The sequence below is a fragment of the Kocuria himachalensis genome (genome assembly GCF_054784195.1).
The window spans coordinates 219,551-277,221 of sequence record NZ_BAAGPL010000024.1; the positions used below are offsets into that span (position 1 = coordinate 219,551).

49 protein-coding genes and 3 pseudogenes (2 of these 52 running past the window's edge) are annotated in these 57,671 nt (G+C 71.3%); 39 read left to right on the forward strand and 13 right to left on the reverse strand.

Annotated elements, in window-relative coordinates; translation table 11 throughout:
* On the forward strand, positions 1-1,219 hold the 3' portion of the coding sequence (locus ACYVM4_RS17195) for a replication-associated recombination protein A (RefSeq protein ID WP_460669354.1). Its footprint begins 149 nt before the window's first position; 1,219 of the gene's 1,368 nt are visible here — the last part of the coding sequence; its start codon lies off the left edge, out of view; it ends in the stop codon at positions 1,217-1,219.
* Positions 1,220-1,228: 9 nt separating this feature from the next.
* Here the strand turns inward: ACYVM4_RS17195 and ACYVM4_RS17200 are convergent, their stop codons facing one another.
* Positions 1,229-2,197, reverse strand: a complete 969-nt coding sequence (locus ACYVM4_RS17200) for a sugar-binding transcriptional regulator (protein WP_460669355.1) — start codon at positions 2,195-2,197, stop codon at positions 1,229-1,231.
* A gap of 108 nt (positions 2,198-2,305) precedes the next feature.
* On the opposite strand from ACYVM4_RS17200, the gene ACYVM4_RS17205 reads away from it, so the two are divergent.
* The 29 genes and pseudogenes from ACYVM4_RS17205 (at position 2,306) to ACYVM4_RS17345 (ending at position 35,510) form a co-directional block, all read left to right on the forward strand.
* Positions 2,306-4,054 (forward strand): glycerol-3-phosphate dehydrogenase/oxidase, encoded by a 1,749-nt coding sequence (locus ACYVM4_RS17205; protein ID WP_368820106.1) that lies wholly within the window; start codon positions 2,306-2,308, stop codon positions 4,052-4,054.
* A gap of 137 nt (positions 4,055-4,191) precedes the next feature.
* Entirely contained in the window at positions 4,192-4,974 is a 783-nt protein-coding gene (locus tag ACYVM4_RS17210) for an MIP/aquaporin family protein (protein ID WP_368820107.1), read from the forward strand.
* 59 nt (positions 4,975-5,033) lie between these two features.
* The gene (gene glpK / locus ACYVM4_RS17215) at positions 5,034-6,557 is read left to right on the forward strand and encodes a glycerol kinase GlpK (RefSeq protein WP_460669321.1); all 1,524 of its coding nucleotides are present in this window, start codon (positions 5,034-5,036) and stop codon (positions 6,555-6,557) included.
* 360 nt (positions 6,558-6,917) lie between these two features.
* On the forward strand, positions 6,918-7,550 hold the full coding sequence (gene rpsD, locus ACYVM4_RS17220; protein ID WP_017832285.1) for a 30S ribosomal protein S4: 633 nt from the start codon (positions 6,918-6,920) through the stop codon (positions 7,548-7,550).
* Positions 7,551-7,746: 196 nt separating this feature from the next.
* Positions 7,747-8,175, forward strand: coding sequence for a DUF948 domain-containing protein (locus tag ACYVM4_RS17225; RefSeq protein WP_368820109.1), 429 nt, complete (start codon positions 7,747-7,749; stop codon positions 8,173-8,175).
* The gene (locus ACYVM4_RS17230; protein ID WP_460669322.1) at positions 8,172-8,555 is read left to right on the forward strand and encodes a hypothetical protein; all 384 of its coding nucleotides are present in this window, start codon (positions 8,172-8,174) and stop codon (positions 8,553-8,555) included. Before ACYVM4_RS17225 ends, ACYVM4_RS17230 begins: the two co-directional genes overlap by 4 nt.
* Positions 8,555-11,251: an alanine--tRNA ligase gene (gene alaS, locus ACYVM4_RS17235; protein WP_460669323.1), complete on the forward strand. Its 2,697-nt coding sequence runs from the start codon at positions 8,555-8,557 to the stop codon at positions 11,249-11,251. Before ACYVM4_RS17230 ends, alaS begins: the two co-directional genes overlap by 1 nt.
* Positions 11,252-11,277: 26 nt before the next feature.
* The gene (gene ruvX, locus ACYVM4_RS17240) at positions 11,278-11,934 is read left to right on the forward strand and encodes a Holliday junction resolvase RuvX (protein ID WP_368820112.1); all 657 of its coding nucleotides are present in this window, start codon (positions 11,278-11,280) and stop codon (positions 11,932-11,934) included.
* On the forward strand, positions 11,931-13,154 hold the full coding sequence (locus ACYVM4_RS17245) for an endolytic transglycosylase MltG (RefSeq protein ID WP_460669324.1): 1,224 nt from the start codon (positions 11,931-11,933) through the stop codon (positions 13,152-13,154). The genes ruvX and ACYVM4_RS17245 overlap by 4 nt, the downstream gene beginning before the upstream one ends.
* Complete coding sequence (locus tag ACYVM4_RS17250; protein WP_460669356.1) at positions 13,145-14,038, forward strand: shikimate dehydrogenase; 894 nt, start codon at positions 13,145-13,147, stop codon at positions 14,036-14,038. The genes ACYVM4_RS17245 and ACYVM4_RS17250 overlap by 10 nt, the downstream gene beginning before the upstream one ends.
* Positions 14,039-14,101: 63 nt before the next feature.
* Positions 14,102-15,394, forward strand: a complete 1,293-nt coding sequence (gene aroC / locus ACYVM4_RS17255; protein ID WP_460669325.1) for a chorismate synthase — start codon at positions 14,102-14,104, stop codon at positions 15,392-15,394.
* Positions 15,391-16,002 carry a shikimate kinase gene (locus tag ACYVM4_RS17260; protein ID WP_368820116.1) on the forward strand — a complete coding sequence of 204 codons (612 nt, stop codon included), beginning with the start codon at positions 15,391-15,393 and terminating at the stop codon, positions 16,000-16,002. Before aroC ends, ACYVM4_RS17260 begins: the two co-directional genes overlap by 4 nt.
* Positions 15,999-17,114: a 3-dehydroquinate synthase gene (aroB, locus tag ACYVM4_RS17265; protein WP_460669326.1), complete on the forward strand. Its 1,116-nt coding sequence runs from the start codon at positions 15,999-16,001 to the stop codon at positions 17,112-17,114. The genes ACYVM4_RS17260 and aroB overlap by 4 nt, the downstream gene beginning before the upstream one ends.
* 76 nt (positions 17,115-17,190) lie before the next feature.
* Entirely contained in the window at positions 17,191-17,754 is a 564-nt protein-coding gene (gene efp, locus ACYVM4_RS17270; protein ID WP_368820119.1) for an elongation factor P, read from the forward strand.
* Positions 17,751-18,161 (forward strand): transcription antitermination factor NusB, encoded by a 411-nt coding sequence (nusB, locus tag ACYVM4_RS17275; RefSeq protein ID WP_368820120.1) that lies wholly within the window; start codon positions 17,751-17,753, stop codon positions 18,159-18,161. The genes efp and nusB overlap by 4 nt, the downstream gene beginning before the upstream one ends.
* 300 nt (positions 18,162-18,461) lie before the next feature.
* A complete protein-coding gene (gene pyrR, locus ACYVM4_RS17280) occupies positions 18,462-19,085 on the forward strand; it encodes a bifunctional pyr operon transcriptional regulator/uracil phosphoribosyltransferase PyrR (protein ID WP_368820122.1) in 624 nt (207 codons plus the stop codon).
* On the forward strand, positions 19,082-20,089 hold the full coding sequence (locus ACYVM4_RS17285; protein WP_368820123.1) for an aspartate carbamoyltransferase catalytic subunit: 1,008 nt from the start codon (positions 19,082-19,084) through the stop codon (positions 20,087-20,089). Before pyrR ends, ACYVM4_RS17285 begins: the two co-directional genes overlap by 4 nt.
* A complete protein-coding gene (locus tag ACYVM4_RS17290) occupies positions 20,086-21,402 on the forward strand; it encodes a dihydroorotase (protein WP_460669327.1) in 1,317 nt (438 codons plus the stop codon). Before ACYVM4_RS17285 ends, ACYVM4_RS17290 begins: the two co-directional genes overlap by 4 nt.
* Before the next feature lie 39 nt (positions 21,403-21,441).
* Positions 21,442-21,945 carry a PH-like domain-containing protein gene (locus ACYVM4_RS17295; protein ID WP_368820125.1) on the forward strand — a complete coding sequence of 168 codons (504 nt, stop codon included), beginning with the start codon at positions 21,442-21,444 and terminating at the stop codon, positions 21,943-21,945.
* A 64-nt stretch (positions 21,946-22,009) separates the two neighbouring features.
* On the forward strand, positions 22,010-23,248 hold the full coding sequence (gene carA / locus ACYVM4_RS17300; protein WP_460669328.1) for a glutamine-hydrolyzing carbamoyl-phosphate synthase small subunit: 1,239 nt from the start codon (positions 22,010-22,012) through the stop codon (positions 23,246-23,248).
* Position 23,249: 1 nt separating this feature from the next.
* Positions 23,250-26,570, forward strand: coding sequence for a carbamoyl-phosphate synthase large subunit (gene carB / locus ACYVM4_RS17305; protein ID WP_460669329.1), 3,321 nt, complete (start codon positions 23,250-23,252; stop codon positions 26,568-26,570).
* Between the two features lie 52 nt (positions 26,571-26,622).
* On the forward strand, positions 26,623-27,456 hold the full coding sequence (gene pyrF / locus ACYVM4_RS17310) for an orotidine-5'-phosphate decarboxylase (protein ID WP_460669357.1): 834 nt from the start codon (positions 26,623-26,625) through the stop codon (positions 27,454-27,456).
* A gap of 176 nt (positions 27,457-27,632) precedes the next feature.
* Entirely contained in the window at positions 27,633-27,947 is a 315-nt protein-coding gene (gene mihF, locus ACYVM4_RS17315; RefSeq protein ID WP_298585835.1) for an integration host factor, actinobacterial type, read from the forward strand.
* Positions 27,948-28,019: 72 nt separating this feature from the next.
* Positions 28,020-28,619 carry a guanylate kinase gene (gene gmk, locus ACYVM4_RS17320; RefSeq protein WP_368820129.1) on the forward strand — a complete coding sequence of 200 codons (600 nt, stop codon included), beginning with the start codon at positions 28,020-28,022 and terminating at the stop codon, positions 28,617-28,619.
* Positions 28,620-28,648: 29 nt separating this feature from the next.
* Positions 28,649-28,903 (forward strand): annotated as a pseudogene (gene rpoZ, locus ACYVM4_RS17325) (DNA-directed RNA polymerase subunit omega); the annotation flags it as partial.
* Between the two features lie 337 nt (positions 28,904-29,240).
* Positions 29,241-30,467, forward strand: coding sequence for a bifunctional phosphopantothenoylcysteine decarboxylase/phosphopantothenate--cysteine ligase CoaBC (gene coaBC, locus ACYVM4_RS17330; RefSeq protein ID WP_368820130.1), 1,227 nt, complete (start codon positions 29,241-29,243; stop codon positions 30,465-30,467).
* A gap of 108 nt (positions 30,468-30,575) precedes the next feature.
* Positions 30,576-31,781 carry a methionine adenosyltransferase gene (metK, locus tag ACYVM4_RS17335; protein ID WP_368820131.1) on the forward strand — a complete coding sequence of 402 codons (1,206 nt, stop codon included), beginning with the start codon at positions 30,576-30,578 and terminating at the stop codon, positions 31,779-31,781.
* Positions 31,782-31,783: 2 nt separating this feature from the next.
* On the forward strand, positions 31,784-33,898 hold the full coding sequence (locus ACYVM4_RS17340; protein ID WP_460669330.1) for a primosomal protein N' family DNA-binding protein: 2,115 nt from the start codon (positions 31,784-31,786) through the stop codon (positions 33,896-33,898).
* A gap of 130 nt (positions 33,899-34,028) precedes the next feature.
* Positions 34,029-35,510 carry a glutamate--cysteine ligase gene (locus ACYVM4_RS17345; RefSeq protein ID WP_368820133.1) on the forward strand — a complete coding sequence of 494 codons (1,482 nt, stop codon included), beginning with the start codon at positions 34,029-34,031 and terminating at the stop codon, positions 35,508-35,510.
* A 110-nt stretch (positions 35,511-35,620) separates the two neighbouring features.
* Here the strand turns inward: ACYVM4_RS17345 and ACYVM4_RS17350 are convergent, their stop codons facing one another.
* Entirely contained in the window at positions 35,621-35,932 is a 312-nt protein-coding gene (locus tag ACYVM4_RS17350; protein ID WP_460669331.1) for a winged helix-turn-helix domain-containing protein, read from the reverse strand.
* Positions 35,929-36,183, reverse strand: a complete 255-nt coding sequence (locus tag ACYVM4_RS17355) for a hypothetical protein (protein ID WP_460669332.1) — start codon at positions 36,181-36,183, stop codon at positions 35,929-35,931. Before ACYVM4_RS17355 ends, ACYVM4_RS17350 begins: the two co-directional genes overlap by 4 nt.
* A gap of 333 nt (positions 36,184-36,516) precedes the next feature.
* Here ACYVM4_RS17355 and ACYVM4_RS17360 point away from each other — a divergent pair, with 333 nt between their 5' ends.
* The 4 genes and pseudogenes from ACYVM4_RS17360 (at position 36,517) to ACYVM4_RS17375 (ending at position 41,283) form a co-directional block, all read left to right on the forward strand.
* Entirely contained in the window at positions 36,517-36,999 is a 483-nt protein-coding gene (locus ACYVM4_RS17360; protein ID WP_368820136.1) for an ester cyclase, read from the forward strand.
* A 373-nt stretch (positions 37,000-37,372) separates the two neighbouring features.
* The gene (locus tag ACYVM4_RS17365; protein ID WP_460669333.1) at positions 37,373-38,563 is read left to right on the forward strand and encodes a low temperature requirement protein A; all 1,191 of its coding nucleotides are present in this window, start codon (positions 37,373-37,375) and stop codon (positions 38,561-38,563) included.
* 575 nt (positions 38,564-39,138) lie between these two features.
* Positions 39,139-40,482 (forward strand): GntP family permease, encoded by a 1,344-nt coding sequence (locus ACYVM4_RS17370; protein ID WP_368820138.1) that lies wholly within the window; start codon positions 39,139-39,141, stop codon positions 40,480-40,482.
* Positions 40,483-40,711: 229 nt separating this feature from the next.
* Positions 40,712-41,283, forward strand: a pseudogene (locus tag ACYVM4_RS17375) (recombinase family protein).
* Positions 41,284-42,065: 782 nt separating this feature from the next.
* On the opposite strand, the gene ACYVM4_RS17380 reads toward ACYVM4_RS17375, so the two are convergent.
* From ACYVM4_RS17380 to ACYVM4_RS17395, 4 genes are all read right to left on the reverse strand, one after another.
* Complete coding sequence (locus tag ACYVM4_RS17380) at positions 42,066-42,488, reverse strand: hypothetical protein (protein ID WP_460669334.1); 423 nt, start codon at positions 42,486-42,488, stop codon at positions 42,066-42,068.
* Between the two features lie 180 nt (positions 42,489-42,668).
* Positions 42,669-43,532 (reverse strand): glycosyltransferase family 2 protein, encoded by an 864-nt coding sequence (locus ACYVM4_RS17385; protein ID WP_460669335.1) that lies wholly within the window; start codon positions 43,530-43,532, stop codon positions 42,669-42,671.
* Between the two features lie 47 nt (positions 43,533-43,579).
* Positions 43,580-44,056: a VOC family protein gene (locus ACYVM4_RS17390; protein WP_460669336.1), complete on the reverse strand. Its 477-nt coding sequence runs from the start codon at positions 44,054-44,056 to the stop codon at positions 43,580-43,582.
* 413 nt (positions 44,057-44,469) lie between these two features.
* Positions 44,470-45,789 (reverse strand): amidohydrolase family protein, encoded by a 1,320-nt coding sequence (locus tag ACYVM4_RS17395; RefSeq protein ID WP_460669337.1) that lies wholly within the window; start codon positions 45,787-45,789, stop codon positions 44,470-44,472.
* A gap of 539 nt (positions 45,790-46,328) precedes the next feature.
* Here ACYVM4_RS17395 and ACYVM4_RS17400 point away from each other — a divergent pair.
* From ACYVM4_RS17400 to ACYVM4_RS17415, 4 genes are all read left to right on the forward strand, one after another.
* On the forward strand, positions 46,329-46,505 hold the full coding sequence (locus ACYVM4_RS17400) for an alpha/beta-hydrolase N-terminal domain-containing protein (RefSeq protein WP_460669338.1): 177 nt from the start codon (positions 46,329-46,331) through the stop codon (positions 46,503-46,505).
* The gene (locus tag ACYVM4_RS17405; RefSeq protein ID WP_460669339.1) at positions 46,502-48,037 is read left to right on the forward strand and encodes an alpha/beta-hydrolase family protein; all 1,536 of its coding nucleotides are present in this window, start codon (positions 46,502-46,504) and stop codon (positions 48,035-48,037) included. The genes ACYVM4_RS17400 and ACYVM4_RS17405 overlap by 4 nt, the downstream gene beginning before the upstream one ends.
* 371 nt (positions 48,038-48,408) lie before the next feature.
* The gene (locus tag ACYVM4_RS17410) at positions 48,409-48,873 is read left to right on the forward strand and encodes a MarR family winged helix-turn-helix transcriptional regulator (protein ID WP_460669340.1); all 465 of its coding nucleotides are present in this window, start codon (positions 48,409-48,411) and stop codon (positions 48,871-48,873) included.
* 71 nt (positions 48,874-48,944) lie between these two features.
* Positions 48,945-49,511 carry a hypothetical protein gene (locus tag ACYVM4_RS17415; RefSeq protein WP_460669358.1) on the forward strand — a complete coding sequence of 189 codons (567 nt, stop codon included), beginning with the start codon at positions 48,945-48,947 and terminating at the stop codon, positions 49,509-49,511.
* Positions 49,512-49,558: 47 nt separating this feature from the next.
* Here the strand turns inward: ACYVM4_RS17415 and ACYVM4_RS17420 are convergent, their stop codons facing one another.
* The 3 genes from ACYVM4_RS17420 to ACYVM4_RS17430 form a co-directional block, all read right to left on the reverse strand.
* Positions 49,559-50,020 (reverse strand): ester cyclase, encoded by a 462-nt coding sequence (locus ACYVM4_RS17420; protein ID WP_460669341.1) that lies wholly within the window; start codon positions 50,018-50,020, stop codon positions 49,559-49,561.
* 282 nt (positions 50,021-50,302) lie between these two features.
* Positions 50,303-51,259: a helix-turn-helix transcriptional regulator gene (locus ACYVM4_RS17425; RefSeq protein ID WP_368820147.1), complete on the reverse strand. Its 957-nt coding sequence runs from the start codon at positions 51,257-51,259 to the stop codon at positions 50,303-50,305.
* A 166-nt stretch (positions 51,260-51,425) separates the two neighbouring features.
* A complete protein-coding gene (locus ACYVM4_RS17430) occupies positions 51,426-52,379 on the reverse strand; it encodes a helix-turn-helix transcriptional regulator (protein WP_368820148.1) in 954 nt (317 codons plus the stop codon).
* 206 nt (positions 52,380-52,585) lie between these two features.
* On the opposite strand from ACYVM4_RS17430, the pseudogene ACYVM4_RS17435 reads away from it, so the two are divergent.
* Positions 52,586-53,908, forward strand: a pseudogene (locus ACYVM4_RS17435) (IS256 family transposase).
* Between the two features lie 318 nt (positions 53,909-54,226).
* On the opposite strand, the gene ACYVM4_RS17440 reads toward ACYVM4_RS17435, so the two are convergent.
* The 3 genes from ACYVM4_RS17440 to hisD form a co-directional block, all read right to left on the reverse strand.
* On the reverse strand, positions 54,227-54,973 hold the full coding sequence (locus ACYVM4_RS17440; protein WP_368823424.1) for an SDR family NAD(P)-dependent oxidoreductase: 747 nt from the start codon (positions 54,971-54,973) through the stop codon (positions 54,227-54,229).
* Positions 54,974-55,177: 204 nt separating this feature from the next.
* The gene (locus ACYVM4_RS17445) at positions 55,178-56,509 is read right to left on the reverse strand and encodes an MFS transporter (RefSeq protein WP_368823425.1); all 1,332 of its coding nucleotides are present in this window, start codon (positions 56,507-56,509) and stop codon (positions 55,178-55,180) included.
* Between the two features lie 119 nt (positions 56,510-56,628).
* Positions 56,629-57,671, reverse strand: partial view of a histidinol dehydrogenase gene (gene hisD, locus ACYVM4_RS17450; RefSeq protein ID WP_460669342.1) — the 3' portion only. The gene runs 304 nt beyond the window's last position; only the last 1,043 of its 1,347 coding nucleotides appear in the window; its start codon lies beyond the right edge, outside the window — the gene reads right to left on this strand; its stop codon occupies positions 56,629-56,631.

Genomic DNA, 57,671 nt, shown 5'->3' on the forward strand with positions numbered 1-57,671 from the left:
CCTGGCCCACGTGATCGCCCGGGGAGTGTCCCGGAAGTTCGTGGAGCTCTCCGCGATCACCGCCGGCGTCAAGGACGTGCGGAGGGTGATGGACGAGGCGCTCACGGACCGGGACCTGCACGGGCGCACCACGGTGCTGTTCCTCGACGAGATCCACCGCTTCACCAAGGCCCAGCAGGACGCGCTGCTGCCGGGGGTGGAGAACCAGTGGGTGGTGCTGGTGGCTGCCACCACGGAGAACCCGTCCTTCTCGGTGATCTCGCCGCTGCTCTCGCGCTCGCTGCTGCTCACGCTGCAGCCCCTGGAACGCGCCGACATCGGGGCGCTGCTGGACCGCGCCGTCGCCGACCCCCGGGGCCTCGACGGCGAGGTGGCGCTCTCCCCGGAGGCGCGCGAGCACCTCCTGGACCTGTGCGGCGGGGACGCCCGCAAGGCTCTGACCTCCCTCGAGGCCGCCGCCGGGGTCGCATTCTCGGAGCAGCCGGTGCCGCACGGCGAGGGCGACCAGGACGGCGCGGACGGCGCCGCGGACGGCGCCGCGGACGGCGCCGGGGACGACGACGGGGACCGCGCGCGGCCGGTGCCGGTGATCACCCGGGAGCACGCCGAAGAGGCCCTCGACCGGGCGGCGGTGCGCTACGACAAGAACGGCGACCAGCACTACGACGTGGTCAGCGCGTTCATCAAGTCGATCCGCGGCTCGGACGTGGACGCCGCGATGCACTACCTCGCCCGGATGATCGAGGCGGGGGAGGACCCGCGGTTCATCGCCCGCCGGCTCATCATCTCCGCCTCCGAGGACATCGGCACCGCCGACCCGACCGCCCTGCAGACCGCGGTGGCGGCCGCCGACGCCGTCCAGCTCATCGGCATGCCCGAGGGCCGGATCCCGCTGGCCCAGGCCGTGGCGCACCTGGCGACCGCCCCGAAGTCCAACGCCGCCTACACCGCGATCAACGAGGCGATCGCCGACGTCCGCGCGGGCCGGGCCGGTCCCGTCCCGCTCCACCTGCGCGACGCCCACTACCCCGGGGCGGGCCAGCTCGGCCACGGCCGGGGCTACGTCTACTCCCACGACGAGCCCAACGGCGTGGCCGCCCAGCAGTACCCGCCCGACGAGCTCGTCGGCACCGACTACTACCGGCCCACCGAGCACGGCCGCGAGCGCGAGATCGCCCACCGCCTCGAGATCCTGCGGGGCATCGTCCGGGGCCGGTGACCGCCGTGCTCAGCGGCCGAACAGGTGCCGCACCACCGACGCGGCCGTGCGCTCGTCGATCAGCAGGTCCGTGACCACCCCCGCCCGCAGGGCGCCCACCACGCCCGGCACCTTGTGGTCCCCCGCCACCACGCACAGCCGGCGGGGGATCCGCCGCAGCTCCATGGGCGTCGGCCCGCTCGCGCGCCGGTTGTAGTCGATGTCGGCGTAGGTCCCGTCCTCCCGCAGGAAGACCGTGCACACGTCGCCGACCACGCGGTGCGCGGACAGCTCCCGGAGCGCGTCCTCCGGCAGGTAGCCGCTGCTGTACACCTGGGAGATCATCGGCCCGCGGAAGGCCCCCACGCTGAACACCGCCAGGTCCGCCGCGTTGCGCACCGCCAGCACCCGGCGCACCGAGGACTCCTGCCACATCAGCCGCCGCGTCTCCTCCTGGTCGAAGAACGCCGGGGTGGGGAAGGGCAGCAGGGCGGCCCCGAAGGCGGCCGACATCTGCCCGAGCAGCGCCGAGGACTGCGCCGCACCCGTGGAGCGGGCACTGACCGCTCCGTTCATCTGCACCACGACGGCGTCCCGCGTGGCCTTCGGCTGCAGGTGGCTCCCGATCGCCGAGGTCGTGATCCCCCAGGCGACCGCCAGGGTCATCCCGTCCCCGAACCAGTCGCCCAGCAGTCCCGCCGCGGCCCGGGCCACGGACTCCAGCCGCTGCGGCTCCGTGGCCGTGCGCGGCGTGCCCGCCACGTGCACGGTGACCCCGAAGGCCTCCCGCAGCCGGCGGGACAGGTCGTGTCCCGCGTCCGGGGGAGCGGCGAGGCTGATGCGCACGATGCCCCGCTCCCGGGCGGCCTGCAGCATCCGCGAGACCGTGGGGCGGGACACACCGAAGCGGTCCGCCACCGCCTCCATCGTCATGCCCTGCACGTAGTACAGCTCCGCCGCGTGGTGGAGCTCGGCATCACCGTGCATGTTGCCCTCCATGTCCTGCACGTCCGTTCATTTGCTTTGAGCATAGGTGCAATCCGCGACAGAGTGTGATGCAGAGCACGTTACCGGCCCGAAACCCACCGCCCCGAGGAGTTCCCCACCATGGCCCACCCCGCACTCTCCAGCACCGAACGCGACCGGGCGCTCGCCGAGTTCTCCGGCGGCCCCGAGCTCGACGTCCTCGTGGTCGGCGGAGGCATCACCGGCGCCGGCATCGCCCTCGACGCCGTCACCCGCGGCCTGCGCACCGGCATCGTCGAGGCCCAGGACTGGGCCGGCGGCACCTCCCAGTGGTCCTCCAAGCTCGTCCACGGCGGACTGCGCTACCTCCAGCAGCTGGACTTCAAGCTGGTCTCCGAGGCCCTGCGGGAGCGCGAGCTGCTGCTGGACTTCCTCGCCCCCCACCTCGTCAAGCCCGTGCCCTTCCTCTACCCGCTGACCCACCGCTTCTGGGAGCGCCCCTACGTCACCGCCGGGATCGGCCTCTACGACGCCCTGGCCCACATCGGCGCCAAGGTCGCGACCCTGCCCTACCAGCGGCACTACGGCTTCAAGGGCGTCCAGCGGGTCTTCCCCGACGTGAAGCCCGGCTCCATGGTCGGCGCCGTCCAGTACTGGGACGGCCAGGTCGACGACGCCCGCCTCGTCGTGACCATCGTGCGGACCGCCGTGCGCTACGGCGCGCTCGCCGCCAACCGGACCAGGGCGGTGGCCTTCCCGACGGACGAGACCGGACGCGTCGTGGGGGCCACCGTCCGGGACCTCGAGACGGGGGCGGAGCACACGGTCCGGGCGAAGACGGTCATCGCCGCCACCGGGGTGTGGACCGAGCAGACGCAGGACCTGGCGCACGCCGAGGGCGGGCTGAAGGTGCTGGCCTCCAAGGGCATCCACATCATCGTGCCCCGCGATCGGATCCGCGGCGAGAAGGGGCTCATCCTGCAGACCGAGAAGTCCGTGCTGTTCATCATCCCGTGGGCGCGGTACTGGATCATCGGCACCACCGACACCCCCTACCACCAGGACCTGGTCAACCCGGTGGCCACGGCCGAGGACATCGACTACGTCATCGACCACGCCAACGTGGTCCTGGACCGCCCGCTCACCCGCGAGGACGTCATCGGCACGTACGCCGGGCTGCGGCCGCTGCTGCAGCCGGGGACGAAGAAGGGCGGCGGGGACGCGCAGTCCACGAAGATCTCCCGGGAGCACACCGTGACCGAGGTGGCCCCCGGGCTGATCACGATCGCCGGCGGCAAGCTCACCACCTACCGGGTGATGGCCGAGGACGCCGTGGACCTCGCCCTGGGCGAGGAGCGGGCCAAGGCCGTGCCCTCGGTCACGGATCGCACGCCGCTGCTGGGCGCCGAGGGCTACCTCGCGCTGAGCCGCCAGGCCGGCACCCTGGGCGCCCGGTACGACTGGAACGAGGAGCGGGTGCGGCACCTGCTCGGCCGCTACGGGTCGGCGATCACCGAGATCGCCGAGCTCGTGGAGGAGCGCCCCGACCTGGGCCGCCCGCTGGAGGGCGCCCCGGCCTACCTGAGGGCGGAGATCGTGCACGCCTGCACCCACGAGGGCGCGCTGCACCTCGAGGACCTCTACGACACCCGCACCCGGCTCACCTGGGAGCAGGCCCGCCACGGCCTCGACGCGGTCGAGGAGGTCGCGGACCTCGCGGCCGAGGCCCTCGGCTGGGACGAGCAGCGGCGCGGGGCCGAGGTCGAGGCCTACCGGCTCCGCTGCGCGGCGGAGGACGCGGCCGCCGGCACCTCCGACGACACCGCGGCGGCCGCCGCACGGGCCGCCGCCCCCGACGTCCTGGAGCTCGTGCGCCCCTCCGACGCCTGAGCGCCTCCGGGTCCCCGTCCCGCCGCACCTCGCCCCGCGTCCACCAACCCACCCCAACCCACCCTCCCCCACCGGCCGTCCCCGACGGGCGGCCGGTCCGTCCAGTCCGCACCACCTGAGGAGTCGCAGTGCTGTCGATGTCGAACGTTGTGGTCCAGGCCGTCGCGCCTACCGTGCCCATCTCCCTGTCCACCGTCTTCTGGTCCGAGGTCGCGGGCACCGCGATGCTGATCCTGCTCGGCGCGGGCGTGGTCGCCAACGCCGTGCTGCCGAGGACCAAGGGCCTGGCCGGCGGGTTCCTGATGATCAACTTCGGGTGGGGCCTGGCGGTGTTCGCCGGTGTCTACGTCGCCTGGCAGTCCGGCGCGCACCTGAACCCCGCCGTGACCGTGGGCCTGTGGGCCAGCGGCGCCGAGGAGTACGCCCCCGGCGTGGCGGTCGGCCTCGTCAGCACGCTCGTCTACCTCGCCGCAGAGCTGACCGGCGCCTTCCTGGGCGCCGTCCTCGCCTTCCTCGCCTACAAGAAGCACTTCGACGAGGACGCGGACGCGGAGACCAAGCTCGCCGTGTTCTCCACCGGCCCGGCCATCCGCTCGTACGGCTGGAACGTGGTCACCGAGGTGCTCGGCACCTTCGTCCTGGTCCTCGTCATCCTGCTCTTCGGCAACACGCCCTCGGAGATCGGGCCGCTGGCCGTGGCGCTGCTCGTCGTCGGCATCGGCGCGAGCCTCGGCGGGCCCACGGGCTACGCCATCAACCCCGCCCGTGACCTCGGTCCGCGCATCGCCCACGCCGTCCTGCCCATCCGCGGCAAGGGCTCCAGCGACTGGGCCTACGCCTGGGTCCCGATCGTGGGCCCGCTCATCGGCGCTGTGCTCGCCGGCGGCTTCTACCAGCTGTACGCCAACGTTCCCGCCTGACGTCCGCACCACCACCGACCGACCCGTCCACGACACCACCACGAAGTGAGGGACCACCCATGAGCACCGACACCAAGTACGTCATGGCCATCGACCAGGGCACCACGAGCTCCCGCGCGATCATCTTCGACCATCGGGGCACGATCGTCAGCACCGGCCAGCTCGAGCACGAGCAGATCTTCCCGCGCGCCGGCTGGGTGGAGCACGACCCCATGGAGATCTGGCGCAACGTCCGCAAGGTCGTCGCGGACGCCGAGGCCTCCGCCGAGATCAACGCCCGGGACCTGGCCGCCGTGGGCATCACCAACCAGCGCGAGACCACCGTGGTCTGGGACCGCACCACGGGGGAGCCCGTCTACAACGCCATCGTCTGGCAGGACACCCGCACCCAGAAGATCGTGGAGGAGCTCGGCGGGGAGGCCGGCCCGGACCGGTACAAGGACCGGGTGGGCCTTCCCCTGGCCAGCTACTTCTCGGGGCCGAAGGTGAAGTGGATCCTGGACAACGTGGACGGCGCCCGGGAGCGGGCCGAGCGCGGGGAGCTGCTCCTGGGCAACACCGACTCCTGGCTGGTGTGGAACATGACCGGCGGCGTGGACGGCGGGGTGCACGTCACCGACGTGACCAACGCCTCGCGCACCATGCTGATGAACCTGGCGACCCTCGACTGGAACGAGGAGATCTGCGCCGACATGGGCATCCCCACGTCGATGCTCCCCGAGATCCGCTCCTCCTCCGAGGTCTACGGCCAGGGCCGCACCCGCGGCTTCCTCAAGGACGTGCCGATCGCCGGCATCCTGGGCGACCAGCAGGCCGCGATGTTCGGGCAGGCGTGCTTCGAGAAGGGCATGGGCAAGAACACCTACGGCACGGGCAGCTTCGTGCTGATGAACGTGGGCACCGAGGTGGTGCACTCGGAGAACGGGCTGCTGAGCACCGTGTGCTACAAGATCGGCGACCAGGACGCCGTCTACGCACTGGAGGGATCCATCGCCGTCACCGGGTCCCTGGTCCAGTGGCTGCGCGACAACCTGGGCATCATCTCCTCCGCGCCGCAGGTCGAGTCCCTGGCCGCGTCGGTCGAGGACAACGGCGGGGCCTACTTCGTCCCGGCCTTCAGCGGCCTGTTCGCCCCGTACTGGCGCTCGGACGCCCGCGGCGCCCTGGTGGGCCTGACCCGCTACGTCAACAAGGGCCACATCGCCCGGGCCGCCCTGGAGGCCACGGCCTACCAGTCCCGCGAGGTGGTCGAGGCGATGAACGCCGACGCCGGGGTGGACATCACCGAGCTCAAGGTGGACGGCGGGATGACCGCCAACGAGCTGCTCATGCAGTTCCAGGCGGACCAGCTCGGGGTGCCCGTGATCCGCCCGGAGGTCACCGAGACCACGGCCCTCGGCGCCGCGTACGCCGCGGGCATCGCCGTCGGCTTCTGGTCCGGGACGGAGGAGGTCACCGCGAACTGGGCCGAGAACAAGCGCTGGGAGCCGCAGATGGAGGACGCCGAGCGCGGCCGGCTGTTCCGCAACTGGCAGAAGGCCGTCACCAAGACCTTCGACTGGGTGGACGAGGACGTCGACTGACCGCGTCCTCTCCGAGGGCTCGCCGCCGGAGCGCCGTCCGGGACTCCCGGGCGGCGCTCCGGCGCGCCGGGACCGGGACGGAGGCCGGCCAGCGCTGCGAGGACCCGGAGGCGCGCCACGCCCCCGCACACGCTATAGTGGGACGTCGGCCGGCAAGGCCCGTGCTCCCGCACGCCCGGCGCACCGCCTCAACCACGGTGCACGGCGCGCGGCCACGGTGCTTGCAGGACAGGAGGATTGCGGCTGATCCTCACCTCTCCGGCGGGACCGATCCCGTCCTCGGAGGCCGGACCGTACAGAACACGCTCCCCCCGCACCGGACTCCGGACGGGGGAGAGCACCGCATTGTGAAAGGTAAACGTGGCTAACAACACGCGTGCGCGCCGCCAGGTGCGCAAGTCCCGCGCCCTCGGGATCGCCCTGACCCCGAAGGCCGAGAAGTACTTCGAGCGCCGTCCCTACGGCCCCGGTGAGCACGGCCGTGCCCGCCGGAAGGCCGACTCGGACTACGCCGTCCGTCTGCGCGAGAAGCAGCGTCTCCGGGCGCAGTACAACATCCGCGAGAAGCAGATGCACATCGCCTACGTCGAGGCCAAGCGCCAGGAGGGCCAGACCGGTGAGAACCTGGTCGCCCTGCTGGAGTCCCGCCTGGACGCCCTGGTCCTGCGCTCCGGCTTCGCCCGGACCATGGCCCAGGCCCGCCAGATGGTCGTGCACCGCCACATCCTGGTGGACGGCGAGCGGGTGGACCGTCCCTCCTACCAGGTCAAGGAGGGTCAGCTGATCCACGTGCACGCCAAGTCGGAGAAGATGGTGCCCTTCCAGGTCGCCGCCGCCGGCGCGCACCAGGCCGTGCTGCCCGACACCCCGGGCTACCTCGACGTGCAGATCGAGAAGCTGCAGGCCAAGCTGGTGCGCAAGCCCAAGCGCGCCGAGGTCCCCGTGACCTGCGAGGAGCAGCTCGTGGTGGAGTACTACGCCCGCATGGCCTGATCCTGCGGGCTCCTGCCGCCGGGACACCCCCGGGGGGCAGGGCCTTCCCTGCGGAGAGCCCGCGGCGCCTGCGCCGCGGGCTCTCCCGTTCGGTACAGTTGATCCCCGGGCACCGCGCCGGTGCCCGTCCCCGCACGCCCGGGCGGTCCCGCCGTCCCGGCCCCCTCGACCCGACCAGCTAGGAGCGCGCCGCCCCATGACCGGTGGAGAAATCGCAGGACTGCTCGCCGCGGGGGTGTTCGCCGTGCTGGTGCTCCTGCTCGCGGTGCCGATCCTCAAGCTCGGCAAGGTCTTCGACGAGCTGCGGCTGACGATCCGCTCGCTCAACAACGAGACCGTCCCCCTCATCGACGAGGTCACCCGCACCGTGTCGACCACCAACTCGCAGCTCGAGAAGGTGGACGGCATCACGACCAACGTCTCCGATGCCTCCGCGAACGTCTCCGCGCTGTCCTCCCTGGTGGCCTCCACCGTGGGCCAGCCGCTGATCAAGGTCGCCGCGTTCTCGCACGGCGTGCGCCGCGCGTTCACGGGCGACACCGCCGCGGAGGGCTCCCACCGGGCCGACCGCTTCGGGACCGCCGACGAGCAGGTCCCCGGCACCCCGGGGGAGGACCGTCCATGAGCTTCTGGGGCAGGCTCGCCCTCGTGGCCGCCGGCGGCGTCCTCGGCGCCGCCGCCACCCGGTTCGCCCGCTCACCCGGCCAGGACCTGTCCGTGCCGGGCGCCCCCGGCGCCGCACGCACCCCCCGGCCCGGGGACTGGCGCTCCCGGCTCTACCGCTTCGCCGCCACCGTGCGCGCGGGCATGGACGAGCGCGAGGCCGAGCTGCGCGAGTCCTTCGGCGTCGCCGCGCCCCGGCGGCCGGGCCCGCGCCTGTCTGCCCGTGACGCCGCCCCGCCGGTGCTCGACGGCACCGCCGCCCCCCGCGCGGACGGGACCGCGGCGGACCCCACCGACCCCTCGACACCCCCCTCGACCCACCGCGAAGGAAAGCACCGGTAATGCTGTCTCAGGAAATCACCAAGCGCTGGCTGGACTACTTCGAAGGCCAGGGCCACACCGTGGTGCCCTCGGCCTCACTGATCTCCTCCCAGCCCGGTGCCATGTTCACGATCGCGGGCATGGTCCCGTTCATCCCGTACTTCCTCGGCCAGGAGACCGCCCCCTACCGGCGCGCCGCGTCCATCCAGAAGTGCATCCGCACCCTCGACATCGACGAGGTGGGCAAGACCGCCCGGCACGGCACGTTCTTCCAGATGGCCGGCAACTTCTCCTTCGGCGACTACTTCAAGGAGCGCGCCATCCCCATGGCGTGGGAGCTGCTCACCGGCCCGCTCGAGAAGGGCGGCTTCGGGCTCGACCCCGAGCGGCTGTGGGTGACCGTCTACGAGGGCGACGAGGAGTCCTACACGCTCTGGAAGGACACGGTGGGCGTGCCCGCCGAGCGGATCCAGCGCATGGGACGGGACGAGAACTACTGGGACACCGGCCAGCCCGGCCCCGCGGGCCCCGACTCCGAGATCTTCTACGACCGCGGCCCCCGGTACGGCCAGGAGGGCGGACCGGCGGTCGACGACGACCGCTACATCGAGATCTGGAACCTCGTCTTCATGCAGTACCAGCGCGGTGAGGGCTCGGGCAAGGACTACGAGATCCTGAGCGACCTGCCGGAGCAGAACATCGACACCGGCCTGGGCGTCGAGCGCCTGGCCATGCTGCTCCAGGGCGTCGAGAACTTCTACGAGACCGACCAGGTCCGCCCCGTCCTGGACAAGGCGGCCGAGCTCTCCGGGAGGCGCTACCACGGCTCCGAGAAGCCGGGGGAGGAGGGCTACGACGACGACGTGCGGATGCGCGTGGTCGCCGACCACGTCCGCTCCTCGCTGATGCTCATCGCGGACGGCGTGAGCCCGTCCAACGAAGGCCGCGGGTACATCCTGCGCCGCCTGCTGCGCCGCGCGATCCGCGCGATGCGCCTGATGGGCGTCACCGAGCCGTGCCTGCCCGTGCTGCTGCCCGCGTCCCGGGACGCCATGCGCGGCGTCTACCCCTACGTGGCCGAGGACTTCGAGCGGATCTCCCGGATCGCCTACGCCGAGGAGCGGGCGTTCCTGAAGACCATCGAGTCCGGGACCACCCGGCTCAACGAGGCGGTGGCCGGCGCCAGGCGGCAGGGTCAGGCCGTCTCCGGCGCGGAGGCCTTCGCCCTGCACGACACCTACGGCTTCCCCATCGACCTCACCCTCGAGATGGCCGCCGAGGCCGGGGTCGCGGTCGACGAGACGGCGTTCCGCGGTCTCATGGAGGAGCAGCGCCACCGCGCGCAGCAGGACGCCCGCGCCAAGAAGGGCGCCCACGCCGACCTCTCGGTGTTCCGCCGGCTCGTCGACGAGGGCGGCTCGGTGTTCACCGGCTACACCCGGCTGGGCCACGAGACCGTGCTGCGCGCCCTGCTGCAGGACGGCGTGACCGTCCCTGCCGCGCCCGCGGGGACGCACGTCGAGGTCGTCCTCGACGAGACGCCGTTCTACGCCGAGGCCGGCGGACAGGCCGCCGACCGGGGCACGATCAGCGGCGACGGCTTCGTGCTCGAGGTCACCGACGTCCAGCAGCCCGTGAAGGGGCTGTCCGTGCACCAGGCGGTGGTGCGGGAGGGCGAGGCCCTCTCCGGGGCCGCGGTGCTCGCCCAGGTGGACGTCGCCCGGAGGCGGGCCGCCGAGGCCGCCCACACCGGCACCCACATCGTCCACGCGGCCCTGCACGACATCCTCGGCCCCGAGGCCGTCCAGCGCGGCTCCTTCAACAAGGAGGGCTACCTGCGCTTCGACTTCGCGTGGGGCGAGGGTCTCGCGGAGGCCCAGCGCCAGGAGATCGAGGAGGTCTCCAACGCGGCGATCCACGCCAACCACGAGGTCGTGACGCAGGAGATGGCCCTCGACGAGGCCAAGGCCATGGGCGCCATGTCCCTGTTCGGCGAGAAGTACGGGGACCGGGTGCGCGTGGTCGAGCTGAACGGCCCGTGGTCGCGGGAGCTGTGCGGCGGCACGCACGTGGGCGGCACCGCCCAGATCGGCTCGCTCACCCTGCTCACCGAGCAGTCCGTGGGCTCGGGCAACCGCCGCGTCGAGGCGCTCGTGGGCCTGGACTCGTTCCGGCACCTCGCCGCCGAGCGGACGCTCGTGCACCAGCTCACCGGCATGCTCAAGGTGCAGTCCTCCGCGGAGCTGCCCGAACGCCTGGCGGGCACCCTCGAGAAGCTGAAGTCGGCCGAGAAGGAGCTCTCGGTCCTGCGCCGGGAGAAGCTCCAGGCGCAGGCCGGCTCCCTGCTCGACGGGGTGCGCCAGGTCGGCGCGGTCAAGGTCCTGACCCACGACATGGGCGAGGTCTCCGGGGCCGACGACGTCCGTTCGCTCGCCCTCGACCTGCGCGGCCGGATGACGGCCGAGCCGTTCGTCGTCGCCGTCACGGGCACGGCCAAGGGCCGTCCCCTGGTCCTCGTGGCCACCACCGAGGGCGCCCGCGAGGCCGGGGTGCAGGCCGGCCGGCTCGTGCGCACCGCCGCCAAGGTCCTCGGCGGCGGCGGCGGCGGCAAGGACGACATCGCCCAGGGAGGCGGGCAGGACCCCGCGCAGACCGGGGCCGCCCTGGACGCCGTGCTGGCCGACATCGCCCGGGCGACGGGCGGCGCCGCCGCGTGAGCGACGCCTGCGCCCGAGGACGGCGGATGGGGGTCGACGTCGGCCTCGTCCGCGTCGGGGTCGCCCTGTGCGACCCCGACGGCATCCTCGCCACGCCGCTCACCACGCTGCGGCGCGACCCCCGGAAGGGCTTCGACGTGAAGCTGCTGGCCGGGCTGGTCCAGGAGCACGACGTCGTCGCCGTCTACGTCGGTCTGCCCCGCAGCCTCGACGGCGGGGAGAACGCCTCGACCGCGATGGCGAGGGACTACGCGGAGGCCCTCGTGCGGCGGCTGCGCGTGAAGGGCCGCGACGTTCCGGTGCGGCTGGTCGACGAGCGCCTCAGCACGGTGGACGCCCACCGGGCGCTGCTGGAGGCCGGGGTCTCCCGCCGCGACCACATGGACAAGGTCGACCAGGTGGCCGCGGCCACCATCCTGCAGAGCGCCCTGGACCGGGCCAAGGCGACCGGCGCGGAGCCCGGCGCGCCGGTGGACCCGCCGGTTCCCGCCGCCCCGGACCCCGCCGTCCCGCATAATGGGAGTGACCACGACGGGCAGGGTCCCGCCGTGGCGCACCGCGGGGAGTCGACCACCGGAGCCGGGAACACGGCCGAGGACACCGCCGAGGACACCGCCGGAGCGCCCGACCGGGCGCGGACGGCACCGTTGACGACCACCGATCCGGACGGAGAGCATTCGTGAGCGACGACCCGTACGACCAGTCGGCGCCCCGCCGAGCCGAGGCGCCCCGCGAGTCGTCCGGCGGCGGTCTGGGCAGCCTGCTGGACTCCCCGTCGTCGCGGGAGCCCTCCACGGGCCTGCGCGGCGCCTTCGAGCACGAGGAGCTCACCCCCGAGCAGGTCGAGCGGCGCCGGCGCCGCGGCCGGGTGTCCCTGACCACGGCCATCGCCCTGTTCCTGCTCGCCGCGCTGATCACCGTGTCCGTGCTCGCCTCCACCTTCGGGTGGTTCGAGATCCGGGACTACCGCGGCGACGGCAAGGACCTCGTGACCTTCTCCGTGGCCGAGGGCGCCACCACCGGTCAGGTCGCCGTCGCCCTCGAGGCGCAGGGGATCGTGGCGGACGCCGAGACGTTCATCGAGACCTACCAGGAGGACCACGCCGAGCAGTTCATCCAGCCGGGCGAGTACGAGCTGCGCACGGAGATGAGCTCGGAGGCCGCCGTGGGCACCCTCATGGAGGAGGACGAGGCCAGCCACTACGCGGCGGTCAACCGGACCCTACGCATGTCCGACGTGTTCGGGGTCCTCAGCGAGTCCACCGGCATCCCCGTCTCCGAGTTCGAGGCCTACCGGGAGGACACGGAGACGTTCGGGATCCCGGACCGCTTCCCGACCCTCGAGGGCTGGCTGCACCCGGGCGAGTACCGGTTCCCGCTGGACGCCACGGCGGAGCAGATCCTGCGGACCATGGTGGACAGCACCCGGGCGACCCTCGACGAGAACGGCATCACCGACGAGGACGAGATCTTCGAGGCCCTCACCATCGGCTCGATCATCGAGTTCGAGGTCCAGCCCGAGCACTACGACGTGGTGGCCGGCGCGATCGAGAACCGCCTCGAGAACCCCGAGGGCGAGACTTCCGGGTTCATCCAGTCCGACGCGTCCGTGACCTACGGCCTCGACCGCAGGAGCTACGACTTCTCGGAGGAGGAGCGCCGCGACAAGTCCAACCGGTACAACACCTTCGCCAACCCGGGACTGCCGGTGGGCCCGATCGGCTCCCCGGGCGACGCCGCCATCGCGGCGGCCGCCGACCCGCAGGACAACGACTACTACTTCTGGGTGACCGTGGACCTCGAGACGGGCGAGACGAAGTTCGCCGAGACCTACGCCGAGCACCTGGGGTACGTGGAGGAGTACAACCAGTGGTGCAGCGAGAACGAGGGCCGGTGCGGGTGAGCCCCGCCCGTGCCGCCGTGGTGGGCCACCCCATCGGCCACTCGAGGTCCCCGGACCTGCACCGCGCCGCGTACGCGGTGCTGGGCGAGGACGTGCACTACGACGCCCACGACCTGGTCGAGGAGCAGCTCCCGCCGTTCGTCGACGCCCGCCGCGGCGACCCCGCCTGGCGCGGGCTGTCGGTGACGATGCCCCTCAAGTCGGTCGCCGCCGCGTGCGCCGACGAGCTGACCGCCCTCGGGGACGCGGTCGGCGCGGTCAACACCCTGCTCTTCCGCCCGGACGGGACGGTGCTGGGCCACAACACCGACGTCACCGGCATCGTGGGCGCCGTGCTCGCGGCGGGCACCGTGCCGGACGCACCCCGGGCCGCCGTCCTCGGCGGGGGCGGCACGGCCACGGCCGCCGTCGCCGCCGCGCAGCGGCTCGGAGCCGCCTCCGTGGACGTCTTCGTGCGCTCCGCCCCCCGCGCCGGACGCGCCGTGGAGGCGGGGCGCCGGCTCGGGATCCCCGTGCGCCTGCGGACGTGGGACGAGGCGCCGGGCCTCCTGGCCGGCTACGACGTGGTCGTCTCGACCCTCCCGCCGCACGGCGCGGACGAGCTGGCGGCGCAGCTGGAGGCCGCCGCCCCGGCCACCACGGGCGTCCTCCTGGACGCCGCCTACGACCCGTGGCCGTCGGCGATCGCCGGGGCCTGGTCCCGGGCCGGGGGAGCGGTGGCCCCCGGACTCGATATGCTGATCTTCCAGGCGGTGGACCAGATCCGCCTCTTCACCGGCCGCGACCCGGGCACCACCCTGCCCCGCGAGCAGGACGTGGTCGCGGCGATGTGCACGGCCGTGGGGCGGCCCATCTTCGCCACCCCGTCCCTGCCCCGCACCTGAGACCTGTCGGCGGCCGCGCCCTCCGGGGCCCTGCCGCCGCGACCCCGAACGGAAAGAGTTGTTATGTTGCGTTGGCTCACGGCCGGCGAGTCACACGGCGAGGCGCTCGTCGGGATCATCGAGGGCGTTCCGGCGGGTGTCAGCCTGACCAGCCAGGACGTCCGCGACGCCCTGGCCCGCCGCCGCCTCGGCTACGGGCGCGGCGCGCGGATGAAGTTCGAGCAGGACCAGGTGCGCCTGCTCGGCGGCGTCCGCCACGGCGTGACCCAGGGCGGGCCGGTGGCGATCGAGATCGCCAACACCGAGTGGCCCAAGTGGCGCGAGGTGATGTCCGCCGATCCCGTGGACCCGGACGTGCTCGCGGGCCGCGCCCGCAACGCCCCCCTGACCCGCCCCCGCCCCGGCCACGCCGATCTCACCGGCATGCAGAAGTACGGCTTCGACGAGGCCCGGCCCGTGCTCGAGCGGGCCAGCGCCCGGGAGACCGCCACGCGCGTGGCCCTCGGGGCCGTCGCCGCGAAGATCCTCGAGGCCGTGGGGGTGCACCTCGTCTCCCACACGACCGCCGTGGGCGCCGTCAGCGCCCCGGTGGACGCCCCGCGCCCGCTGCCGTCCGACGTCCCCGCCCTCGACGCCGACCCCCTGCGCTGCTTCGACCCCGCCACGGCGGAGACCATGGTGGCAACGGTGGACGCCGCCCACAAGGACGGGGAGACCCTCGGCGGCGTCGTCGAGGTCCTCGCCTACGGGCTGCCGCCGGGGCTCGGCTCCTACGTGCACTGGGACCGCCGGCTGGACTCCCGCCTGGCCGGGGCCCTGATGGGCATCCAGGCCATCAAGGGGGTCGAGGTCGGGGACGGCTTCCTGACCGCCGGCCGGCCCGGCTCGGAGGCCCACGACGAGATCTCCCGCGGCGCCGACGGCGTCGTGCGCCGCGTGAGCAACCGGGCCGGCGGGATCGAGGGCGGCATGTCCATCGGGGACGTCCTGCGCGTGCGCGCGGCCATGAAGCCGATCGCCACCGTGCCGAAGGCCCTGCGCACCGTCGACGTCGCCACCGGCGAGGCCGCCCGCGCCCACCACCAGCGCTCGGACGTCTGCGCCGTGCCCGCGGCCGGTGTGGTCGCCGAGGCGATGGTGGCCCTCGTGCTGGCCGACGCCGTGACGGAGAAGTTCGGCGGGGACTCGATCACCGAGACCGCCCGCAACAAGGACGCCTACCTCGCCTCGATACCGGAGTCCCTGCACTCCGCCGGCGAGCTCGGGGCGTTCGAGGACGACGTCGCCGCGACGCGCGACGACCACATGGGCGACCCCCTCGTGGCGCCCGCAGAGAGCGGGGAGGGCCAGGCGTGAACGCGCAGTTCCCCGCCCCGGCCGACGCCGCCGCGGCCCCGCAGCGACCCGTGGTGCTGATCGGGCCCATGGCCGCCGGCAAGTCCTTCCTGGCGCTGCACATGTCCAAGTTCTACGGCTACGACTTCGTGGACGCGGACCAGGTCATCGTCTCCCGCTACGGGGTGATCTCGAAGATCTTCGCCGAGCACGGCGAGAAGTACTTCCGCGACCTCGAGGCGGACACCGTCGCCGAGATCCTCCGGGACCCCGACCACGCCAACGCGATCTTCTCCGTGGGCGGCGGCGCCCCCATGACCCCGTCCACCCGGGAGCTGCTGCGCCACGAGCTCGTCGCCTACCTCGAGGTCGACACCGAGACCGTGCTGCCCCGGATCAGCGGCAACCGGACCCGCCCCATGCTCCAGCCGGACCCGGAGCGGCGCTGGCAGGAGCTCTACGACTCCCGCCGCGCCTGCTACGAGGAGCTCGCCGACATCACCCTCGACGGCCGGGGCAACCGGCCCGTCGCCGAGATCGGCGCCGACCTCGAGGCGGAGCTCACCCGCCTGCGCTCCCACCGGAGCGCCGGCGGCACCACCGACAGCACCCAGGAGGTCCAGGCATGAGCGAGTCCGCTCCCCGCACCGTCACGACCATTCCCGTCACCGGGGACCGCCCGGCCGAGAATTACGACGTCCTCGTGGGCCACGGGCTGCTCGGGGAGATCCCGCGCGTGCTCGGCGACCGGGTCCAGCGCGTGCTCGTCATCCACCCGCGGGCGCTGCGCAGCACCGGCGACGTGGTGATGGAGGAGCTGCGCGGCCAGGGCTACCAGGCGTTCACCGCCGAGATCCCGGACGCCGAGGAGGGCAAGCACGTCCAGGTGGCGTCCTTCTGCTGGCAGGTCCTCGGGCAGAACGACTTCACCCGCTCCGACGCGGTCGTCTCCGTGGGCGGGGGAGCGGTCTCCGACCTCGCGGGCTTCGTGGCCGCCACCTGGCTGCGCGGCGTGCGCGTGGTGCACGTGCCCACCACCCTGCTCGGCATGGTCGACGCCGCCGTGGGCGGCAAGACCGGGATCAACACGGCCGAGGGCAAGAACCTCGTCGGCGCCTTCCACCCGCCCGCGGCCGTCCTCTGCGACCTCGACACGCTGCGGACGCTGCCCGAGAACGAGCTGCTCACCGGCATGGCGGAGGTCGTCAAGTGCGGCTTCATCGCCGACGAGCGGATCCTCGAGCTCATCGAGGCCCACCCGGCGGCGGTGCGCGACTCGCAGTCCGAGGTGGTGCGCGAGCTCGTGGAGCGCAGCATCCGGGTCAAGGCCGAGATCGTCTCCGGCGACCTGCGCGAGGCCGGCCGCCGTGAGGTCCTCAACTACGGGCACACCCTCGGCCACGCGATCGAGCACAACGAGCGCTACCAGTGGCGCCACGGCGCCGCGGTGTCCGTAGGGATGGTCTTCGCCGCGGAGCTCGCCCGCACCGCCGGGAACCTGGCCGACGACGTCGTCGAGCGCCACCGCAGCGTCCTCGCCTCCCTCGGGCTGCCGACCACGTACCGGTGGGACCAGTGGCCGCGGCTGCTGGAGGTCATGAAGCGGGACAAGAAGACCCGCGGGAACCTGCTGCGCTTCATCGTCCTCGACGCCGTCGGCCGGCCCCGCGTGCTCGAGGTCCCCGACCCCGCGATCCTCTTCGCCACCTACCAGGAGATCGCCGAGGGCGCGCCCAGCTAGACTGTTCCGCGGCCCGGGACGACACCCCCCGACCGCGCCGACCTGCCGACTTCGCAGACAACCAGAGAGAGAACCTGTGGCTACCACCAACGACATCAAGAACGGCACCGTCCTGAAGCTGGAGGGCAACCTCTGGAACGTCATCGAGTTCCAGCACGTCAAGCCGGGCAAGGGCGGGGCGTTCGTGCGCACCAAGATGCGCAACATCACCTCCGGGAAGGTCGTCGACAAGACCTTCAACGCCGGCGCCAAGATCGAGACCGCCACGGTGGACCGCAGCGAGTACCAGTACCTGTACCAGGACGGCGCCGACTACGTCTTCATGGACAACAAAACCTACGACCAGATCACCGTCCCCGGCGAGGTCGTGGGCGACGCCGCCAACTTCATGCTCGAGAACCTCAACGCGACCATCGCGCTGCACGACGGCGCCCCGCTCTACATCGAGCTGCCCGCGTCCGTGGTCCTCGAGATCACCTACACCGAGCCGGGCCTGCAGGGCGACCGCTCCACCGGCGGCACCAAGCCCGCCACCGTGGAGACCGGCTACCAGATCCAGGTGCCGCTCTTCCTCGAGCAGGGCACCAAGGTCAAGGTCGACACCCGCACGGGTGACTACCTGGGCCGCGTCAACGAGTGAGCGCCCGGGGCAAGGCGCGCCGGCGCGCCGTGGAGATCCTCTTCGAGGCCGAGCAGCGCTCCGAGGACGCCCGCGAGGTCATGGAGCGGCGCCGGGTGCACAGCGACTCGCTCGTCTCCCCGTACGCCGAGGAGCTCGTGCTCGGGGTCACCATGCGCCGCGGTGAGCTCGACGAGTACCTCGAGACGTACTCCCAGGGCTGGACCCTCGAGCGGATGCCGGCCGTGGACCGCAACGTGCTGCGCGTGGGGGCCTGGGAGCTGCTGTTCAACGACGACGTCCCGGACGGGGTCGCCGTGGCCGAGGCCGTGAACCTCGCCAAGGAGCTCGCGGGGGACGACTCCCCACGCTTCGTCAACGGCCTGCTGGGCCGGCTGCAGCAGATGAAGCCGACCCTGCTGGGCTGAGCCGACCGCCGGACCCCTGAGCGCTGCCCGACCTCGACGGCGCCGGGAGGACCGGGGTCGTGCGGAGGGTCCTGGGCCGCCGTCACCGCCCGGGACCCCGGACGTCGTGCGCGTCGCCCCCGGCCCGGCCGCGGCCACCGCCGCGGGCGGGGCGGACCCCGCACCGTGCCTGGCCAGGACGGGGTCGCCGGACGAGACGGAGGTCACGTCCGGCCCGGGGCGGGAGGGCCGCTGTGCTAGCTTGGGGCGAGCAAGCAACCTTTAAGTCCGTCCTGTGAGGCGGGGAAGGAGGCGGCACCCATGACTGACGACACCACCACGGCCGGTCCCTCGACGGGACCCGCGGCCGCGCGCGTCATCCTCTCGGCAGCCGACATCGACCGCGCGCTGACGCGCATCGCCCACGAGATCCTCGAGGCCAACAAGGGCAGCTCGGACCTCGTCCTGCTCGGCATCCCGCGCCGCGGCTATCCGCTGGCCCAGCGGATCGCCGCCAAGATCGCCGCGACCGATCCCGGCTTCGACGCCGCCGCGAGCCTCGGCCAGCTCGACGTCACCATGTTCCGCGACGACCTGCGCAAGAACCCCGCCCGCGCCCCGCAGCCGACCCGCATCCCCGTGCAGGGCATCGACGGGCGCACCGTGGTCCTCGTCGACGACGTGCTGTACTCCGGGCGCACCGTGCGCGCCGCCCTCGACGCCCTCGTGGACGTCGGCCGCCCCCGCGTGGTCCGCCTCGCCGTCCTCGTGGACCGCGGCCACCGGGAGCTGCCCATCCGCGCCGACCACGTGGGCAAGAACCTGCCCACGTCCTCCCAGGAGAAGGTCCGGGTCCGCCTGGCCGAGACCGACCCCGAGCCGCGCGCGGACGAGAACGCCGACTGCGTGGTCATCGAGACCACCGCGCCCGGAGCCGGCGCATGAGGCACCTGCTGTCCACGAAGGACCTCTCCTACGACGCCGCCCTGACGGTCCTGGACACCGCGGACCAGATGGCCGCCGTGGGCCAGCGCTCCGTCAAGAAGCTCCCCGCCCTGCGGGGCCGCACCGTGGTCAACCTCTTCTTCGAGGACTCGACCCGCACCCGCATCTCCTTCGAGACGGCCGCCAAGCGCCTGTCCGCGGACGTCCTGAACTTCTCCGCCAAGGGCTCCTCGGTCTCCAAGGGCGAGTCCCTCAAGGACACCGCCCAGACCCTCGCCGCGATGAGCGCCGACGCCGTGGTGATCCGGCACTCGGCCTCCGGCTCCCCGCAGCAGCTCGCCGAGTCCGACTGGATCGACGCCGCCGTGGTCAACGCCGGCGACGGCACCCACGAGCACCCCACGCAGGCCCTGCTCGACGCCATGACCCTGCGCCAGCACCGCGCCCGCACCGAGGGCCGCGAGAGCACCCGCGGGCTCGACCTCGAGGGCCTGCACGTGGTGATCGTCGGCGACGTCCTGCACTCCCGGGTGGCCCGCTCCGACCTGTGGCTGTTCACCACCCTGGGCGCCCGGGTCACGTTCGTGGCCCCGCCCACGCTGCTGCCCGTCGGCATCGCGGACTGGCCGTGCCGGGTGGTCTTCTCCCTCGACGAGGCGCTCGACCCCGCCCCCGACGCCGTGATGATGCTGCGCGTGCAGCGGGAGCGGATGCACGCCGCGTTCTTCCCGACCGCCCAGGAGTACGCCCGGGAGTGGGGGCTGACCCCCGAGCGGGTCGCCGCCCTCGACGACGCCGGGGCGAGCACCGCGATCATGCACCCGGGACCCATGAACCGCGGCCTGGAGATCTCCTCGGCCGCCGCGGACTCCCCGCGCTCCACGGTCCTGGACCAGGTGCGCAACGGCGTCTCCGTGCGGATGTCGGTGCTCTACCTGCTGCTGTCCGGCGACGACCTCGACCCCACCTCCACCCCGCACCCCAGGAGCGCTGAACCCACGTGACCTCGTACCTCATCCAGGGCGCCCAGCTGCTCGGCGAGCAGACCGCCGACATCCTCGTCGAGGACGGCGTCATCCGGCGCATCGGCCCCGACCTCGCCGCGGCCGCGGGCGACGCCCAGGTCGTGGACGCCGCCGGGCTCGTGGCCCTGCCCGGGCTCGTGGACATCCACACCCACCTGCGCGAGCCGGGCCGGGAGGACGCCGAGACCGTCGAGACCGGCACCCGGGCGGCGGCGCTCGGCGGCTACACCGCGGTCTTCGCGATGGCCAACTCGGATCCCGTGGCGGACACGGCCGGTGTTGTGGAGCAGGTGCACGAGCTGGGCCGCTCCGCGGGCTGGGTCGAGGTCCGTCCCGTGGGCGCCGTGACCGTGGGCCTGAAGGGCGAGCGGCTGTCCGAGATCATGGCGATGGCCGAGTCCCGGGCCGGGGTGCGGATGTTCTCCGACGACGGCATGTGCGTGCACGACCCGGTGCTCATGCGCCGGGCGCTGGAGTACGTCAAGGGCTTCGACGGCGTCGTGGCCCAGCACGCCCAGGAGCCCCGGCTGACGGAGGGCGCCCAGATGAACGAGGGCTCCGTGTCCGCCGAGCTCGGGCTGACGGGCTGGCCCGCCGTCGCGGAGGAGGCCATCATCGCCCGCGACGTGCTGCTCGCCGAGCACGTCGGCTCCCGCGTGCACATCTGCCACCTCTCCACCAGGGGCTCCGTGGACATCGTCCGCTGGGCCAAGCAGCGCGGCATCGACGTCACCGCCGAGGCCACCCCGCACCACCTGCTGCTCACCGACGAGCGGGTCCGCAGTTTCGACCCCGTGTTCAAGGTCAACCCGCCGCTGCGCACGGACGAGGACGTGCACGCCCTGCGCGAGGCCGTGGCCGACGGCACCATCGACGTGATCGGCACCGACCACGCCCCGCACCCGGCCGAGGACAAGGAGTGCGAGTGGTCCTGCGCGGCCAACGGGATGACCGGGCTCGAGACCGCGCTGTCCGTGGTCCAGCTGAGCCTCGTCGACACCGGCCTCCTCACCTGGCGCGACGTCGCCCGGATCACCTCGGCGACCCCCGCCCGGATCGGGCGCCTCGCCGGCCAGGGCCGGCCGCTCGAGGAGGGCGAGCCCGCGAACATCACCCTGTGGGACCCGGCCGCGACCACCGTGGTGGACCCCGCCCGGCACGCGTCCAAGGGCCGCAACAGCCCCTACCGCGGCATGGAGCTGCCCGGCGCGGTCCGCGCCACCTTCTTCCGCGGCCACCCCACCGTCCTCGACGGAGCGCTCCACACCCCCGTCCCGACCTCTGCCGCCTGACCGCGCCGACCCCTTCCACCGCCCGGAGGCCCCCGTCCCATGGACCAGCTCACCACCGTGCTCGTCACGGTCCTCATCCTCGCCGTGCTCTTCGCCCTGCTCCGCCGGGGCTGGACCACGCGCGTGCGGCGCCAGTCCGGGATCGCCGCGCCGGCCGCGCCGCCCGCGGGGATCGAGGAGCGCGAGCCGCGGCTCGTCGTGCCGGGCATGTACGTGAGCACCACGGAGACCGGCGCCCCGCTCGAGCGGATCGCCGCCCACGGGCTCGGCGTCCGCGCCCGCGCGACGGTCCTGGTCCTCGACGACGGCGTGCTGATCGACCGGCAGGGCGCCCCGGCCCTGTTCGTCCCCGCCGCGGACGTCGTGGCCGTGGGCACCAGCTCCGGCATGGTCGGCAAGTTCGTGGAGAAGGACGGGCTCGCCGTGCTCACCTGGAAGCTGGGCCCCACCGTGGTGGACACCGGCTTCCGCACCCAGCGGGCCGAGGACAAGCAGCGCCTCCTCGCCGCCGTGGAGGCGATCGCCCCGGCACCGCACTCCTGACCCCCCGGCGGCGCCCCGCCGCCGCCCGCCTTCCCGACCCACAGACCTGAACGTGAGGACGACCTTGAGCTCGATCACCACTAACCCCGCCGTGCTCGTGCTGGAGGACGGCCGCGTCTTCCGCGGCCGCGCCTACGGCGCGCTCGGCACCGCCCTCGGCGAAGCCGTGTTCTCCACCGGCATGACCGGCTACCAGGAAACCATCACCGACCCGTCCTACGCCGGCCAGCTCGTCGTGCAGACCGCCCCGCACATCGGCAACACCGGCGTCAACGCCGCCGACGCCGAGTCCCGGCGGATCTGGGTGTCCGGCTACGTCGTGCGCGACGCCGCCCGCCGCCCGTCCAACTGGCGCTCCGAGGGGTCCCTCGACGAGCAGCTGGCCGCGCAGGGCGTCGTCGGCATCCAGGACGTCGACACCCGGGCCGTCACCCGCCACCTGCGGGACCGCGGCGCGATGCGCGGCGGGATCTTCTCCGGGGACGCCGCGCTGCGCCCCGACGCCGAGCTCGTGGCCGAGGTCGGCGCCGCCGAGCGGATGGAGGGGCGCCGGCTCGCCGAGACGGTCTCCGTGCCGGAGGCCTATGTCGTCGAGCCCGCCGAGCACGGCTGGACCGGCGAGGTGCTGCACGAGCTCGTGGCCGTGGACCTCGGCATCAAGTCGATGACGCCCCACCGCTTCGCCGAGCGCGGGGTGCGCGTGCACGTGGTGCCCGCCGACACCGGCTTCGAGCAGATCCGGGCCCTGGCCCCGCGCGGGGTGTTCTTCTCCAACGGCCCCGGCGACCCCGCCACCGCCGAGCGGCAGGTCGAGACGCTGCGGGAGGTGCTGCGCGCCGGCATCCCGTTCTTCGGCATCTGCTTCGGCAACCAGCTGCTGGGCCGAGCCCTGGGCTTCGGCACCTACAAGCTCGTCTTCGGCCACCGGGGGATCAACCAGCCGGTGCTCGACCGCCGGACCGGGCGCGTGGAGATCACCGCCCACAACCACGGCTTCGCCGTCGACGCGCCGCTGGACGGCCCGGTCGGGGCGCCCCTGGGCGAGTTCGGCCGCGTCGAGGTCAGCCACGTGTGCCTCAACGACGACGTGGTGGAGGGCCTCAACTGCCTCGACCTGCCCGCGTTCTCGGTGCAGTACCACCCGGAGGCCGCCGCCGGCCCGCACGACGCCTCCTACCTCTTCGGCCGGTTCATCGAGCTGATGGACAGCCACCGGGACGGCCGCGCCGACCCGACCATCGACAACGCCGTCCCCGGCGGCGCCCAGGGCGCGCAGGACGCACAGGAAGAAGGGCAGAACTGACATGCCGCGCAGGACAGATCTCACCAGCGTTCTGGTCATCGGCTCCGGGCCTATCGTCATCGGACAGGCCGCGGAGTTCGACTACTCGGGCACGCAGGCCCTCCGGGTGCTCAAGGAGGAGGGCCTGCGGGTCATCCTCGTGAACTCCAACCCGGCGACCATCATGACCGACCCCGAGTTCGCCGACGCGACCTACGTGGAGCCCATCACCCCCGAGGTGGTGGAGAAGATCATCGCCAAGGAGCGGCCCGACGCCCTGCTGCCGACCCTGGGCGGGCAGACCGCGCTCAACACGGCGATCGCCCTCGACGCCAACGGCGTGCTCGAGAAGTACGGGGTCGAGCTGATCGGCGCCAACGTCGAGGCCATCAACCTCGGCGAGGACCGCGAGAAGTTCAAGGGCGTGGTGGAGCGCTGCGGCGCCGAGTCCGCCCGGTCCGTCGTCGTGCACTCCATGCCGGAGGCCCTGGCCGCCGCCGAGGAGCTGGGCTACCCCATGGTGGTGCGCCCGTCCTTCACGATGGGCGGCCTGGGCTCGGGCATGGCCTACGACGAGGAGGACCTGCACCGCATCGCCGGCGCCGGCATCCAGTACAGCCCCACCTCCGAGGTGCTCCTCGAGGAGTCCATCCTCGGCTGGAAGGAGTACGAGCTGGAGATGATGCGCGACAAGCACGACAACGTCGTGGTCGTGTGCTCCATCGAGAACTTCGACCCCGTGGGCGTGCACACCGGGGACTCGATCACCGTGGCCCCGGCCATGACGCTGACCGACCGCGAGTACCAGAACCTGCGGGACATCGCGATCGCCGTGATCCGCGAGGTCGGCGTCGACACCGGCGGGTGCAACATCCAGTTCGCGATCGAGCCGGACACCGGCCGCGTCGTCGTCATCGAGATGAACCCGCGCGTCTCCCGCTCATCGGCCCTCGCTTCGAAGGCCACCGGCTTCCCGATCGCCAAGATCGCCACGAAGCTGTCGCTGGGCTACACGCTCGACGAGATCCCCAACGACATCACCCGCAAGACCCCCGCGTCCTTCGAGCCGACGCTGGACTACGTGGTCGTGAAGATCCCGCGCTTCGCGTTCGAGAAGTTCCCGGCCGCGGACCCCACGCTGACCACCACCATGAAGTCCGTCGGCGAGGCCATGGCGATCGGGCGCAACTTCACCGAGGCGCTGCAGAAGGCCATGCGCTCCCTCGAGCAGAAGGGCTCCAGCTTCTCCTTCGTGCGCCCCGAGCTCGACGACGACGCCCTCGCGCGCCTGGTCGACGCCACCCGCACGCCCACCACGGAGCGGATCCAGCAGGTCCAGCAGGCCCTGCTCGCCGGCGCGTCCGTGGAGCGGCTGTACGAGGCCACGGGCATCGACCCCTGGTTCCTCGACCAGCTGGTGCTGCTCAACGAGGTCGCGGACGTCGTGCGCCAGGACGCCGACCTCACGGTCCGCACCCTGCGCCTGGCCAAGCGGCACGGCTTCTCCGACGCGCAGATCGGCGAGCTCGCCCACCTGCCCGAGGACGTGGTGCGCGGCGTGCGCCACGCGCTGGGCCTCCGTCCCGTGTTCAAGACCGTCGACACGTGCGCGGCGGAGTTCGAGGCGTTCACCCCGTACCACTACTCCTCCTACGACGAGGAGAGCGAGGTCGGCCGGCACGAGCGCCCCTCGATCATGATCCTCGGCTCGGGGCCCAACCGGATCGGGCAGGGCATCGAGTTCGACTACTCGTGCGTGCACGCGTCCATGGTGCTGCGCGAGGCCGGGCACGAGACCGTCATGGTCAACTGCAACCCGGAGACCGTCTCCACCGACTACGACGTCTCCACGCGGCTGTACTTCGAACCCCTGACCTTCGAGGACGTCATGGAGGTCGTCGAGGTCGAGCGGCGCACCGGCGGGCTGCTCGGCGTGTTCGTGCAGCTGGGCGGGCAGACCCCGCTCAAGCTCGCCGCGCAGCTCAAGGCCGCCGGCGTGCCGATCCTCGGCACCACCCCCGAGGCCATCGACCTCGCCGAGGACCGGGGGGAGTTCGCCCGCGTGCTCGCCGAGGCCGGGCTGCGCCAGCCGAAGAACGGCACGGCGTCCACCTTCCAAGACGCCAAGCGGATCGCGGACGACATCGGCTACCCGGTGCTCGTGCGCCCCTCGTACGTGCTCGGCGGCCGCGGCATGGAGATCGTCTACGACGAGCCGTCCCTGGCCCGCTACCTGCAGAACGCCACCGAGGTCTCCGCCTCCCGGCCCGCGCTGATCGACAAGTTCCTCGAGGACGCCATCGAGATCGACGTGGACGCCCTCTACGACGGGACGGACCTCTACGTGGGCGGGGTCATGGAGCACCTCGAGGAGGCCGGCATCCACTCCGGGGACTCCGCGTGCACCCTGCCCTCCATCACCCTCGGCCCGGACGTGGTCGAGCGCGTGCGCGAGGCCACCCTGGCCATCGCCCGCGGCGTGGGCGTGTGCGGGCTCATCAACATCCAGTTCGCCGTGGCCTCCGACATCCTCTACGTCATCGAGGCCAACCCGCGGGCCTCCCGCACCGTGCCGTTCGTCTCCAAGGCCACGGGCGTGCAGCTGGCCAAGGCCGCCGCCCTGATCGGCACCGGCACGACCATCGCCCAGCTGCGGGCCCAGGGCCACCTGCCCCAGCGGATCGACGGGTCCACGCTGCCCGCCTCGGCCCCCGTGGCCGTGAAGGAGGCCGTCCTGCCCTTCGCGCGGTTCCGCACCGCCGAGGGCGCCGTGGTCGACTCCCTGCTCGGCCCGGAGATGCGCTCCACCGGCGAGGTCATGGGCCTGGACAAGTACTTCGACACCGCCTTCGCCAAGGCCCAGGCCGCGGCGAACGTCTCCCTGCCCACCTCCGGGCGGATGTTCGTCTCGGTGGCCAACAAGGACAAGCGCTCCTCGATCGCCTACGTGCGGATGTTCCGCGACCTCGGCTTCGAGATCCTCGCCACCGGCGGCACCGCCGACGTCCTGCGCCGCAACGGCATCGAGTCCACCGTGGTCCGCAAGATCCGCGAGACGGCCCCCGGCGAGCGAACCATCGTGGACCTCATCGCCGACGGGGAGATCGACCTGATCTTCAACACCCCGGCCGGCGGTGCCGCCCGCGGCGACGGCTACGAGATCCGTGCCGCGGCCACCAGCGTGGGGGTGCCCCTGATGACCACGGTCTCCGTGCTGGGCGCCGCCCTGCAGGCCGTGACCGCGCTGCGCGCCTACTCGTGGGACGTGACGAGCCTGCAGGAGCACGAGCAGCGCCTCGAGCTCCTGCTGCGCGCCGACGAGCCCGAGGCCGTGCGTGCCTGAGGTCCCCGCCCCGGTGCCCCCCGCACCCTTCGGCGCGCGGCTGGGCGCGGCGATGGACGAGCACGGGCCGCTGTGCGTGGGCGTCGACCCGCACCCGGTCTTGCTGGACGCGTGGGGCCTGCCCCGCTCCGCGGAGGGCCTGCGCCGGTTCACGCTGACGGTCCTGGAGGCGGCCGCCGGGCACGCCGCCGCGCTCAAGCCCCAGGTGGCGCTGTACGAGCCCTACGGCGCGGCCGGCTTCGCCGTGCTCGAGGAGCTGCTCGCGCAGTCCCGGTCGGCGGGCCTGCTGACGGTCGCCGACGCCAAGCGCGGCGACATCGGCTCCACGATGGAGGCCTACGCGGCCGCGTGGCTGGGGGAGGGGTCCCCGCTCGCGGCGGACGCGGTGACCCTGAGCCCCTACCTCGGCTTCGAGTCGTTGCGCCCGGCCCTCGACCTGGCGGCCCGCACCGGCCGCGGCACGTTCGTGCTGGCGCTCACCTCCAACCCCGAGGGCCGCTCCGTCCAGCACGTCGGGGGCCGGGAGTCGGTGGCGGGCTCCGTGTGCGCCGCGGCGGCCACCGAGAACACCCGGTTCTCCCCGGCCGCGGGCGGGTCCGCAGCCCGGGCCGGCCTGGGCTCCTGCGGGCTCGTGGTGGGCGCCACGGTCGGGAACGCGCTGACCGAGCTCGGCATCGACCTGACGGGGGTGCGCGGCCCGCTGCTCGCCCCCGGCTACGGCGCACAGGGCGCCCGCGCCGAGGAGCTCCCGGCCGTGTTCGGCGCCGCGGCCGGCCAGGTGCTCGCGGCCTCGAGCCGGGCGATCCTGCGCCGGGGGCCGGACGTGTCCGCGCTGCGGGAGGCCGTCCGCCGCTCCGCCGGGGAGCTGGCGGACGCGCTGGGCTGAGTTCCGGGCGCGTCCGCGCGCACGCTCCCGCCGGTGGTCCGGCGACGACACGCCTGGTCACGCCACGGTCGTGTCGCCTCGCGAAGCATCGATCTTCATGTAGTTTCTTTAGCAAACGGGCTGTCCGTCCTCTCGCGGGACGGGGGCTGCAGTCCGTGGCGACGAGGAGGAACCACATGGCACTGCGTCCGTTGACCGACGAGGAGCGAGCCGCCGCGAGGGAGAAGGCCACCCGGGCACGGACGGCGCGCGCCGACGTGAAGAAGGGGCTGCGCGAGCGCCGCATGACGGTCGCCGAGATCCTGGACCGGGCGGACCGGGACGAGGCCGTGAGCCGGCTGAAGGTCTCGGACCTGCTCGAGGCCACCCCCGGCATCGGCAAGGTCCGCTCCGCGGCCATCATGGACGAGATCGGCATCGCCCGCACCCGGCGGCTGCGCGGGCTCGGCGTGCACCAGCGCAAGGCGCTCATCGAGCACCTCGACCGCTGACGCCCGCGGGCGGGGCGCGAGGGGCCCGGGCACGATCCGCTAGATTGGGGGAAACACCCCAGTCCCAGGAGGATGCCCGTGAGCCCCGACGCGCCCCGCGCCGCGCGCCCGTCCCTGACCGTGCTCGCCGGACCCACCGCCGTGGGCAAGGGCACGGTCTCGACCTACGTCCGGGACCACTACCCGCAGGTGTGGCTGTCCGTGTCCGCGACCACCCGCGACCCCCGCCCCGGGGAGATCGACGGCACCCACTACTTCTTCGTCTCCGACGAGGAGTTCGACGCCATGGCCCGCGACGGCCAGCTGCTCGAGTGGGCCGTGGTGCACAACTCGCACCGCTACGGCACGCTGCGCTCCACCGTGGAGCGGGCCCTCGAGCGCGGGCGCAGCGTGCTGCTCGAGATCGACCTGCAGGGCGCCCGCCAGATCCGCAACACCATGCCCGAGGCCAACTTCGTGTTCCTCGCCCCGCCCAGCTGGGACGAGATGGTCGCCCGGCTCGTCGGCCGGGGCACCGAGACGGCGGCCGAACAGCGGGTCCGGCTGGAAACCGCTAAACTGGAGCTCGCGGCCGAGCCGGAGTTCGACCACACCGTGATCAACGACCGGGTCGAGCGCGCCGCCGCCGAACTCGTGCAGCTCATGGGGGTCGACCCCGAGCAGGCATCCTGAGACCCGTCCACCCCGTCTGGAGCAATCGCTTGTCTACCCACACCGAAGGCATCATCAACCCGCCGATCGACGCCCTGCTGAAGAAGTCCGACTCCAAGTACGGGCTCGTGATCTTCGGCGCCCGGCGGGCCCGGCAGATCAATGCCTACTACTCGCAGCTGCACGAGGGCCTGTTCGAGTACGTCGGGCCCCTCGTGGACACCCAGCTCAACGAGAAGCCGCTGTCGATCTCCTTCCGTGAGATCGACGAGGGCCTCATCGAGGGTCGCCCGGTCGAGCACGCCGGGTTCGCCGAGAACGGCCAGCTCACCACGGAGGCCGACCTCGCCGCCGACGTCTTCGGCGCCGACTTCTTCGCCCAGGGCACCGAGGAGAGCGCCGTGGACTTCTCCGCGGACGCCGCCTTCTCCGGCGGCACCTCGGTGGACTTCTCCTCGGGCGCCGAGAGCCCGGCCGAGCCGCTGGGCGACCTGCCCGGCAGCGGCGCGGCCATCGCCGCCGACAACGCCTCCGACGGCGCCGGCGACGCCGCGGACGCCGCTCCGGAGGAGCCGGGGCGGGAGCCCGGGGACCTCCAGGACCTGTGAGCCGAACGGCAGCCCTGCCGCGGGGCGCGGGGACATGAGGATCGTCCTCGGCATCGGCGGGGGCATCGCCGCGTACAAGGCGGCGCTGCTCCTGCGCCTGTTCACCGAGAGCGGCCACACGGTGGTGCCCGTGCCCACCGAGGCCGCGCTGCGCTTCGTGGGCGCCCCCACCTGGGAGGCGCTCTCGGGCCAGCGGGTCAGCACGGACGTCTTCGACCGGGTGGACGAGGTCAACCACGTCCACCAGGGCCAGGCCGCCGACCTCGTCGTCGTCGCCCCGGCGACCGCCGACCTGCTCGCGCGCGCCGCCCACGGCCACGCCGACGACCTGCTGACCACCACGCTGCTCGCCACGCGCGCCCCGGTGCTGTTCGCCCCGGCGATGCACACCGAGATGTGGCTCAACCCGGCCGTCCAGGCCAACGTCGCGACGCTGCGCGCCCACGGGCACACCGTGCTCGAGCCCGCCGACGGCCGGCTCACCGGCCCCGACTCGGGCCCCGGCCGGCTCCCCGAGCCGGAGGCCGTCCGCGACGCCGCGCTGCGCCTGGCCGGACGCGATGACGCCCCCGACGGCCCGCTGGCCGGCACCCGGGTGCTCGTGAGCGCGGGCGGCACCCGCGAGCCGCTCGACCCCGTCCGGTTCCTCGGCAACCGCTCCTCCGGCAAGCAGGGCGTGGCGATCGCCGCCGCCGCCCGGGACGCCGGCGCCGCGGTGACCCTCGTGGCCGCCCACCTGGAGACCCCGGTGCCCGCCGGCGTCGAGGTCGTGCACGCCGGCACCGCCGAGCAGCTGCGCCGGGCCTGCGTGCGCGCCGCCGCGCGGGCCGACGTCGTGGTCATGGCCGCCGCGGTGGCCGACTACCGCCCGGCCCGGATCGCCGACGCCAAGATGAAGAAGGCCGAGGACGGCACCAACCCCGTGCTCGAGCTGGTGCGCAACCCGGACGTCCTCAAGGAGCTCGTGGACCTGCGCAACACGGCCCGGCGCCGTCAGCTCCTGGTCGGCTTCGCCGCCGAGACCGGTGACGCCGAGACCGACCCGCTGACCTTCGGGCGCCGGAAGCTCGTGCGCAAGGGCTGCGACCTGCTGGCCGTGAACCACGTGGGCGAGAACCTCGTGTTCGGCCAGGACACCACCGTCCTGACCGTGCTCAGCGCCGTCGGCGCCCCCGAGCAGGTGCTGGAGGGCTCCAAGACGGACGTGGCCCGCGGGCTCGTGGCGCGGATCGCGCAGGAACTGGCCGGCGTCCGCGCCTGAGCCGGCGTCCGGCGCTGTGCCCGGGCCCGGTACCGGCGCTCCCGGTGCCGTCGGGCGCGGACCGGGGCGGCGCTGCGCCGTCCGGGGCGCCCGGTAGTGTGGTCTCCCGTGAGCGAGACGACCCAGCACCTGAGACTGTTCACCTCCGAGTCCGTCACGGAGGGACACCCCGACAAGATCTGCGACCAGATCAGCGACTCCATCCTGGACGACCTCCTGCGCCAGGACCCCGAGTCCTCCGTGGCGGTCGAGACCATGGTCACCACGGGGCTGGTGCACGTCGCCGGTGAGGTGAAGACCCGCGGCTACGTGGAGATCCCCAACGTGGTGCGCAAGACGCTGCTCGACATCGGCTACAACTCCTCGGTGCACGGCTTCGACGGCGAGTTCTGCGGGGTGTCCATCAGCGTGGGGGAGCAGTCCCCGGAGATCTACGAGGGCGTGTTCCAGTCCCTCGAGGTCCGCGAGGGCACCGCCCGCGACGCCCGCGACGCCCAGGGAGCCGGGGACCAGGGCATCATGTTCGGCTACGCGACCAACGAGACCGAGGTGCTGATGCCGGCGCCGATCTTCATCGCCCACCGTCTCTCCGAGCAGCTCACCCGCGTGCGCAAGACCGCCGTGCTGCCCGGTCTGCGCCCCGACGGCAAGACCCAGGTCACCCTCGGCTACGACGGCGACCGCCCGGTGGCCGTGGACACCGTGGTGGTCTCCTCCCAGCACGTCGAGGGCTACGACCTCGACCAGCTCGCCTCCGACCTGCGGCAGAGCGTGATCACCCCCGTGCTCGAGGAGTCCGGGCTGGACCTGTCCGGCACCCAGGTCATCATCAACCCGGCCGGCAACTTCGTCCGGGGCGGGCCCGTGGGGGACGCGGGCCTGACCGGCCGCAAGATCATCGTGGACACCTACGGCGGCATGGCCCGCCACGGCGGGGGCGCGTTCTCCGGCAAGGACCCCTCGAAGGTCGACCGCTCGGCCGCCTACGCGATGCGCTGGGTGGCCAAGAACGTGGTGGCGGCCGGCCTGGCCGACCGCGTGGAGGTCCAGGTCGCCTACGCGATCGGGCGCGCCGCCCCCGTCGGTCTCTACGTCGAGACCTTCGGCACCGAGAAGGTCGATCCTGCCCGGATCGAGCACGCCATCCGCGAGGTCTTCGACCTGCGGCCGCTGGCCATCATCGAGGACCTCGACCTCAAGCGCCCCATCTACGCGCGCACCGCCGCGCACGGGCACTTCGGCCGCTCCGAGCCCGAGTTCACCTGGGAGCGCACCGACCGCGTCGCGGACCTGCGGTCGGCCGCCGGGGTCTGAGCGTGGACCCGGAGGACGCCGGGGCCGCCGCGGAGGGCCCGCGGCAGCTGTCGCTCCTCTCGGGCTTCCCGCCCCGGCCGCCGCGCGACGACGCGAAGGGCGTGGGCGCCGTGCTGCCCGCCGCGCAGGACCCCGTGGCCCGGGTGCTGCTGGACACCCACGTCCCGCACCTCGACCGCCCGTTCGACTACCTGGTGCCGGCCGAGATGGCCGGGGCGGCGGTGCCGGGCGCCCGCGTCAAGGTCGGCTTCGGCGGCCAGGAGCTGACGGGCTACGTGCTCGAGCGCACCGCCGACTCGGAGGTCATGCACCGGATCCAGCCCCTGCGCCGGGTCATGTCCCCGCTGCCGGTGCTCGCCCCGGAGATCGCGCGGCTGGCCGAGGACGTCGCCGCCCGCTCGGCCGGCACGGCCGCGGACGTCGTCCGGGTGGCCGTCCCACCCCGCGTCGCCCGCGTCGAGAAGGAGGTGGAGCAGCGGCTGGCCGAGGCGCCGGGCCACTCCACCGGGCTGTCCCCGCACGCCCCGGGTCCCTCCCACGACGCCGCGCTGGCGGACTACGCCGGCGGCCCGGCGTTCCTGGCGGAGCTGGCGGCGGGAGCCTCGCCGCGGGCCGTCGTCGAGGTGCTGCCGGCCCACCCCGCCCACGACTGGACGGACGTCCTGGCCGCCGCGATCGGCGCGGCGTGGCGGGCCGGGCGCGGGGCGGTCGCCGTCGTCGCGGACCAGAAGGCGCTGGCGCGGCTCGAGCGCTCGGTCGCGGACGAGATCGGCGGGGAGCACCTCGTGCGCCTGCACGCCGAGGACGGCCCCACGCCCCGCTACCGGGCGTTCCTCGCCGCCGCCACCGGTCAGGTGCGGGTGGTGCTGGGCACCCGCTCCGCCGCGTACGCCCCCGTGGACGACCTCGGCCTCGTGGCCTGCTTCGACGACGGCGACGAGAACCTCGTGGAGCAGCGCGCCCCCTACCAGCACGTCCGGGACGTGTTGCTCCTGCGCGCCGGGCGCAGCGGGTGCGCGGCCCTGTTCGCCGGTCACGCCGTCAGCCCCGAGACCCAGCGGCTCGTCGTGTCCAGGTGGGCCCGCCGGATCGCGCCCGCGCGGGACGTGCTGCGCGTCCACACGCCCCGGATCGTCTCCACCGCCGACTCCTTCCACGCCGCCCGGGACCCGCTGGCCTCCCGGGCCCGGCTGCCGGAGACCGCCTACCGCGCCGCCCGCGAGGCCCTCGAGCGGGGCCCCGTCCTGGTCCAGGTCGCCCGCGCCGGCTACGCCCCGCACCTCGCGTGCGAGCGCTGCCGCGAGCCCGCCCGCTGCACCGCCTGCGACGGGCCCCTCGGGGTCGTGTCCCGGCGCGGGGTGCCCCGGTGCGGGTGGTGCGGCCGCTCGGCGCACAACTGGTCCTGCGCCGCGTGCGGGTCCCCGCGGATGCGCCTGGTCACCGTCGGGGCGCTGCGCACCGCCGAGGAGCTCGGGAGGGCGTTCCCGAAGGTGCCGGTCGTGGCGTCCTCGGGCGACGCGGTGCGCGTGGAGGTCCCCGGCACGCCCGCCCTCGTCGTGGCCACCCCGGGCGCCGAGCCAGTGGCGGAGGGCGGCTACGCGGCGGCCCTGCTGCTGGACGGCAACCAGATGCTCATGCGCCCCGCCCTGCGCGCCGCGGAGCAGACGCTGCGCCGGTGGTTCAACGCGGCCGCGCTGGTGCGCCGGGCGCGGGACGGCGGGATCGTCGTGGTCACGGCGGAGCACGAGGCCGCCGTGGGCGCGCTCGTGCGGTGGGACCCGGCCGGGTACGCCGAGCGCGAGCTCGTGGAGCGCCAGTCCCTGGGCCTGCCCCCGGCCGTGCGCTCGGCGGCCGTGACGGGCCCGGCCGCGGCGGTCGCCGCGTTCCTGGCCGACCTCGAGCTGCCGCCCGCCGTGCGTGTCATCGGGCCAACGCCCCTGGAGAACCACGAACCCGGACCGGAGGGGGAGCCGGCGCCGCACCGGGCGCTGCTGTTCTTCGGCTACGGCGTGGCCGGCGAGGTCACCCGGCGCCTGCGGGCCACACGGTCGAAGGCCTCCGCGCTGCGCAAGCACCCCCCGGTGCACGTGCGCTGCGACGTCACCGACCTGCTCTGAGGGCGGCACCGGCCGGGGCCGCTCCACGGACGGCGGCCCGCCCGGTGCGGGGCCGGGTGTTGGCGCACGGGCCGCGGTGTGGTTGGTTGGTGTCCTGGGGCCGCGCCGCGGCCGGGAGTCGAAGGCCGACGTGGGCGAAGAGGTCAGTTCCCGCAGCTACACGCGCGAGCAGCGCCAGCGGTACCGGGAGAAGGTCCGCGAGAACCTGGACGTGTTCGAGCAGATGCTCGCCCGCGCCTCGTTCGATTTCGAACGGCCCATGACGGGCCTGGAGATCGAGCTCAACCTCGTCGACGGGCAGTTCGACCCGCACTTCCACAACGACGAGGTCCTCGCCGCGATCGCCGATCCCGGGTACCAGACCGAGCTGGCGCGCTACAACATCGAGCTCAACGTCCCCCCGCGCCCGCTGCCCGGGCGGGCCGCCCTCGACCTCGAGGAGGACCTGCGCGCTTCGCTCAACGCCGCGGACGCCGCGGCCCGCGGGGTCGGCTCGCGGATCGTGACGATCGGCATCCTGCCCACCCTGCGGCCCGAGCACTACGAGCAGGAGTGGATCAGCGACAACAACCGCTACACGGCGCTCAACGACTCCATCTTCGTGGCCCGCGGCGAGGACATCCGCCTCGAGATCGAGGGGCCCGGCGGCGAGCGGATCGACACCTGGTGCGACTCGATCGCCCCCGAGTCCGCGTGCACCAGCGTCCAGCTGCACCTGCAGGTCGCCCCCGCGCAGTTCGCCGCGCATTGGAACGCCGCCCAGGCGCTGGCCGCCCCACAGATCGCCCTCGGCGCGAACAGCCCGTTCTTCTACGGCCGGCGGCTGCACGCCGAGACCCGGATCGCGCTGTTCGCCCAGGCAACGGACACCCGCCCGATCGAGCTGAAGAACCAGGGGGTGCGCCCGAGGGTGTTCTTCGGCGAGCGCTGGATCACCTCGATCTTCGACCTGTTCGAGGAGAACGTCCGCTGGTTCCCGGCGCTGCTGGCCGAGTGCTCCGAGGAGGACCCGGCCGCGAAGCTGCGGGCCGGGCTCGCGCCGGACCTCTCGGAGCTGCGGCTGCACAACGGGACGGTCTACCGCTGGAACCGGCCGATCTACGACGTCGTCGGCGGCCGTCCGCACCTGCGGGTGGAGAACCGGGTGCTGCCCGCGGGCCCGACGATCACCGACGTGATGGCCAACGCCGCGTTCTACTACGGCGCCGCGCGCGTGCTGGCCCGGCAGGAGCGGCCGGTGTGGACGCGGATGAGCTTCCCGGCCTGCGCCGAGAACTTCGCCCGCGCCGCTCGTGACGGCATCGACGCCCGGTTCTACTGGCCCGGTTTCGGGGAGGTCAGCGCCGACGAGCTCGTGCTGCGCCACCTCCTCCCGCTGGCCCACCAGGGCCTTGAGGAGTGGGGGGTCGCCCCGGAGGTGCGCGAGCGCTACCTGGGGATCATCGAGGGCCGGTGCGTCTCCGGGGTCAACGGCGCGGTGTGGCAGACGCGGGCCGTGGAGCACTTCGAGCGCCACGGCGCCGACCGGCCCACCGCCCTGCGCCGGATGCTGGAGGCCTACGCCGAGCACATGGACGACAACGAGCCGGTGCACACCTGGTCGGTCCCGTAGACGCTCCGAAGGTCCACGCTGTCAGCGGACGAGGAGCCTCGCTCGCATGGTCGCGTGATGTGGGATCGGCCCCTCTGCATGACGCTGCCTCTGAGGGGTGTGCGGTGCTGCTAGTGGCCTTCGGCGATGGAGCGGAGGGCGTGAAGGTGGCGGGTGTAGGCGGTGCGCCCGGCGGGGGTGAGGGAGAGCCAGGTGCGGGGGCGTTTGCCGACGTGACCCTTGTGGATCTTCACGTAGCCGGCGTTCTCCAGTTGGGTCGCCTGTTTGGAGAGCGCCGAGTCGGAGATCTCCACGGTGTCGCGCACGTGGGCGAATTCTGTCTCGTCGACCTGGGCCAGGGTGGCGACGATGCTCAGGCGCACCGGCGCGTGGATGAGTTCGTCCAGGCGGTGCCGGGCGTGCTGTCCTCCGCCGGTGCTCACTGCGACCCCCAGCGGATCACGGCCGCGGCGAGCAGGGCGGGAACGGCGGCGACGGCGAACACTGCGGTGCCCACGGAGTGGCTGACCCGGTCGGCCAGGACGTTCTGCGCAGCCATGTAGAGGGCCGTGACCACCCCGGACACCGCCGTTGCCCCGGCGTGCACCGCGCGGTCACGGGAGGTGTCCAGGGTGCGCGCCCGGATGGTGGCCGGCTGCTCGCGTGCTTGTTCGGGGGTGAGGTGATGGCTCATGGGGTCCTTCGAGGGGGATGCGGCGATGACACCATCACAGCAAGTAATTTCCAGAACGACAAGTACTTGCTGTGCGTCAAGGACGCGAGTCGAGCCGGCGCGCCTCTCAAGCCATGGGTGGGGAGGCGTTCTGGTGGTGAGGCACTTTCCGCCCTCCACGGACGGACCGCTCGGCGATGGGAGCAGGAATGTCCCGTCCTGACACGGCAGGAAGCACCATCACGGTGTGGAGACGATCCCGGCCGAGTCCTTGGAGTCGCCCGCGTCGGCTGCCTACCGTCGAAGCACGGCCCCGCATCCGGGCTGGGGCCCATCGAAAGGGATGCACCGATCGTGGACGCCATCGACCCGAATGCTTCCGAAGGACCCACCGAGTCCGACACCGTCGCCCTGCAGACCTTCCATCAGCAGATGACCGCCTTGGCCGCCGGCGAGCTGGACACCTACATGGGTTTCTACCGCGAGGACGTCATCGCAAGGGACCCGCAGTACCTCGACCCGCTCCAGGGCCCGGCGGCCGTGAGGGAAGACCTGGACGGGCTGTTCACCGCCTACCCCGACGGACGCTTCGAGATCCACCGTGTCCTCGGGCAAGGTGACGTGGTCGCCGCGGAGCTGGTGTTCACCGGATCGAACACCGGTCCGCTGGTCCTGCCCGACGGCACGACGGTCCCCCCTACCGGCCGACCGGTGCGGTTTCCCCTCAGCGTGTTCAATCGGATGGACGCCGACGGGCAGATTCTCGAGGAGAACCGCTACTACGACCTGGCCTCGATCATCCAGCAGCTCGAGGTTGACGGAACGACGGAGTGGTGATGCTGGTGCTGGAGGTCCTGTCCAGGCCGATCTCCCGCCGTCGGTGACCGGGACGGCGCCCTGCAGCAGGGGCACCCCATGACGCCTGCTCAGGTGTACGACCTTGCCGGGATTGAATGCGGCGACCACTTCCATGGCTCAGGCAATGCTGCTGTCCGACATGCCGATCGTCTCTCAAGCCACGGGATGCTAGGCACATCGGTACCGAGGCATTTCACCTCCGGACGTGTCCTGTTGCGATCCGGGGCGCACTGCGCAGGCCGTGACCAATCCGTGGCGGGCCGCACCGCTGTGCTCGGTGGTCGGCATGGGGATTGGTCCGTGTACATGTGCTGGGCGGGGCCTGGTGGACTCTAGTCTCTGATGCATGCCTATGCTGCGAAAAATCGTGCCGGCGGCCCGCGTCTCGGACGAGTCCCACCGTGTCACCACCTTCGAGTTGTTCTTCGACCTGGTCTTCGTGTTCGCCTTCACCCAGGTGACCGGGTTCATGGCCCATGAGCACTCCTTTCACGGCGTGCTGCAGGGCATGATCATCCTCGGGCTGCTGTGGTGGTCGTGGGTGTCCTTCTCATGGTTGGCCAACCAGACGCACGTGGATGAAGGACTCATGCGGTTCGGTCTGTCCGCCGTGATGGTGGCCGTCTTCATGGCCGCCCTGGCGATCCCGGAGGCTTTCGAGGATTTCGACGGCGGACTCGACGGCCCGCTGGTGCTGGCCCTGTCCTACGTCGTCGTCCGCATTCTGCATGTGGCGCTCTACGCCCACGCCGCCGGAGACGACCAACCCCTCCGGCGCCAGGTGGCCAAGTTGACGGCCGCGATGGTGCTGGGGTCGACGCTGATCATCACAGGAGCGGTGATCACCGGCCCCGCGCAGACCTGGTTCTGGTTGGCCGGGCTGATCGTCGACTGCGGGCTCACCTTCCTCACCTCCCGGCGAGGTGACTGGCGGGTGCACTCAGCGGCGCACTGGACCGAGCGGTACGGACTGATCATCATCCTCGCTCTGGGGGAGTCCATCGTCGCCATCGGCGTGGGTGCCTCCCGGGAGCCGGTCAGCGTTCCCATTCTCCTGGGCGCCGCAGCCGGCATCATCCTGTCCCTGGGCCTGTGGTGGCTCTACTTCGACGTCACCGCGATCGCCGCGGAGCACCGCTTCGCCGCACTGCGGGGACCGGCTCGCGCCTCCGCCGCCGTGGAGGCCTACACCTATCTGCACCTGCCCCTGGTGGCCGGCATCGTGCTGTCAGCACTGGGGGTGGAAGACGTCCTGGCCCACGTGCAGGACACGGAGGGCTTCGGCGTCCTGGGTGCCGCTGCCCTCTTCGGCGGGACAGCGCTGTACCTGCTGGGCAACACGGCCTTCTGGCGCCGTGTGGGCGGTGAGTGGAAGACGTGGCGCCTCGGTGCCGCCACGCTGCTGCTCGTGCTCATACCGGTTGCGGCCCACCTCGCGCCGCTGGCCGCTCTTGCACTGATCGCCGTCGTCATCTCCGCCCTCGTCGCCGGCGAGAGCCTGCACGATGCGAAGAGCAGGACCGCGATCCGGACCTCCCACTGACCTGCACATCAGCCGACGAACAGAGCGATTCCCATCCGCCGGGCGGAGGAAGAAGACGCTCACCAGGCGAAGCCCGATGCCCTGAAAGTCTTTGTCCTTCCGTCGCCGATGCACGAGCTCCGCGCCCCGGATCAGGTGGTCGGCACGGCCGTGGCCACTGCTCCGCTGGTCACCTGTGGTGATGGGCGCTCAACGATAGGTTTACTTGCAAGCCATGGGATGCGACACGTCTCGTCGACGCGTTTTGGTTCTGGTGTTGCCTACCTTTCCATCGGTACGGAATGGGGAGCTTCGGAGCTCGTTCTGATGCAGGGTTGAGGTCCCCCTCCGGCGTTTCCTTGCGGTCCGAGTGGAACTGTCTGAGGGAGCCCTGGGGGCCCGTCACACCGGCGAGTCCACTGGATGGGACCCGGTGACTGTTTCCGTAGAAGCACCTGGTGTGTTCGGATGGATCCCACCGGCGAGCACGGCGTGGACGGCGGCACGGCAGATCCTGATCAGTGGTGGAGTACAGGAGGCGGTGCGGGGACGGCACCCGATGATCTCGCCACCTCTCCTATCGGCAGGAGCACGCCATGATCGTCCTTCACACCGCGATCGCCATCGTCCTGATCATCGTGCTCATCATCAAGGTCAAGGTCGACCCGGTGATCTCCCTGATCCTCGGCTCGCTCTACCTCGGTATCGCCACCGGTGTTGGCTTCACGGCCACGATCGTGGCGATCGCCACCGGGTTCGGGGAGATCATGGCCGAGGTCGGTCTGCTCATCGGCTTCGGGGTGCTCATCGGGGCGCTGCTCCACGCGATGGGGGCCTTCCGGAAGATGGTGACGCTGCTCGTCAACGGTGTCGGTGCGCGCCGGCTGCCGTATGCGCTCACGGCGGCGATGGCCACGATCTTCCCCTCGATCTACGTGGACGTCCAAGTCGTGCTGGCCTCACCGGTGGCGCGCTCGACCGCGCCCTTCATCGGCCGCACCGGCCTGCCGCACATGGCCGGAGCACTCGGAACAGGCATCTTCGCCGGCTACGTCTTCGTGATCCCAGGGCTCGCGGCGATCTCCATCGCGGGTCTGCTGGAGATCCCGCTGGGCACCTGGTTGCTCTACGGGCTGGTGCTCGGGCCCGTGACTGCGCTGGTGACGACGCTGATCTTCCGGCAGCTGCTGCGCACCCGCTACTGGAACCCGGCCAGGGACGAGTGGGTCGATGAGGCCATGGTGGAGCTGGAGACCACCGAGCTGGTCCACGATGACACCGGCACGCCGTCGCTGGCGGTGAGTCTGCTGCCGATCCTCGTGCCGCTGGTGCTGATCGCCTTCGGGGCCTTCGCCGAGCTGCTGGGGTTCTCCAACGACGTCATCGCGTTCCTCGGCGACGCCGTCTTCGCGCTCTTCGTCGGCTTGCTGGGGGCCTATGTGCTCGCCCGGCGCACCCTGGGCTCGGAGGACACGGAGCGGGCCATGGGTGAGGGCTTCCATACCACCGGGGCGATCCTGCTCATCACCGGCATCGGTGGGTCCCTGGGTGCGGTGATCGGGGAGACCGGGCTCGACGAGACCCTGGCCGGGCTTTTCTCCGCCGACGCGGCCGCACCGGTCATCCTCAGCATTCTGCTCGCCTGGGTCATCGCCGCGGTGCTGCACCTGGCGATCGGCTCGGTGTCGGTGGCGGCGATCGCGGCCGCGGGGATCATCGGTCCGGTGCTCGGATCGATCGACGTGGCCCCGATCGTCATCGGGCTGGCCATCGCCTCGGGGGCGATGTTCGCCCTGCAGGTCAACAGCAACTTCTTCTGGATGTACAAGTCGTTGCTCGGGCTCTCTACCCAGGGCACCTTCAAGACCCTGACCATGGTCACTTCCATCGCCTCGGTGATCTCCCTGCCGATGGTCATGGCGGTAGCACTCATCGCATAGGAACAGGGGGCACACGGAGCGGGACTGGTGCCCGCCAGCGTCTCTGAAGCCAGGGGATGCGAGACGTCTCGTCGAGCTTGGAGTGGCCGTCCCACTTCCTTGGTAGGGGGACGATCGGCGCCGAGGCCTCTCCTCGAGGACTATGGATTGAGAACGGGGTCCCAAAAGCTAGGCCCATAACAAGGTTCCATTTAGTCCGTACGGAACCGACTTTCGGTATGCATCTCTCATGGAACTGGGCTACGCGGGGGTCTCGACGGCGAAACTGGACCTTGACCGGCAGATCGATGCCCTCCGGCAGGTCGGCATCGCCCCGGAGCGAATCTATGTGGACAAGAAGTCCGGGGCCACCACCGACCGCCCCGGACTGACCGGGCCCTGGCCTACGCCGGCCAGGGCGATGTGATCGTGGTGCACACCCTGGACCGGCTCGAACGCACCGTGCGCGACACCCTGAACCTGATCCACGACCTGGCCGAACGGGGTGTGGGGGTGCGCAACCTGGCGGACCCGATCAAGGTCGACTCCACCAGCCCGAACGACCCGATGGCTCAGCTGGCGTTGGTGCTGCTGGCACTGTTCGGGCAGATGGAACGCACTTACACCCTCGAACGCGCCGCCCATGCCCGGGCGGTGGCCACCGCCAAGGGCCGGCGCATCGGGCGGTCCTCGGTGGTGGACCCGGACAAGCTGGCCTACGCGGCGCACCTACGCGAGTCCGGGCAGACCATGGCCGGGATCGTGGCCAAGACTGGCATCACCCGCACCACCCTCTACCGCCCCGGCCGACTGAGCCGTTGACCGTTGGGCCGGTCACCACCGCCGATCCTGACCCTGGTCCGGCAGGCTGACTCCTCACCACCCCGGCTGTCAGGGCTCAGCCGGAAGGGCACCCTCAGCTAGCGGGGCTCTGCCCATGGTCCTGGGCGTGGGCGGCGATGATCCCCTCCGCACCGGCGTCGGTTCTCCCGACGTCCCTCTTGAGCTTCTGCCATAGCTGCTCGAGCGCCTCGGGCAACCATTGAGCACCGCGCTGGACTGCCGATACTGCGGCGGCGCTCCGCAGGACCACCGGATGGGAGAGCTGGTGGGCCAGAGGCAGGGCCCGGTCCTGCTCCCGGAAGGCTCGACGACGATGGTTGCCCTGGGATCAACGTCACCCACAAGGGCGTAGCCCGGCAACTGGGGGTGGGGAGGTGACTCGTCAGTCGGGGGGCTGGGCTGCGAGTCGTCTTCTTGGGGGTGGATCCGCCTGCCGTCGCTGTGGGATCGTGGATAGGTGTGACAGGGGCGGGGTGGCCCCCCGGCCACCCCGCCCCATACTGCTTCGTCGCGGACCGTGATCTGGCTTGCACCGTGGATCCCCCCGGAACCACAGTGCGCCCGGTCGACGCGGCCGAAGCTGGAGGATGGTCTGCTGCAAATCCCCTGTCCCCCTGATAAGCCAGGATGCGCGCTCCCGCACTGTGCTGCAATCTTGGGGGTGTGTTCGCGTTCACAACCTGAAACAACAATGTGCGGTTGTGAATAAGAGTGGTCGGGGGCGGGCAGGCGCGGCGGGAAGGGGTGGCCCGTGCGCCGGGTCAGCCGCCGATGCTCGAGGTCTCGTCCTCGAGATCGTCGAGCACCCACTCCGAGAGCTGTCCGGCCGGGACGACGAACGTGTCCTCGCGCAGCAGCTGTGCCTCCTGGTCCGAGAAAGGTCCCTCGGTGGCCTCGGTGTCGTGGACGGCCCGTGCTGTTGCGTAGCCGGCGGCCAGCTGGGTGGCCCAACTTCGGTGGCCGGCGTAGCAGGGGTGACCGGGATCGGAGCTGCACGCCTCCAGCCACCGTGCCGGCTCCCGCAGGGCGGACGTAGCAGGCATCAGGTGCTGGTGCAGATCCCAGGTGACCTCGGCCCAGCGGCCCGCGGGGGTGACCACCATGGGGTAGTAGGTGGCGACCCACTGGGTGGGAGAGGCCAGGTGCAGCTCGACGGCCAGGGTTCCAGGGGCAGAGGTCGTCATGTGTTGTTCCTGTTCGCAGGTGAGGGATGGTCTTGCGGCGCCGACTTGAGGCAGGGCCGCGCCAGCAGGCCGGGGGTCCCCGCAGTGATTAACCAGGGTAGGTGCGGATCCGATAATTCTGGAAGCAGGCTGAGCAATGTGACATGGAGCCGTGTTCCAAGCCAAGGAACACAAAACGTTCTAGCTGCGAGACGTTCGCTCACCGCAGTCGCGTCGATGGACAAGAGAGGGCCAGCGCAATGGTCTGAGGAGTTTCAGGAACCAGTACAGACAGTGGAGGACGGTGGCTGCTGTGGCGGGGACGGGACTGGCGATCTGGTGGGCGCTGTAGGTGCGTTGGTAGCGGCCGACGTAGGAGCGGAACTGGGTGGGGGAGTCGTCCATACGCCGGGCCGAGACCCCGGTGATCATGGTCGGGCGGTAGGCGATCGTCAGCCCGTGCTCGCGAAGGTGCAGGGACAGATCGATGTCCTCGTGCATCCGGTCGCCCTCGTCCCGGCAGATCGTGGGGCGGATCTGCTCCCAGGCAGTGCGGCGGATGGCCATGTTGGAGCCGTAGAGGAAGGGGTGGCGGTCGGCTACGCGCTTCATCATCAGATGCCGGCCCGCGTTATCCAAGGCGAGGCCGAGTCGAGGCAGTGGCAGGTCGTAGTAAAGCACCGGGCCGGTGACGGCAGCCAGGTTCGGGTCCGTGAACGCGCGTTGGACCTGCTCGATCCAGTCCGGGGCGAGCACGGAGTCCGCGTCAATGCGGCCCAGCACCTCGGCCTCGGCGGCGTCAAGGCCGGCGTTGCGGGTGGGGACCAGCCCTTGCTCCGCGTTCTGCTCGACAAGCAGGAGAGGCGCGTGCGGGTGCTCGGCCTGCGCTCGGCTCACCACGGCGCGGGTGCCGTCCGTAGAGGCATTGTCCACGACGATGATCTGCTCGGCGGGCACCGTCTGGTCCAGCACTGCTTGGAGGCAGCGGGAGAGGACCGATTCTTCGTTGAAGGCCGGGATCACCACCCCGACCCCGGGGCCACCGATGGGTTGAGGTGGGGGCATGCCCTTATGGGAGGGGCCGTCAGGCGCCGACCGTGCTGGCCCACGGCTCACGAGGCGTCGGCTGCGGCTTCCAGGTCGGCGATCACGAGTTTGCGCATCGGCATCATCGCGGCCATCACCCGCTGCGCCCGGCCCAGGTCAGGATCAGCAAGCAGCTCGACGAGCCGGCGGGGCACCACCTGCCAGGACAGCCCGTACTTGTCCTTGAGCCACCCGCACATGCTCTCCTGCCCGCCGTCGGCGGTGAGAGCCTCCCAGTACCGGTCCACCTCCGCCTGATCGGTGCAGTCGATCTGGAACGACACCGCCTCGCTGAAGCGGAACTCGGGCCCGCCGTTGAGGGCGGTGAACGGATGGCCGTCGAGCTCGAACTCCACTGTCAGCACCATCTCCGCCGGCCGCGGCCCGGCCTCACCGTAGTAGGTGGTGTCGGTGATCCGGGAGTTGGGGAACACCGTGAGGTAGAAGTTCGCGGCGTCCTGGGCTTCGGTGTCGAACCACAGGCAGGGCGTGAGAGTCGTCATGGTGGGATTGTCTGCTTCCACGCCCGGCCGGGGGAAGGTGTAGGGCAGACATGACGAGGCATTGTGCAGGAGAACTTCAGAAGGACCCGGCGCAACACACCAGGAGGACGGCATTAGCCGCACCGGCGGTCCGCGTCATCAGGGGCCGGGCCACCAGAAGATGGGCGACAAAACCCGTGCGTCGTATGGCTAGGGTTGTGAGGCGCTTCGGTTGCGAGACAGCTGTCCAGATGTGGGCTTTGGATCTGCACCTGGCCGAGGGCGCGGACCCGGCCCGAGCACTGGAATTGCTGCTTGAGGGCCACGTCCTCATCGCCGTGCACGACTGGCCGGTGGAGCAGGCCACGTGAACGGATAACTGGGCTTCCCCGGTGTGACGGGTCGGCCCAGGGTGGTCGGCGTCCGGGGGGGGCTCAGAGGGTGTCGAGCTGGGCGTCAATGGTGGGGATTCTGGTGATCTCCGGCTCGGTGATGCGCTCTCCGCGCACCACTACCATCTGCGGGGCGGCTAGGTGGCGGAACGACTCGAGAGGGTTGGCCCCGAGCATGACCAGGTCCGCGGTTTTGCCGGGCTCGATCGAGCCGGTGACGGTGTCCAGGCCAAGAATCGTGGCGTTGACCTGTGTTGCCGCGTGGAGGAGTGTGGCCGCGTCCACTCCTGCGTAGCGCTGGAGCAGGTCGAGCTCGCGCCAGAAATTGGCGTGGGTGACGTAGCTGATAGCGGAGTCGTTGCCCACGCCTATGGTGATCCCGTGCTCGATCGCCGAGCGGATGCCGGAGAGCATCTCGGTCAGCACGAGCTCCGCGTTGGCGCGGATGACGTCGTCGGCGCCCGTCACCGCCGGGTCGAGCTTGACCAGGGGCAGGCACACCTGCAGCGTCGGGATGAGTGACGAGGTGCCGCGCAACGAGGCAGGGTTGTTCTTGAACAGGTCCACGATCTCGTCGTTCATGCTGCTGCCGTGCTCGATGGTGTCGGCTCCGGCCCGCAACGCCGCCCGGAGGCCTTCGGGGCTCTGGGCGTGGGCGGCGACGAGCACGCCGGCGTTGTGCGCCTCTTCGCAGATCGCGCGCATCGACGCTTCCGGCATTTCGGGTTTGCCGGCGTACCCGATCTTGGTGGCGTCGGTGACCCCGCCGGTGGCCGAGATCTTGATGGTGTTCGCACCGTGGCGGATGTTGGTGCGGGTGTTCGCGCGCGCCTGCTGCGGGTCATCGCAGATCAAGGCGATCTGAGGTGCGCCGTGGCCGCCGGTGATCGCCATCAGCGGACCCGACGGGAGGATCCTCGGTCCGAGGTACTCCGCCCGTTCGATCGCATCACGGGTAGCGATGACCTCGTAGGCCACGTCCCCGACAGTGCGCAGTGTCGTCACCCCGGTGTGCAGCTGGGTGATCGCGTTGTCCTTCGCACGCTTGCGCAAGAGCATGCGACCTGCCTGGGTGTGCATGAACCAGGTGAGGGATCGGGCCGCCCGCGGGTGGGTGTAGATCCTCGGCAGGGGCTTGCCGTCGGCGAACAGATGGGCGTGGGCGTTGATCAGGCCCGGTGTCAGGTACTTGCCGGTCCCGTCGATGCGCAGACTGCCCGGCGGAATCTCAGCCTGGGCCGATGGGCCGGCGTAGTCGATGAGGCCTGCTGCGTTGACACCCACTGTCCAGTTCTCATGGACGGTGCCGATGGCATCGCCTGTCACAACCGTGATACCGGTCAGGACGAAGGGAATGCTCATGTGCTGATCCCTAACCTCTGCGCGTGCTCAGTCTGCGACGCGCACGCGGGGGTTCCCCGTGGACCCTGCCCTTCAGTATTCCGGAATCGGTGGGGTACTCGGTGTGGTGCGCGCAACGGAGACCGAATTGGTCGTGTGCAGCCTGGGCCTCGATGCACGGTGAGGCTGCTTCCCGCACCGTCCCCAGTGCCGGTTCGAGTCGAGCGGTGGCACGCACCGAGGAGGAACCCTGTGGACCACCATCGCAGACACCCTGCCGCTGGTGCCTTGTTCCTCAAACTCTCAAAGCCGATACACGAAGCGGCGACGTAGGCGGCGGTGCGGCGGTGCGGTGGCGGTGCCAGGTCCGGTCCCGGTTCCTGCGCCCGCACGAGGCGAGTATCAACCCTGCGGCTGATCTCGACGGTGGCCCACGCTCGGGGGGATCGAGCTGACCGGCTTCCCAGCCTGGGGGCCCGAGCGGACCTATGATCCTCGCGCTACCCACCTCCTCGTTTGCGGTCGCCCTCGGTCCGCAGCTGTGGGACTACGCTCCTGTCATGGAGACTGCTCCGCGAGCCGTTCCCGCTCTCGCCCCGGCGGTGGGCATCGTGCTGGGACTGGTCCTCTCCGCGGCGGCCGTCACACCCTCTCTCCTGCCTCGTCCCGCCGTCTTCCAGGGCTTCCTGGCTGGGGTGGGCTTCACGCTCGGGTACGGGCGGGGACTCTGGCGGTGAGGTTGCTGGTCCACGTTGCAGCCCGCCGCCGCGCCGAGATGGAGTCGCTGGCCGTCCCGGCGTCCCGCCGGGTGGCTGCGCTGGGATGGGTCGCGGCAGTCCTCCTTGCGATCCTGGGTACGGCGGGCTTGTCCACATTGGTCATCGAGTGGCAGAACGAGGTCCGCGCCAACGTGGACATGCCCCCTCGGTCCGGCGCCGAGCTCGTTCCGTTTCTCGCCGTCTGGGCGCTGACCTCCGCGGTGGGCCTGGCACTGGTGCGCAGTCTCGGCTCGGCGGCCCGGCGCTTCCACATCATCGCCCGCCGGCGCGGCGCGGGCCCGGCCGGGGCGGCGGCCGTCTCCCTGCTCGGCGCCGGAGCCCTCCTGCTGCTGCTCTGCGGCCTCGTGGTGGGCGCGGCGGTCGCGGTGGTGAACCGCAGCTTCGCCGCACGGGATGCGACAACTCCCGAAGGCGTCGTCGAGCCGGGCTCCCGGTGGCGCTCTGCCGGGCCGGATTCCCTGGTGCGCTGGGAGACCCTCGGCATGCAGGGTCGTGCCTTCATCGGCGGCGGGCCCGTCCCGGCGCGGATCGAGGAGGTGGCCGGTCGGCCTGCCCGGGCGCCCGTGCGCGCCTACGTGGGTCTGGACCAGGCGCCGTCGGTCGAGGAGCGGGCCGCCCTGGCCGTGGAAGAGCTACATCGCACCGGCGGCTTCGACCGCGAGGTCCTGGTGGTGGCCACGCCCACCGGCTCGGGCTGGCTGGAGCGCCAGGCCGTGGACGCCGTGGAGTACCTCAACGCCGGGGACACCGCGATCGTGGCGACCCAGTACTCCTATCGACCCAGCTGGTACTCCTTCCTCTTCGACCCCGATCTGGCCCGCGACTCGAGCCGGGCCCTGTTCGACGCCGTCCACACCGAGTGGGAGCGGCTGCCGGCCGGCGACCGCCCCCAGCTGGTGGTGTACGGACTGAGTCTTGGGGCTTCCGGGATGCAGTCCGTGTTCGAGGGCATCCCGGACATGGCCGCCCGCACGGATGGGGCGGTGTTCACCGGTCCACCGAACAACGCCCAACCCTGGCGCAGCCTGCAACAGGACCGGGACCCGGGAAGCCCGGTGTGGCGTCCGGTCCTGGACCAGGGCCGGACCGTGCGCTGGCTCTCCAATCCCGGAGACTTCGAAGCCGTACCGGGGCCGTGGGAACGGCCCCGGATCGCCTACCTCCAGCACGCCACGGACCCGATCACGTGGCTGGACCCGGCGGTGATCTGGCAACGGCCCGAATGGCTGGCCGGATCACAGGCGCAGGGCGGACGTGCCGCCGATGTCAGCGACTCCATGGTATGGATCCCGGGACTGACCTACCTCCAGCTGGCCGTGGACATGGTCCTGGGCGAGGCCGTGCCCGCCGGCCACGGCCACAACTACGGCGACGTCGCCGTGGACGCATGGGCAGGAGTGCTCCCCGAGCATGGGCTCGACTCCAGCGCCGTGGATCGGCTCCGTGACGTCATCGCGGCCTACCCTTTCGAGGACGCCGGTCAAGTGTGACGTGCCATGATGCTCGCTCACCTGCACGGTGCCAGCCGCAGGCCCACGCAACATTGGCGAGAGTCTCGGGCTGCTGTGCTCAGGCGCGGTGGGGTACACCCCAACGCGACGTCTGGTTGAGTGACGCCCGCGCGTTGCAATAGAGTCCAGCCGTCATGCCTGCCATACAAGGGCGCTCCGGTTTAGACCTGGGGCAGCGAGAGGGCGTATCGCAACCCATTGGATGCGATGCGTCTCGTGAACAGGGCTCCCGATTCCCATTTCCGGAGGGGGTGGATGTGGGGTGCGCTCCCCGCAGGGGTGTTGATGGTCCGCTCACCCACCCGTGCTTCCCGTGATGAAGTCGTGTAAATGTGAAGTAGGGTAACGGTATGACGAATGCCACCCGGATCCTGGACCAGCTCCTCGAGGTCAGCGTTGTGCTGCAGCAGGACATGTCTCGTGCCTTCGAGGGCACGGGATTGACCACGGCGCGCACTCATCTGTTGTGGGAGCTGCACCGGATGGGGCCGTCCACCCAGCAGGCCCTGGCAGGGGTGTTGCAGGTCAGTGCCCGCAATGTCTCGGGTCTGGTGGATGCCCTGGAAGGGGCTGGTTATGTGCAGCGCCAGCCGCATCCGGGGGATCGGCGGGCATTTTTGGTCACGCTCACCGACCGAGGGGAACAAGCCATGGCGACGATGGAGGCCGAGCACCAGGAGCTGGCCCGGCAGCTGGTGACCGGGCTGGGCCCCGAGCGGGCGGGTGCCCTGGAGGGAGGGCTCGCGCACGTGCTGCAACGACTGCACGGGTTGGTGGCCGAGGCTTCTGCAGGCGGATCGGAGGTCGGGCAATGAGTGCGACCACGGCGGAGGCTCAGCAGTCTTGGTGGCACCGAGCGGTCCATCTGGGGCGGCGGGCCGTGCAGATGGAGATCGCCGCCTGGCGCAGCATCTACCGCTTCCTTCTGCGCCGGCCCCGGGTCCCAGACGGTGCGGTCGGGTTCACCTACCACCAGCCGGTGCTGCCCCTGCTGATCGGCTTCCTGGTCGCTTCGGCGATCGAGCTGGTGGCCGTGGATTTGCTGGTGAAGCAGTGGCCGCTGGTGCGCATCCCGTTGCTGGTGGTGGGCGTCTGGGGGCTGCTGTGGATGCTCGGTTTGCTTCTCGGGTACCTCACCCGCCCGCATGCGGTAGGGCCGGCGGGCATCCGGGTGCGAGAAGGGGCCGAGATTGACATCTCGTTCCCTTGGGATGCGGTGGAGTCCGTGGCGCGGGTGGATCAGGTGAGTGAGGTGAGCGGGCCCGCCAAGATGGCCGATACCGCGGACGGCCGGGTTCTGTCCTTGTGGGTGCAGCAGGCCACCAACCTCGAAGTCGTGCTGGCCTGCCCGTTGCGGGTCCGGTTGCCGCAAGGAGTGGAGACGGTGGATGTGCTGCGGTTCCACGCCGATGAGGCCAAGGACTTCATGTCCTCGGTGCGCCAGCACATCTGAATCCTGCGTCCCGGGTACGGCCGGCGCCCGGGAGGCAGCTCGCAGCTTCAGTTTTTTGTGTTGCCGCCGGTGGGGGAGTCCTCGACGGAGGGGCCGGTGATCTGGTGCATCAGGGTCGCAATGTCCGAGGCGATCCACTCCTCGGCCAGGCGCCCGTCGGTCACCCGGTACAGCTCGATGCTGTCGTAGTGGACCTCCCGTCCGGTGGGGGCTATCCCCTGGAACTCACCGCGGTGGGTTCCGCGGAACGTCAGCCGTACCGCGACACGGTCCTCCTGGCCGAAGATGTCGAGAATCTCGGCGTGGAGATCGGGGAAAGCCCCGAGCATCATTTCCACATTGGCCTGCCATGCCTGCCGTCCGTGCTGCTGGTAGGCCATCCCGGCCAGATTGATGATGAAGTCCTCAGTCAGCAGCTCGGCGCAGGCCTGCACGTCGTGTGCGTTGAGGAGCCCGAAGGCGGAACGAATAAGGTCGGTGCTGCGGCGGGAATCGATGTCGGGTGTCACGGGAAGTCCTCCTCGAGTCGTGCGCTGATGACTGCACCGGAGTCAGCCCAAAACCCGCCCCCCTCGTAACCGCCTGCAGCTTCGAACCAAGAGCACGGTACCGGGACAATGATACTCCAAATCAGTGAGCATACTTCATAATGAAGTAACTTCACTAGGTGGCGATGCACGACTAAATGGCGTCTTTCAACCTATGGGTTATGAGTCGCTTTGGTGATAAGACTCGACCATGGTTGATGGTGTGGCCTGCCTGCTGGCTCGAAGGTCTATGGGCAGACGCGTCTAGTGTCGCAGGGTGTGGGAGGGGTTGACGCCGTAGGCCTGGCGGTGGCGGCGGGCGAAGTCGCCGGGATGGGCGAAACCCCAGCGGGCGGCGATCGCGCTCACCGTGGCCCCCAATCCGGGGTCTGCGGCCCGCAGCTCGGTGTGGGCGGCGGCCAGGCGCAACCCTCGCAGGTAGGCCCCGGGGGTGATGCTGATGTGGGCGCGGAAGGCTCGGGTGAGCTCGATGGTGGACACCCCGGCGTGGCGGGCTACGTCCTCGAGGGTGATCGGCAGCGACAAGGTGGCGTGGATGAACTCCACCGCGCGCGTGTAGGCCGCTTGCCGGGCCGCCACGGAGGCCCGGCGCGCCCGTGGATCTCCGGTCAGGGGGAAGGTCTCCAGGGTGGCAACCGCCATTCGGCGCAGCAGGTCAGCCCGTAGCAGGGGGATCTCGGCGGTGGCGGGATCGGTGAGGGCCTCGTGGACGAATCGGTAGGTGGCTTGCCAGTAGGTGGCAGTGGCGGCCGAGACCGGGTGGGGCGTGGCGAAGCCGATGGTCAGGTGCTCGTCGCCGTAGACGGTGCGGGCGAGGTCCTCCAGTGCGGGCAGGCCGAGATTGGCTGAGTCCACGTGCAGGTGCTCGGACTCACCGTAGTAGTGCTGCCCGGGCTGGAGCAGGAACAGGTGGTGGCCCCTTCCCCTGTGGTCGTCGATCTCCCAGCGGACAGATCCCCCGGTCGGGGCGATCACCGAGAAGGCCTGCTCCTGGACCAAGTGCCCGGCGACGGTGCCGTGGAAGTGCATCTGGCCCAGGGCCAGGTCCGCGTCCCCGTGGATGTCCTGGCTGTAGCGGAACGTGGCCGGGTCGGTCACCCGGCCCATGCGGGCCCGGGCGTAGACCTGCTGCAACGCCTCGTTGCCCACTTCGGGATCGGTGGTGGAAAAATGCAGGCGGATCGGCGCCGGTCGGCTCACGGACCCTCCCTCCTGCCGCGGAGGAACCGGTGTGGGGCCTCCGCAGTCTCCCACCGGCAGGATCGGCTCCTTATGGCGGACGTCATGGCCTCCAGGTTATCCAGTGGCGCCCGCCCGGCCCAGGCCGGGGAGGGCAGTGGCATCGGTGGGCGTGTCCGGGAACCGGTCAGCTGCGCAGGGTGGTGGCAGGGTCCTGCCCGTAACGGTGGCGATAGGCGGCGGCGAAGCGTCCTCGATGGGGGAGCCGCCACCGGGCAGCGATGGCCGCCACGGTTGCCCCGGTCGTGGGGTCGCCGGCCTGCAGGTCCCGGTGGGCGGCTTCCAGGCGGACACCGTGCAGGTAGGCCATCGGGGTGGTGTCCAGCTCACGGCGGAAGGCTGCTTGCAGACCCCGGGGGCTCAACCGGGAGGCGGCGGCGATCTGGGCCACCGTGAGGTGTTCCTCCAGGTGGGCCTCGATGAATGCCACGGCTCGCTGGGTGGTCCCCGAAGGCGGTGGGAGGCGATCGGTGGTGGGGGGTGTCAAGAAGGTGCTGGGGAAGGTGTGCAGCAGGGCGGTGGTCAGGGACCGGACCGCCTCGGCGCGCAACAAGGGATTGCTCATCACCTGGTCGTTGGGCTGGAGGCCGCGGTGCAGATGGGTCACCGCACTGAGCCAGTACCTCGCCATGACCGCCGAGACCGGGCGGGTGCCGGTGAATCTCAGGCGGAACGCCTCCGCGCCCAGTAGCTGGCGGGCGTGGTCCTCCACGGCGGTGGCATCCAGGCCGACGGTGAGCAGGTCCAGGTCCTGCCAGTGACCGGGCGGCAGGTCCGGGGTGAACAGGAACGGGCCCTGTCGTGGGAACCGGCCCCGGATCCCGGTGGTGCCTCCGGTGCCGTTGAGTACTTGTCCGACCCGTACCACGCGGGGGTCGTGCTGGGTCTCGAGGACCGCCGAACCGCCCAGGCGTAGCCGTCCGTACCGCACGGACCCCTCACCGGTCCCGGAGAGTGCCAAGTAGAACGGCCCGTCCGTATCCGCCGGTGTGGCCCGTAGTCCGAAGGCTTCCTGGAACACGGCCAGGCCCGCCGTCGCATCGCCGGAGGTGAACACCGCCGGCGGCCTTTGAACCGCCATGCCAGCCAGGGTACAGGGCCGCCTCGGCCACGGTACGGTCTCCGGGCTGCTTCGAACCCGACCGTCGACACAGTGCTGCTACAGGGAGTCCTTTGCCGGAGCCGTGGACCGGTAGATCGCAGAGCCCAGGCTTCGGAGACGCGCCGGGACTATCGCAGTAACGGTGTAAGAGGTCCAGTCACCCCGAGTGGGGTCGGAGGGGCGACATGCGCGAGAAGATCGAGACACTGGTGGACGTGAGCCCACCGACACCCTGTGAGGAGCCGGAAGAGAGCCCGCAGCTGAGCGCTGCCGAACAAGACACCGTCCGGGAACTGGTCCGCGCCGCCCGGGCCAGCGGGGCGGCGTTGACCGGCCCGGGCGGGCTGGGCGAAGCAGCTGACCAAGATGGTCGTCGAGGCCGCCTTGGACGAGGAGATGAACGAGCACCTCGGCTACGAACACGGCGAGCCAGAGGGCCGCAACCGGGGTAACTCGCGCAACGAGAAGCGGGCCAAGACGGTCTCCACCGACAACGCCGGCCCCGTGCAGATCGAGGTGCCCCGCGACCGCGAGGCGTCCTTCGAGCCGTTGATCGTGCGCAAGCGCCAGCGGCGCCTGACGGACCTGGACCAAGTCATGCTGTCCCTGTCGGCCAAGGGTCTGACCACCGGGGAGATCAGCGCGCATCTGGGCGAGGTCTACGGTGCGGAGGTCTCCAAGGACACCGTCACCCGCATCACTGACCGCGTGATCGAGGAGATGCAGGCGTGGTGGGCCCGGCCGCTGGAGCAGGTCAACGCGGCGATCTTCATCGACGCGATCATGGTGAAAGTCAGGGACGGGCAGGTCCGCAACCGGCCCGTCTACGCCGCGATCGGGGTGGACCTGGCCAGGCACAAGGACATCCTCGGGATGTGGGTCGGGGACGGCGACGGGGAGTCGGCGAGGTTCTGGTACGCCGTGCTCAACGACCTGAAGTCCCGCGGGGTCAAGGACGTCTTCTCCGTGGTCTGCGACGGGCTGAAAGGCCTGCCCGACAGCGTCAACGCGGTCTTTTCGGCCGCGATCGTCCAAACCTGCATCATCCACCTGATCCGCGGGACGTTCCGCTACGCCTCAAGGAAGTACTGGGACGAGCTCGCCAAGGACCTCAAGCCCGTCTACACCGCCCCGACCGCGGCCGCCGCCGAGTCAGCCCTGGAGGAAGTGGAGGACAAGTGGGGCGCCCGGTACCCAGCGATCAGCCGACTCTGGCGCGGGGCGTGGACGGAGTTCGTGCCGTTCGAAGGACTGCGACGTGGAGATCCGCCGGGTGATCTGTTCGACGAATGCGATCGAGTCGCTCAACGCCCGGTTCCGGAGGGCCGTACGGGCCCGGGGGCACTTCCCGAACGAGCAGTCCGCGATGAAGACCCTGTGCCTGGTCGTGTGATCCCTGGACCCGAAGGGCACCGGGCAGACACGATGGGTCACACGGTGGAAGCCGGCGCTGAACGCCTTCGCTCTTCACCTTCGCCGACCGCATGCCGGCGGCGGAGAACCACTAACCATGGAAACGCCTCTTACACCGTTAGAGCGACAGTCCCTCCTGCAACGCAGGGGATTTGAGACAGTTTAGTTGTGAGACAGGCGGTGGTCTTACTGGGAGGTGATCGGTGCGGTGCGGTTCTGCTCGGAACGCGGTGCTGCCTGCCCGGGGTGCGCCTGGCGCTGTCGGGCTGCTCTCTTTGCGGCCGTCGCGATGAGGGCATTGGGCTATGTCGCTTCTGGCTCGCGTGAGCAGAGGGTTCTGATGCGGGAGGCTTGGGTGAGCCTGCAACGTTCCGGGGGCGCCATGACGTTGGTGGCTGGGGCCCGTGGGGGATCTAGCGGATGGTGTAGCCGCCGTCGATGGCCAGGGTCTGGCCGGTGATGAGGGAGGCGGCGTCGCTGAGCAGGAAGGCGACGGCGCCGGCGACGTCCTCTGGCTCGCCGAACCGGCCGGCGGGGATGCGGCTGAGCAGCTCTTCCGCCCAGTCCGGGCGGTCGAGGGTGGAGGCGGTGAGTTCGGTGCGCACGAAGGTGGGGGCGACGGCGTTGACGCGGATGCCCTGCCGGGCCCATTCCAGGGCCAGGAGCTTGGTGAGGTGGATGAGGCCGGCCTTGCTGGTGCCGTAGGCGGCGCGTTCCTCGATCGCCACGAGCCCGGCTTGGGAGGCGACGTTGACGACTGCTCCGCCGCGGTGGTGGGAGAGCCAGTTTCGGGCCACGGCGGTGGTGAGGAAGAAGCTGCCCTTCAGGTTGGCGTCCATGATGGCATCCCAATCCTGGACCGTGACCTCCACGGCCGGGCGTGGGATGTTGATGCCGGCATTGTTGACCAGCAGGTCGATCCCGCCGGTTTCCTCCAGGGTGTCGACGAACTCGGGGAAGGAGTCGATGTCGGTGATATCCAGGGTCAGTGGTGCGGTGCCGTAGCGGTCGGCGATCGCCCGGGCGGTGGCGGGATCGCGGCTGGTGCCGTGGACCACGGCTCCGAGCCCGGCGAGGGTGTCGGCGATGGCCCGGCCCAGTCCGCGGCCGGCGCCGGTCACCAGTGCCCGGTGGCCGTCGAGACGGTAGCCGGCCGTCATCGCCGCTCACCTCGGCTCCGGTGCCATCGGCCGAGGGCGGATGAGCTGGGAGGTGTGCCTGGGATCATGAGAGCCAACCTATCCGGAGGTGAATTGCTGTGGAACAGGGGTGGGCGCGGAGCCCCCGGGGTGCCGTCGGACCTTCTGGTCTATGCCCGTCCGTTCCCGGGTGCTCCACGCCCATGGGATTCCCGCGTTGTCCGGTCAGCGGGCTGCCGCCGGCTGTCCGATGGCGGCGAGGTCGATGTCCTTGGTCTCCTTGGCGAAGGAGATCGAGAGCATCGCGATGGCGGTCGTGGCGATGATGATCAGCACCACCACGTCCGTGCCCCCGGTCCACAGCACGATGGCTCCGGCCAGGGCAGGCATGAAGCCGGCCAGCAGGATGGAGGCCATCTGGTAGCCCACGGAGATCCCGGAGTAGCGCACCGCGGTGGGGAACAACTCGCAGTACATCGCCGGCAGCGGGGCGTAGACCAGGGCGTGGCCCAGGGCCAGGAACAGGGCCACCCCGAGGATGATCGCCCACTGCTGGCCGGTCTGGATCAGGGCGAAGATCGGCCAGGCAGTGACGATGATCGCGGCCCCGCCCAGGAAGAAGGTCTTCTTGCGCCCGATGATGTCCGAGAGCCGGCCGAAGACCGGGATCATCACGATGTTCAGCGCCGAACCGATCATCACGGCCACCAGCCCGTACTGGCGCGGGACCTCCAGGGTGGTGGTGACGTAGGAGAGGACGAAGACGGTGAACAGGTAGTAGTTGCCGGCCTCGGCGAAGCGGCCGAAGATCGCGATCAGCAGCGGCTTGCGGTGGTGCTTGAACAGGACCTTGAGCGGGGCCTTGCTCGTTTCGCCGGCCTCGGCCATGCGGACCTGCTCGGCGAGGAACTCCGGGGACTCCGCGGCATTGAGCCGGATGTATAGCCCCACCGCCGCCAGCACGACGGCCAGCAGGAACGGCACCCGCCAGCCCCAGGTCTCGAAGGCGTCCCCGGAGATCGCCGCGGAGGCGGTCACGGCGGCGGTGCCCAGCAGCAGCCCGCAGGAGACCCCGATCTGGGGCCAGGAGCCGTAGAACCCGCGCCGGCCCTTCGGGGCGTTCTCCACGGCGATTATCGCCGCCCCGCCCCACTCCCCGCCCACGGCGAAGCCCTGGGCCAGACGCAGCACGCACAGCAGGATCGGGGCCCAGATGCCCACCTGCTCGTAGGTGGGCAGCAGGCCGATGAGCACGGTGGCGACGGTCATGATGGCGAAGGTCAGGATCAGGGTGGCCTTGCGACCGATCCGGTCCCCGAGGTGGCCGGCGACGAAGGCGCCGATCGGGCGGGCGATGAACCCGACGCCGAAGGTGGCCAGGGCGGCGATCTGGCCGATGCCCGGGGCCATGGCGGGGAAGAAGAGCGGGCCGAAGACCAGGGCGGCGGCGGTGGCGTAGACGGTGTACTCGTACCACTCGACGATGGCGCCGATGGTGCCCGAGTACAGGGTGCGGCGGCGCACCTGCTCGGGGGTCATGGTGGCGGTGATGGCCATGGAAGGCTCCGTTCCGGGAGACGGTGGTCGCGGGGCGACGGTCAGGGGTGGTGCTGGGGCTGCTCGTTCCACGGCTCGTTGCCGAGTCGTGGAACAAGCAGCAGGAGGTGTGCGGGGAATCAGGCGCCGAAGGAGTGATCGGACCAGGGGAGGGTGTCCCCGCGGTACTTTGCCGCACGGACGTCCCCGGAGCGGGCGTGACCCTCGAAGCGCTCCACGCGGGAGGCGCGCCCGCACAGCTCGCCGAAGAAGGCGCTGGAGTCCTTGTCGGTGACTTCCTGATAGGTGACGGTCTTGAGGTACTTGCCCACCCACAGACCACCGGTGTAGCGGGCCGCACCCCGGGTCGGCAGCACATGGTTGGTGCCGATGACCTTGTCGCCGTAGGACACGCAGGTGCCCTCCCCCAGGAAGAGCGCACCGTAGTCGCGCATCTTCTCCAGGGCCTCCCGCGGGTTCTCCGTGAGGATCTGCACGTGCTCGTAGGCGTAGTCGTCGGCCAGGGCGTAGGCGTCGTCCAGAGTCCTCACGATGTGCACCGCGCCCCAATCCCGCCAGGCCGGCTCGGCGAAGTCCTTCGTGGGCATGTCGACCAGCAGCACGTCGATGTGCTCGATGACCTTCCGGCCCAGCTCCTCGCTGGTGGTGATCAGCACCGCCGGGGTGTCCGGGCCGTGCTCGGCCTGGGAGAGCAGGTCCACGGCCACGATGAAGGGGTCGGCGTGCTCATCGGCCACGATCAACACCTCGGTGGGCCCGGCGAACAGGTCGATGCCGACCTCCCCGAACAGCTGGCGTTTGGCCTCGGCCACGAACGCGTTGCCCGGCCCGGCCAGCATGTTCACCGGCTGGATGGTCTCGGTACCCACGGCCATGGCAGCGACGGCCTGGATGCCGCCCAGCAGGTAGATCTCGTCCGCCCCGGCCAGGTGCATCGCCGCGATCGTCGCATCGGGCATCTCCCCCTTGATCAGCGGCGTGCAGGCGGCCACCCGCTGCACCCCGGCGACCTTGGCGGTGATGATGGTCATGTGGGCACTGGCCAGCAGTGGGTACTTGCCCCCGGGGATGTAGGCGCCGGCGGCCTGGATCGGCACGTTCTTCTGCCCCAGGTGCACCCCGGGTCGGGTCTCGATCTCGAAGTCGGACAGCGACTCGAGCT

Excerpts from the sequence above, each read along its gene's own strand:
- coaBC (WP_368820130.1), top strand. The coding sequence starts at position 29,241 with ATGAGGATCGTCCTCGGCATCGGCGGGGGCATCGCCGCGTACAAGGCG.
- pyrF (WP_460669357.1), top strand. The coding sequence starts at position 26,623 with ATGGACGAGCACGGGCCGCTGTGCGTGGGCGTCGACCCGCACCCGGTC.
- pyrR (WP_368820122.1), top strand. The coding sequence starts at position 18,462 with ATGACTGACGACACCACCACGGCCGGTCCCTCGACGGGACCCGCGGCC.
- ACYVM4_RS17355 (WP_460669332.1), bottom strand. The coding sequence starts at position 36,183 with ATGAGCCATCACCTCACCCCCGAACAAGCACGCGAGCAGCCGGCCACC.
- carB (WP_460669329.1), top strand. The coding sequence starts at position 23,250 with ATGCCGCGCAGGACAGATCTCACCAGCGTTCTGGTCATCGGCTCCGGG.
- glpK (WP_460669321.1), top strand. The coding sequence starts at position 5,034 with ATGAGCACCGACACCAAGTACGTCATGGCCATCGACCAGGGCACCACG.
- alaS (WP_460669323.1), top strand. The coding sequence starts at position 8,555 with ATGCTGTCTCAGGAAATCACCAAGCGCTGGCTGGACTACTTCGAAGGC.
- ACYVM4_RS17205 (WP_368820106.1), top strand. The coding sequence starts at position 2,306 with ATGGCCCACCCCGCACTCTCCAGCACCGAACGCGACCGGGCGCTCGCC.
- ACYVM4_RS17430 (WP_368820148.1), bottom strand. The coding sequence starts at position 52,379 with ATGGCGGTTCAAAGGCCGCCGGCGGTGTTCACCTCCGGCGATGCGACG.
- ACYVM4_RS17370 (WP_368820138.1), top strand. The coding sequence starts at position 39,139 with ATGATCGTCCTTCACACCGCGATCGCCATCGTCCTGATCATCGTGCTC.
- mihF (WP_298585835.1), top strand. The coding sequence starts at position 27,633 with ATGGCACTGCGTCCGTTGACCGACGAGGAGCGAGCCGCCGCGAGGGAG.
- ACYVM4_RS17445 (WP_368823425.1), bottom strand. The coding sequence starts at position 56,509 with ATGGCCATCACCGCCACCATGACCCCCGAGCAGGTGCGCCGCCGCACC.
- ACYVM4_RS17385 (WP_460669335.1), bottom strand. The coding sequence starts at position 43,532 with ATGCCCCCACCTCAACCCATCGGTGGCCCCGGGGTCGGGGTGGTGATC.
- ACYVM4_RS17400 (WP_460669338.1), top strand. The coding sequence starts at position 46,329 with ATGGAGACTGCTCCGCGAGCCGTTCCCGCTCTCGCCCCGGCGGTGGGC.
- gmk (WP_368820129.1), top strand. The coding sequence starts at position 28,020 with ATGCCCGTGAGCCCCGACGCGCCCCGCGCCGCGCGCCCGTCCCTGACC.
- ACYVM4_RS17210 (WP_368820107.1), top strand. The coding sequence starts at position 4,192 with ATGTCGAACGTTGTGGTCCAGGCCGTCGCGCCTACCGTGCCCATCTCC.
- ACYVM4_RS17390 (WP_460669336.1), bottom strand. The coding sequence starts at position 44,056 with ATGACGACTCTCACGCCCTGCCTGTGGTTCGACACCGAAGCCCAGGAC.
- ACYVM4_RS17200 (WP_460669355.1), bottom strand. The coding sequence starts at position 2,197 with ATGGAGGGCAACATGCACGGTGATGCCGAGCTCCACCACGCGGCGGAG.
- ACYVM4_RS17225 (WP_368820109.1), top strand. The coding sequence starts at position 7,747 with ATGACCGGTGGAGAAATCGCAGGACTGCTCGCCGCGGGGGTGTTCGCC.
- ACYVM4_RS17395 (WP_460669337.1), bottom strand. The coding sequence starts at position 45,789 with ATGAGCATTCCCTTCGTCCTGACCGGTATCACGGTTGTGACAGGCGAT.
- ACYVM4_RS17295 (WP_368820125.1), top strand. The coding sequence starts at position 21,442 with ATGGACCAGCTCACCACCGTGCTCGTCACGGTCCTCATCCTCGCCGTG.
- ruvX (WP_368820112.1), top strand. The coding sequence starts at position 11,278 with ATGGGGGTCGACGTCGGCCTCGTCCGCGTCGGGGTCGCCCTGTGCGAC.
- ACYVM4_RS17410 (WP_460669340.1), top strand. The coding sequence starts at position 48,409 with ATGACGAATGCCACCCGGATCCTGGACCAGCTCCTCGAGGTCAGCGTT.
- ACYVM4_RS17415 (WP_460669358.1), top strand. The coding sequence starts at position 48,945 with ATGGAGATCGCCGCCTGGCGCAGCATCTACCGCTTCCTTCTGCGCCGG.
- ACYVM4_RS17440 (WP_368823424.1), bottom strand. The coding sequence starts at position 54,973 with ATGACGGCCGGCTACCGTCTCGACGGCCACCGGGCACTGGTGACCGGC.
- ACYVM4_RS17285 (WP_368820123.1), top strand. The coding sequence starts at position 19,082 with ATGAGGCACCTGCTGTCCACGAAGGACCTCTCCTACGACGCCGCCCTG.
- aroC (WP_460669325.1), top strand. The coding sequence starts at position 14,102 with ATGTTGCGTTGGCTCACGGCCGGCGAGTCACACGGCGAGGCGCTCGTC.
- ACYVM4_RS17380 (WP_460669334.1), bottom strand. The coding sequence starts at position 42,488 with ATGACGACCTCTGCCCCTGGAACCCTGGCCGTCGAGCTGCACCTGGCC.
- aroB (WP_460669326.1), top strand. The coding sequence starts at position 15,999 with ATGAGCGAGTCCGCTCCCCGCACCGTCACGACCATTCCCGTCACCGGG.
- ACYVM4_RS17365 (WP_460669333.1), top strand. The coding sequence starts at position 37,373 with ATGCTGCGAAAAATCGTGCCGGCGGCCCGCGTCTCGGACGAGTCCCAC.
- ACYVM4_RS17230 (WP_460669322.1), top strand. The coding sequence starts at position 8,172 with ATGAGCTTCTGGGGCAGGCTCGCCCTCGTGGCCGCCGGCGGCGTCCTC.